At 63.4% G+C, this 57,671-nt stretch carries 38 protein-coding genes and 1 pseudogene (1 of these 39 running past the window's edge); 22 read left to right on the forward strand and 17 right to left on the reverse strand.

From position 1 onward, the window contains the following. Positions 1-335, reverse strand: a pseudogene (locus A5678_RS06080) (two-component sensor histidine kinase); the annotation flags it as partial. Then, the gene (locus A5678_RS06085) at positions 332-1,039 is read right to left on the reverse strand and encodes a response regulator transcription factor (protein ID WP_068039913.1); all 708 of its coding nucleotides are present in this window, start codon (positions 1,037-1,039) and stop codon (positions 332-334) included. The gene A5678_RS06085 and the pseudogene A5678_RS06080, both read right to left, overlap by 4 nt. 256 nt (positions 1,040-1,295) lie before the next feature. Between A5678_RS06085 and A5678_RS06090 the strand changes: the two genes are divergently transcribed. Next, positions 1,296-2,708 carry a cell wall metabolism sensor histidine kinase WalK gene (locus A5678_RS06090; RefSeq protein WP_082945414.1) on the forward strand — a complete coding sequence of 471 codons (1,413 nt, stop codon included), beginning with the start codon at positions 1,296-1,298 and terminating at the stop codon, positions 2,706-2,708. 4 nt (positions 2,709-2,712) lie between these two features. On the opposite strand, the gene A5678_RS06095 is transcribed toward A5678_RS06090, so the two are convergent. Beyond that, positions 2,713-3,504, reverse strand: a complete 792-nt coding sequence (locus tag A5678_RS06095) for a S1 family peptidase (protein ID WP_068040182.1) — start codon at positions 3,502-3,504, stop codon at positions 2,713-2,715. Between the two features lie 133 nt (positions 3,505-3,637). Continuing rightward, positions 3,638-4,405, reverse strand: a complete 768-nt coding sequence (locus A5678_RS06100; protein ID WP_068039915.1) for a TVP38/TMEM64 family protein — start codon at positions 4,403-4,405, stop codon at positions 3,638-3,640. Between the two features lie 168 nt (positions 4,406-4,573). Here A5678_RS06100 and mutA point away from each other — a divergent pair, with 168 nt between their 5' ends. The 12 genes from mutA (at position 4,574) to A5678_RS06160 (ending at position 20,565) form a co-directional block, all read left to right on the forward strand. After that, a complete protein-coding gene (gene mutA, locus A5678_RS06105) occupies positions 4,574-6,451 on the forward strand; it encodes a methylmalonyl-CoA mutase small subunit (protein WP_068039917.1) in 1,878 nt (625 codons plus the stop codon). 5 nt (positions 6,452-6,456) lie between these two features. Next, positions 6,457-8,709, forward strand: a complete 2,253-nt coding sequence (gene scpA, locus A5678_RS06110; RefSeq protein WP_068039919.1) for a methylmalonyl-CoA mutase — start codon at positions 6,457-6,459, stop codon at positions 8,707-8,709. After that, positions 8,710-9,705 (forward strand): methylmalonyl Co-A mutase-associated GTPase MeaB, encoded by a 996-nt coding sequence (gene meaB, locus A5678_RS06115; RefSeq protein ID WP_068039921.1) that lies wholly within the window; start codon positions 8,710-8,712, stop codon positions 9,703-9,705. It begins immediately after the preceding gene. Positions 9,706-9,760: 55 nt separating this feature from the next. Beyond that, positions 9,761-11,047 carry a serine hydrolase domain-containing protein gene (locus A5678_RS06120; RefSeq protein WP_068039922.1) on the forward strand — a complete coding sequence of 429 codons (1,287 nt, stop codon included), beginning with the start codon at positions 9,761-9,763 and terminating at the stop codon, positions 11,045-11,047. Between the two features lie 238 nt (positions 11,048-11,285). Next, entirely contained in the window at positions 11,286-12,563 is a 1,278-nt protein-coding gene (locus A5678_RS06125) for a glycosyltransferase (RefSeq protein WP_068040184.1), read from the forward strand. A 221-nt stretch (positions 12,564-12,784) separates the two neighbouring features. Further along, positions 12,785-14,509 carry a glycosyltransferase family 2 protein gene (locus tag A5678_RS06130; protein ID WP_068039924.1) on the forward strand — a complete coding sequence of 575 codons (1,725 nt, stop codon included), beginning with the start codon at positions 12,785-12,787 and terminating at the stop codon, positions 14,507-14,509. A gap of 205 nt (positions 14,510-14,714) precedes the next feature. Further along, positions 14,715-15,662, forward strand: a complete 948-nt coding sequence (locus A5678_RS06135; protein WP_068039927.1) for a daunorubicin/doxorubicin resistance ABC transporter ATP-binding protein DrrA — start codon at positions 14,715-14,717, stop codon at positions 15,660-15,662. Continuing rightward, entirely contained in the window at positions 15,659-16,399 is a 741-nt protein-coding gene (locus A5678_RS06140) for an ABC transporter permease (RefSeq protein ID WP_068039929.1), read from the forward strand. The genes A5678_RS06135 and A5678_RS06140 overlap by 4 nt, the downstream gene beginning before the upstream one ends. Before the next feature lie 3 nt (positions 16,400-16,402). Further along, positions 16,403-17,191 carry an ABC transporter permease gene (locus A5678_RS06145; RefSeq protein WP_082945415.1) on the forward strand — a complete coding sequence of 263 codons (789 nt, stop codon included), beginning with the start codon at positions 16,403-16,405 and terminating at the stop codon, positions 17,189-17,191. 215 nt (positions 17,192-17,406) lie between these two features. Continuing rightward, positions 17,407-18,609 carry a class I SAM-dependent methyltransferase gene (locus A5678_RS06150; RefSeq protein ID WP_197502048.1) on the forward strand — a complete coding sequence of 401 codons (1,203 nt, stop codon included), beginning with the start codon at positions 17,407-17,409 and terminating at the stop codon, positions 18,607-18,609. Positions 18,610-18,625: 16 nt separating this feature from the next. Continuing rightward, entirely contained in the window at positions 18,626-19,705 is a 1,080-nt protein-coding gene (locus A5678_RS06155; protein WP_068039936.1) for an NAD-dependent epimerase/dehydratase family protein, read from the forward strand. 47 nt (positions 19,706-19,752) lie between these two features. Next, entirely contained in the window at positions 19,753-20,565 is an 813-nt protein-coding gene (locus tag A5678_RS06160; protein WP_068039937.1) for a Gfo/Idh/MocA family protein, read from the forward strand. 244 nt (positions 20,566-20,809) lie between these two features. Here A5678_RS06160 and A5678_RS26350 read toward each other — a convergent pair whose 3' ends face one another. Further along, on the reverse strand, positions 20,810-21,499 hold the full coding sequence (locus A5678_RS26350) for a methyltransferase domain-containing protein (protein WP_197502049.1): 690 nt from the start codon (positions 21,497-21,499) through the stop codon (positions 20,810-20,812). A 255-nt stretch (positions 21,500-21,754) separates the two neighbouring features. Here A5678_RS26350 and A5678_RS06165 point away from each other — a divergent pair, with 255 nt between their 5' ends. Together A5678_RS06165 and A5678_RS06170 are read left to right on the forward strand one after the other, a co-directional pair. Beyond that, positions 21,755-23,299: a UDP-glucose/GDP-mannose dehydrogenase family protein gene (locus tag A5678_RS06165; protein ID WP_231983584.1), complete on the forward strand. Its 1,545-nt coding sequence runs from the start codon at positions 21,755-21,757 to the stop codon at positions 23,297-23,299. 75 nt (positions 23,300-23,374) lie between these two features. After that, complete coding sequence (locus A5678_RS06170) at positions 23,375-24,325, forward strand: methyltransferase type 11 (RefSeq protein ID WP_197502050.1); 951 nt, start codon at positions 23,375-23,377, stop codon at positions 24,323-24,325. Between the two features lie 85 nt (positions 24,326-24,410). Here A5678_RS06170 and A5678_RS06175 read toward each other — a convergent pair whose 3' ends face one another. After that, positions 24,411-25,091, reverse strand: a complete 681-nt coding sequence (locus A5678_RS06175) for a bifunctional 2-polyprenyl-6-hydroxyphenol methylase/3-demethylubiquinol 3-O-methyltransferase UbiG (protein ID WP_231983585.1) — start codon at positions 25,089-25,091, stop codon at positions 24,411-24,413. Positions 25,092-25,535: 444 nt separating this feature from the next. On the opposite strand from A5678_RS06175, the gene A5678_RS06180 reads away from it, so the two are divergent. Both A5678_RS06180 and A5678_RS06185 read left to right on the forward strand, forming a co-directional pair. Then, positions 25,536-26,312, forward strand: a complete 777-nt coding sequence (locus tag A5678_RS06180) for a hypothetical protein (RefSeq protein WP_068039940.1) — start codon at positions 25,536-25,538, stop codon at positions 26,310-26,312. A 521-nt stretch (positions 26,313-26,833) separates the two neighbouring features. Continuing rightward, positions 26,834-27,865 carry a sulfotransferase family protein gene (locus A5678_RS06185; protein ID WP_231983586.1) on the forward strand — a complete coding sequence of 344 codons (1,032 nt, stop codon included), beginning with the start codon at positions 26,834-26,836 and terminating at the stop codon, positions 27,863-27,865. Between the two features lie 169 nt (positions 27,866-28,034). Here A5678_RS06185 and A5678_RS06190 read toward each other — a convergent pair whose 3' ends face one another. Then, positions 28,035-29,318 (reverse strand): glycosyltransferase, encoded by a 1,284-nt coding sequence (locus A5678_RS06190; RefSeq protein ID WP_068039943.1) that lies wholly within the window; start codon positions 29,316-29,318, stop codon positions 28,035-28,037. 381 nt (positions 29,319-29,699) lie between these two features. On the opposite strand from A5678_RS06190, the gene A5678_RS06195 reads away from it, so the two are divergent. Both A5678_RS06195 and A5678_RS06200 read left to right on the forward strand, forming a co-directional pair. Beyond that, on the forward strand, positions 29,700-30,407 hold the full coding sequence (locus A5678_RS06195) for a class I SAM-dependent methyltransferase (RefSeq protein WP_068039945.1): 708 nt from the start codon (positions 29,700-29,702) through the stop codon (positions 30,405-30,407). A 68-nt stretch (positions 30,408-30,475) separates the two neighbouring features. Beyond that, positions 30,476-31,477: a Gfo/Idh/MocA family protein gene (locus A5678_RS06200; RefSeq protein ID WP_068039947.1), complete on the forward strand. Its 1,002-nt coding sequence runs from the start codon at positions 30,476-30,478 to the stop codon at positions 31,475-31,477. 38 nt (positions 31,478-31,515) lie between these two features. Here A5678_RS06200 and A5678_RS06205 read toward each other — a convergent pair whose 3' ends face one another. Beyond that, the gene (locus tag A5678_RS06205) at positions 31,516-33,156 is read right to left on the reverse strand and encodes a GMC oxidoreductase (RefSeq protein ID WP_068039949.1); all 1,641 of its coding nucleotides are present in this window, start codon (positions 33,154-33,156) and stop codon (positions 31,516-31,518) included. Between the two features lie 235 nt (positions 33,157-33,391). Between A5678_RS06205 and A5678_RS06210 the strand changes: the two genes are divergently transcribed. After that, positions 33,392-34,474, forward strand: a complete 1,083-nt coding sequence (locus A5678_RS06210; RefSeq protein WP_156746783.1) for an acyltransferase — start codon at positions 33,392-33,394, stop codon at positions 34,472-34,474. A 177-nt stretch (positions 34,475-34,651) separates the two neighbouring features. Here A5678_RS06210 and A5678_RS06215 read toward each other — a convergent pair whose 3' ends face one another. The 9 genes from A5678_RS06215 to A5678_RS06255 form a co-directional block, all read right to left on the reverse strand. Beyond that, entirely contained in the window at positions 34,652-35,554 is a 903-nt protein-coding gene (locus A5678_RS06215; RefSeq protein WP_068039951.1) for a class I SAM-dependent methyltransferase, read from the reverse strand. Positions 35,555-35,711: 157 nt separating this feature from the next. Continuing rightward, entirely contained in the window at positions 35,712-36,980 is a 1,269-nt protein-coding gene (locus A5678_RS06220) for a glycosyltransferase (protein ID WP_068039953.1), read from the reverse strand. 140 nt (positions 36,981-37,120) lie between these two features. Beyond that, a complete protein-coding gene (locus A5678_RS06225; RefSeq protein ID WP_068039956.1) occupies positions 37,121-37,954 on the reverse strand; it encodes a TylF/MycF/NovP-related O-methyltransferase in 834 nt (277 codons plus the stop codon). A 325-nt stretch (positions 37,955-38,279) separates the two neighbouring features. Further along, positions 38,280-39,383 (reverse strand): NAD(P)-dependent oxidoreductase, encoded by a 1,104-nt coding sequence (locus A5678_RS06230; RefSeq protein ID WP_068039958.1) that lies wholly within the window; start codon positions 39,381-39,383, stop codon positions 38,280-38,282. 157 nt (positions 39,384-39,540) lie between these two features. Then, positions 39,541-40,764, reverse strand: a complete 1,224-nt coding sequence (locus tag A5678_RS06235) for a class I SAM-dependent methyltransferase (RefSeq protein ID WP_068039960.1) — start codon at positions 40,762-40,764, stop codon at positions 39,541-39,543. 205 nt (positions 40,765-40,969) lie between these two features. Further along, positions 40,970-42,244, reverse strand: coding sequence for a glycosyltransferase (locus A5678_RS06240; RefSeq protein ID WP_068039961.1), 1,275 nt, complete (start codon positions 42,242-42,244; stop codon positions 40,970-40,972). A 58-nt stretch (positions 42,245-42,302) separates the two neighbouring features. Further along, positions 42,303-45,218 (reverse strand): RND family transporter, encoded by a 2,916-nt coding sequence (locus tag A5678_RS06245; RefSeq protein WP_068039962.1) that lies wholly within the window; start codon positions 45,216-45,218, stop codon positions 42,303-42,305. Between the two features lie 68 nt (positions 45,219-45,286). Continuing rightward, positions 45,287-48,178, reverse strand: coding sequence for an RND family transporter (locus A5678_RS06250; protein WP_068039964.1), 2,892 nt, complete (start codon positions 48,176-48,178; stop codon positions 45,287-45,289). Further along, positions 48,175-48,594, reverse strand: coding sequence for an MmpS family protein (locus A5678_RS06255; protein ID WP_068040193.1), 420 nt, complete (start codon positions 48,592-48,594; stop codon positions 48,175-48,177). The genes A5678_RS06250 and A5678_RS06255 overlap by 4 nt, the downstream gene beginning before the upstream one ends. 998 nt (positions 48,595-49,592) lie before the next feature. Here A5678_RS06255 and A5678_RS06260 point away from each other — a divergent pair. Together A5678_RS06260 and A5678_RS06265 are read left to right on the forward strand one after the other, a co-directional pair. Further along, positions 49,593-49,823 (forward strand): MbtH family protein, encoded by a 231-nt coding sequence (locus A5678_RS06260; protein WP_066950804.1) that lies wholly within the window; start codon positions 49,593-49,595, stop codon positions 49,821-49,823. Between the two features lie 40 nt (positions 49,824-49,863). Next, positions 49,864-57,671: the 5' portion of a non-ribosomal peptide synthetase gene (locus A5678_RS06265; RefSeq protein ID WP_068040195.1), read on the forward strand. Its footprint extends 2,455 nt past the window's final position; 7,808 of the gene's 10,263 nt are visible here — the first part of the coding sequence; its start codon is at positions 49,864-49,866; its stop codon lies beyond the right edge, outside the window.

Consider the following 57,671-nt stretch of genomic DNA (forward strand, 5'->3'; position numbering starts at 1 on the left):
CCCGACCGCGAGCACTTCGGCGGCGGGGCCACCGGGCCGGCGACGGTGTCCGGACTGATGCCGCGATCGCCGTAGGTGGCGCCGTCGGCGGTGACCAGCAGCGCGCGCACCCCGCCGCCGTTGAGTTCGGCGGCCAGCAGATCGGGCGAGGTGTGCGCGGCGTCCAGCGCCTCGGCGCGCGACGCCGCCGCGAGCAGCCGGTCGTGCAGATTCCCGCGGGCGATGACTCCCAGGGTGACGTCGATGGTGACGCCGAGGACCACCAAGAGCAGGGCCAGCAGGGCCACCACCACCAGCGTCACCCGGCGTTGCAGGGACGGAGTCCGAGTCGTCATGATCGCCGGGCTTGCAGCCGGTAGCCGATGCCACGCACGGTGTGCAGTATCCGCGGCCCGTGGGCTTCGAGCTTGCGCCGCAAGCCGCTCACGTGCACCTGGACCAGGTTGGGGTCGTAGGCGTCGTACCCCCACACGGCGTTCAGGATTTGGCCGGCACTGACGATGCGGCCGCGTTGCTCCACGAGGAAGGCCAGCAGCCGCAGCTCGGTTGCGGTCAGGTCGAGGCGACGACCGTTGCGCGCGGCCACCCCGGCCTCGGCGTCGAGCATCAGGTCGCCGAGCTGAACGACTTGCGGCAGCCGTCCGCGCCGGCGCAACACCGCCCCGACCCGTGACACCAGTTCGGCCAGCTCGAACGGTTTGATCACGTAGTCGTCGGCCCCGCCGTCGAGGCCGCGCAGCCGATCGTCCAGGCCGTCGCGGGCCGTGATCAAGACGATCCCGACGTCGCCCCAGTCGCGGATGACGTCGATCAGGTCGAAGCCGTCGCGGCCCGGAAGCATGACGTCGAGCACCACCAGGTCCGGCCGCAACCCGTCCAGCGCCTCTTCCAGCCCGTTGCCGTCAGAGCGGCCGACGGTGTGATAGCCGACGTCGGTGAGCGCCTCGCTGACCATTTCGCGAATCGTCTCGGAGTCTTCGACCACCAAAACCCGGGGCGCGCCGACGCTGAAGTGGCCGGCGTTCGTCATGGCTCCCATTGTCGGCGCCGGTTCTGAAACCAACCTGAAGCGGTCGCATGGACCTTCCGCCACGGCAGCCCCACTAGTCGCAAGAACGCAGGTATGCGACGAAGTGCCCGCCTCACAGCGACAAAGCCCGCTCCCGGGGTAGCGTCCCCACATTGTCGCTGTGAGGTGGGCAACACGTCGCTCACCTCCGCGGGCGACAGGAGTGACTCACGGGACCATAGTTTCTTCAGGTCCACTTCAGTTCCGGCTCCTAGCGTCCGGTGTCATGACCACAAACGACGACATCGACACCCGTCCGCCCCCGCCGCCGCCGCCCGCCCATCACCCACGCGAGCCCCGCCGCCATTCCAGCGGCGTGGTGGCCGGCGTCGGCTTGGCGGGCGCGCTGGTCGGCGCGGCCGGCACCATCGCGGCGATCGCCTTCGCCTGGATCATCAGCGCGGGTCCGCCGGGGCCGCCGCCACCGCCCGGGCCGCCGCTACCGCCCGGGCCACCCCCGATGGCGCTGCAGCATGGGCCGCCTCCCCCGCCGATGGGCGGGCCCATGGGAGGTTTCGGGTTCGCGCCGCCGCCCGGCGTGCCGCCCTGGCCGCATCCGCCGCCCCCACCGCTCCCGCCGGACGCCACCGCGACGGCCGTGGTGCGCCCGTTGCCGGATGGCGCCCGGGTGATCCTGGTCGCCGACACGACGCAAACCACACAGGTGACGCACCAGCTGCGTCTGCTGATGATCGGGGCGGGCGTGGCGACGCTGGTGGTCGCCGCGCTGCTGCTGGTGGCCGTCAGCCGGGTGGCGTTGCGCCCGCTGGATCGGCTGACGGCGCTGGCCAACGACATCAGGACCGGTGATCGCGGGCGACGGCTGCGCCCCGACCGGGCGGATACCGAATTGGGCCGCGCTGCAGTAGCTTTCGACGGAATGCTGGACGCGTTGGAGGCGTCCGAGCGCCGGGCGCAGCGGGCCGCGGACGCGGCCCAGCGCGCCGAGACGGCAACCCGGCGCTTCCTGGTGGACGCCGCCCACGAGCTGCGCACCCCGATCGCCGGGATCCAGGTCGCCGCCGAGCAGCTCGCCAACAGCGCCTCGCAGCAGCAGGACGACGACGGGGCAGGCGCCCAATATCGCCGGGCCAGCCTGTTGCTGTCGGACGCGCGCCGCGCCGGCCGGCTTGTCTCGGACATGCTTGATCTGAGTCGCATCGACGCAGGGCTGCCGCTGGACACCCATGATGTTGACCTGGCCGCGATCGCGGATGCCGAAGCCGACCGGGCCGCCATGCTGGCGCCGCAACTCATCGTCCGGCGCACGGGGCCGGCCGAGCTGACTGTCAACGCGGACCCCACCCGACTTGCGCAGATCCTGTCGAATCTGCTCGACAACGCGCGCCGCTACACGCCGCCCGGAGGCGCCATCACGATCGACGTCCGCATGCACGAAGGCGCCGCGGAGGTGGCCGTCGTCGACAGCGGGCCCGGCATTCCCGACGACGAGCGGGAGCGGATCTTCGAGCGGCTGGTGCGGCTGGACGCCGGGCGCGCTCGCGATCACGGCGGTGCCGGGCTGGGCCTGCCGATCGCCCGGGCGCTGGCGCGCGCGCACGGAGGCGAGCTGGTGTGTGTGCCGCACGACGGCGGCGCCGAGTTCCGGCTCAGGTTGCCGGTGCCGCCGGGGGAGTGAAGCGTCAGCCCGGCGCGGCGGCCGCGGTCACCGCGGTGAGACGCCACCTGTCCAGCCACGGCTGGATCAGTTCGGCGACCGAGAACTTCGCGGGGGCCGCACACCCGGGCTTGGGCTTGCCGGGGTCACCCCCGCGGATCAGGATGCCGACGGCGCGAACGGTGCCGTCGCTCTCATTGAGATAGACGGGGCCGCCGGAATCGCCGCACCGGCCGGGCGCCATGAACACCACCTTGCTGCCGGTGACTTCCGTGATCGGACCGCAGGTGGCTTCGCCCGAGCCCATGCCGAATTTGCAGAGTTCCTGGCCGGGCCGCAAGTTGGTGGCGACGCCGGAGACCGGCAAGGAGTCTCCGATGGCCGGGTTCTGGGGAACGTTGTCGCCGTTGAGCACGATGAGGCCGATGTCGTGCTGTTCGTTGTGGACTCCCTCGCTGACCGTCTGGCTGAACGTGCCCAGCGTCGCGTACGGGAGGATGCCGGCGAAGTTCATCGTCACCGTGCTGGCCCCGCCGGGGCGGTTGCAGTGGCCGGCTGTGAGGACACCGGTCTGACCGGTGCTGGTGCGTACCAAAAACCCTGCGGTGCAACCCATCCCGCCCGACCCGTCGGCGTACTGGACGTAGATGCCCGCGCCGGGGCCGACCGCGCTCGACGCGGGCAGATCGATCGGCGATAGGAGCGGCGGCGGGCTGGTCTCGTGGGCCGGGTTGGTGTTCCTCGGCAGCATGTAGACAGCGGTGATGAAGGCGGTGGCGCAGAAGAGCGACGCGATGACCAACAGCGCGGAATGCATCTTGGACCGCGGCGGGTACGGCACTTGGGTTCCGGCCAACACCCCCCCTTCGAGCGATGCCGGTAAATCTGCGTTCCAGCTTGCCAGCTTCGGCCCGGCGGCCGGGGCGATTGGTCAAATCCGCTGCAGGAGATCAGCTGACGGTAGCCGGCTCGGGGGAGGACTGGTCGCCGACGGAGCTGTGCGCGCGGCGATGGTGCCGGCGGTGGTGGCGAATCTCGATGACCAAGCCCGTCAGGCCCAGGGTCGCCGTGCACAGCGACACGAGGTAGAGCAGCGAGTTGGGGTGACCGGCGAGGGCGTCGCCGAGGATCACCACGGCGGCGGTGCCGGGCAGCAGGCCGGCCAGCGTCGCCAGCGAGTACGGCCGCAGGCGCACCGTAGACGCGCCTGCGGCGTAGTTGATCGCCGAAAACGGCACGGCGGGAATCAGTCGCAGCGACAAGATGGCCAGCCAGCCCCGTTGCCGCAAGCGCTCGTCCACCGTGTGGATCGACCGGTGGCGAACCAGGCGGTTCAGCCGCCACCCGGCCGCGCGCACCAGCAGCATCGCGATCACCGCGCTCGCGGTGCTGGCACCCACCGCGATCGCCACACCCGTCAGCGGCCCGAACAGCAGCCCGGCGGCCAGGGTGAACGCCGTTCGCGGAACCGGCACCACGGTGGCCACGATGTGCGCGGCCAGGAACGCCAGCGGGAACCAGGGGCCGACCGACTCCGCCCAATCGCGCATCTGCACCGGGGTGGGCAGCGGCAGCCATGAGGCGGCCGCGATCAGGAGTGTGATACCGACCACTATGGCGATCGCCCGGGGCCGCGACAGCAGACGCGCGGCCGCGCCCAGCGCGCCGCCGAGGTCGCGCAGGGTCCGGTCGATTTTGCAGGTGGCGGAAGCCGTCACGCCTGTAAAGGTTACGGGGCGCAGGTGAATAACTCGTTTCTCGAGGCTGGCGTTTCATCACCGGCCTGCCGTGCTGGTCACGTCGCGCGGTTTTCTGCCGACAGGCTCGATCAATTAGCCTCATTAGTAAGTCGCAGGCCCCATTTGCTGGGAAAAAGGGAGCAATCGGTGTCCATTGATGTACCCGGGCTCGCCGAACTAGAACAGGTTCGCGGGCGTTGGCGCAGTGCGGTCGCCGGCGTGCTATCGAAAAGCACCCGGAAGGACCCCGAGGAGCTCGGGGACCAGCCCGAGCGGCTGCTGGAAACTCCGACCTACGACGGCATCGCGGTCCGGGCGCTATACACGGCGCTGGACGAGCTGCCGGAACCGCCGTTGCCCGGCGAGTGGCCCTTCGTGCGGGGCGCCGACGCGTTGCGCGACGTCAAGTCCGGCTGGAAGGTGGCCGAGGCGTTTCCCGCCGATCGCGTCGCCGGGGTAGCGGCCGAGGACGTCAATTCGGCGGTCCTCGACGCGCTCGGCAACGGGGCCAGCGCCCTGGTGCTGCGGGTTGGCGAGTCCGGCGTGACCGTCGACCAGCTCGAGGCTGCCCTGCAGGGCGTGCACCTGAGCATGGCGCCGGTCATCGTCGACGCGGGCGCGGGCTATGCCGCCGCCGCCGACGTCATGTTGGCGTTGGCGGCCGGCGTCGAACCTGACCAGCGCGAGATACTTTCGATCGACCTGGGCGGCGACCCCCTCACCGCGACGCTGAGCGATCGTCCCGGGCCCGCGCTCGACGAGGTTGTCGCGGTCGCCAAGCGGGCGGCCCGAGAGCGCGGCGTGCGTGCGATCACCGTCGACGGGCCCGCCTTCCACAACCGGGGCGGCAGCGCGACGTGGGAGCTGGCCGGCACCGTGGCCGCCGGGGTGGCCTATCTTCGCGGGCTCACCGAGTCGGGCATGTCGGTCGGCGAGGCGTTGCGGCAGATCAGTTTCCGGCTGGCCGCCGACGACGACCAGTTCGGGACGCTCGCCAAGATGCGCGCGGTGCGTCGCCTGTGGGCGCGGGTCGCGGAGGTCGTCGGCGACCCGGACGGCGGCGCAGTCACCGTGCACGCCGAAACGTCGCTGCCCATGATGACCCAACGCGACCCGTGGGTGAACATGCTGCGCTGCACCCTGGCCGCCTTCGGCGCGGGCGTCGGCGGGGCCGACACGGTGCTGGTGCTGCCGTTCGACGTGGCGATCCCGGGCGGCTTCCCCGGCACGGCGAGAAGCTTCGCGCGCCGGATCGCCCGCAACACCCAGCTGCTGCTCCTGGAGGAATCGCACGTCGGCCGGGTGCTGGATCCGGCCGGCGGCTCGTGGTTCGTCGAGGATCTGACCGCCCGGCTCGCGGAACGGGCCTGGGAGCACTTCCAGGCCATCGAGGCGCGCGGCGGGTTCGTCGAGGCGCGCGACTACGTCGCCGGCCAGATCGCCGAGGTGGCCGCGCGACGGGCCGACGACATCGCGCACCGTCGCACCGCGATCACCGGTGTCAGCGAATTCCCGAATCTCACCGAACCGGCTCTGCCGCATGATGATTCGCCGAGCTCGCCGCTGGCCGCCGGCAACCTGCAGCGTTATGCCGCCGCTTTCGAGGCGTTGCGTGATCGCTCCGATGCCTTCCTGGCCCGCACCGGCGCCCGTCCGCAGGCGCTGTTGCTGCCATTGGGCCCGCTGGCCGAGCACAACATTCGCGCCACGTTCGCCGCCAACCTGCTGGCGTCGGGCGGCATCGAAGCCGTCAACCCGGGCACGGTCGACGCCGCCGGTGTCGCCAAGGCCGTCGCCGACGCGGGGTCACCTGGCGCGGCGGTCATCTGCGGCACCGACAAGCGCTACGGGGAGGAGGCCGCTGCGATCGTCGAGGCGGCCCGGGCCGCCGGGGTATCGCGGGTCTACCTGGCCGGACCGGAGAAGGCCGTGGGTGATGCCGAGCACCGGCCCGACGAATTCCTGACCGCGAAAATCGATGCGGTCGAGGCCCTTTCGAACCTGCTCACTCGACTGGGAGCGTAACCGCAATGACCACAACCGCACCCGTGATCGGTAACTTCGCCGACGTCCCGCTGAATGGCGACCGCCCGCTGCCGCCGCCCACCGAAGCCGCCGTCGAAAAGCACGTCGCGGCCGCCGCGGCGGCGCACTGGTACACGCCCGATCAGCTCGAGTGGCACACGCCGGAGGACATCGCCGTCAAACCGGTGTACATCGGCGCCGACCGGGCCGCCGCGGTGGCCGGCGGTTACCCGCTGAACAGTTTCCCCGGCGAACCGCCCTTCCTCCGCGGCCCGTACCCCACGATGTACGTCAACCAGCCGTGGACCATCCGCCAGTACGCGGGGTTCTCCACCGCGGCGGAGTCGAATGCGTTCTACCGCCGCAACCTGGCGGCCGGCCAGAAGGGCCTGTCGGTGGCCTTCGACCTGGCCACCCACCGCGGCTACGACTCCGACCATCCCCGCGTCCAGGGTGACGTTGGAATGGCCGGCGTGGCAATCGATTCCATCCTCGACATGCGTCAGCTGTTCGACGGCATCGATCTGTCGACCGTAAGCGTGTCGATGACGATGAACGGCGCCGTGCTGCCGATCCTGGCGCTGTACGTGGTGGCCGCCGAGGAGCAGGGCGTGCCGCCGGAGAAGCTGGCGGGCACCATCCAGAACGACATCCTCAAAGAATTCATGGTGCGCAACACCTACATCTATCCGCCCAAGCCGTCGATGCGCATCATCTCCGACATCTTCGGCTACACCAGCACGAAGATGCCGAAGTTCAACTCCATCTCGATCTCCGGCTATCACATCCAAGAGGCCGGGGCCACAGCCGATTTGGAGCTGGCCTACACGCTGGCCGACGGCGTCGACTACATCAAGGCGGGCCTGGACGCCGACCTGGACATCGACAAGTTCGCGCCGCGGCTGTCCTTCTTCTGGGGCATCGGGATGAACTTCTTCATGGAGGTCGCCAAGCTGCGTGCGGGCCGGCTGCTGTGGAGCGAGCTGGTCGCCCAGTTCAATCCGAAAAACCCCAAATCGCTGTCGCTGCGCACACATTCGCAGACCTCCGGCTGGTCGCTGACCGCCCAGGACGCCTTCAACAACGTCGCGCGCACCTGTATCGAGGCGATGGCCGCGACCCAGGGGCACACCCAGTCGCTGCACACCAACGCCCTCGACGAGGCGCTGGCGCTGCCGACGGACTTCTCCGCGCGGATCGCGCGGAACACGCAGTTGCTGCTGCAGCAGGAGTCGGGCACCACGCGGCCCATCGACCCGTGGGGCGGCTCGTATTACGTGGAGTGGCTGACCCACCAGCTCGCGCAGCGGGCCCGGGCGCACATCGCCGAGGTGGCCGAGCACGGCGGCATGGCCCAGGCCATCAACGAGGGCATCCCGAAGCTGCGCATCGAAGAGGCCGCCGCGCGGACCCAGGCGCGCATCGACTCCGGAATCCAGCCGGTGATCGGCGTCAACAAGTACCAGGTCGAAGAGGACCAAGAGGTCGAGGTCCTCAAGGTCGAGAACAGCCGGGTGCGCGCCGAGCAGCTGGCCAAACTCGAAGAGCTGCGGGCCGGCCGCGACCAGGCCGCGGTCGACGCCGCGCTCGCCGAACTGTCGCGGGCCGCGGCCGCGCATGGTCGCGCCGGCGAAGACGGGTTGGGTAATAATCTGCTGGCGCTGGCGATCAACGCCGCCCGGGCCAGGGCCACGGTCGGGGAGATCTCCGACGCGCTGGAAAAGGTATACGGCCGGCACCAGGCGGAGATTCGCACCATCGCCGGCGTCTACCGCGACGAAGCCGGAAAGGCCCAGAACATCGCAACCGCCACCGAACTAGTCGAGAAGTTCGCCGAGGCCGACGGCCGCCGGCCCAGGATTCTGGTGGCGAAGATGGGCCAGGACGGTCACGACCGCGGCCAGAAGGTGATCGCGACGGCCTTCGCCGACCTCGGTTTCGACGTCGACGTCGGCTCGCTGTTCTCCACGCCCGAGGAGGTGGCCCGGCAGGCCGCCGACAACGACGTGCACGTCGTCGGCGTTTCGTCGCTGGCGGCCGGCCACCTGACACTGGTACCGGCACTGCGCGACGCGCTCGCCGAGGTGGGACGGCCCGACATCATGATCGTGGTCGGCGGGGTTATCCCGCCCGGCGACTTCGACGAGCTCTATGCGGCCGGGGCCGCCGCCATCTTCCCGCCCGGGACGGTGATCGCCGAGGCCGCGATCGGCTTGCTGCACAAGCTCGCCGAGCGGCTGGGTTACACGCTCGACTAGATGGCTGCCCGTAAGAGCGACACCGTCGACGAGCTGGCCGCCGCCGTTCGCGGCGGCGACCGCGCGGCGCTGCCGCGGGCCATCACGTTGCTCGAGTCCACCCGCGCCGACCACCACGAGAAGGCGCAGCAGCTGCTGCTCGCGCTGACGCCGGACTCGGGCAACGCGCACCGCATCGGCATCACCGGGACCCCCGGGGTGGGTAAGTCCACCGCCATCGAGGCCCTCGGCATGCATCTGATCGAGCAGGGCCACCGGGTGGCGGTGCTGGCCGTCGACCCGTCGTCGACGCGTAGCGGTGGATCGATCCTCGGCGACAAGACCCGGATGGCTCGCCTGGCGGTGCACCCGGACGCGTACATCCGCCCGTCGCCGACGTCGGGAACCCTGGGTGGCGTAGCAAAGGCCACCCGCGAGACGGTCGTGTTGTTGGAGGCCGCCGGTTTCGACGTGATCATCATCGAGACCGTCGGCGTCGGTCAGTCCGAGGTGACCGTGGCCAACATGGTCGACACGTTCGTCCTGCTGACCCTGGCGCGCAGCGGCGATCAGCTGCAGGGCATCAAGAAGGGTGCGCTGGAGCTGGCCGACATCGTGGTGGTGAACAAGGCGGACGGGGAGCACGTCGCGGAGGCGCGGATGGCCGCCCGCGAGCTGTCCTCGGCGATCAGGTTGATCCACCCTCGTGAAACACTCTGGCGGCCACCCGTTCTCACGATGAGCGCGACCGAGGGGACCGGCCTGCAGGAATTGTGGGACACCATCGAACGTCACCGCCAGGTGCTCAGCAAGACCGGTGAGTTCGAGGCGCGCCGGCGCGCCCAGCAAGTCGACTGGACGTGGCAGATGGTGCGCGACACCGTGCTGGATCGGGTCCTGTCCAACCCGAAGGTGCGCAAGATGCGCGCCGAGCTCGAACGCCAGGTCAAGGCCGGAGAGCTGACCCCCGCGCTGGCGGCGGAGCAAATATTAACGGCCGCGTCGAATAACGGATAGATAAACAATTCGATTTCGCTCCGGCGAGGTGTGAAATCCAAGTAAATTCGAAAGTGTGACGGTGGAAGCCCGAGTCGATCGCCGCGCGGTCCCTGTCCACGATGACCCTGACGCAGGTCACCGTGTGTCCGGCGCGGCGGACTCACATTTCGGATGCGTTGTTCGCAGTTTTTCGACCATGTTCCCCGCCCGCCGCTTCGGCGGCGGCGCGCTGGCTGTGTATCTCGACGGCCAACCCGTCGTCGACGTCTGGACCGGGTGGTCCGACCGGGGCGGCCATAGGCCCTGGACTGCCGACACCGCCCCGATGGTGTTCTCGGCGACCAAAGGCATGGCCGCCACCGTCATTCACCGGCTCGCCGACCGGGGGCTGATCGACTACGAGGCGCCCATGGCCGAGTACTGGCCGGAGTTCGCAGCCAACGGTAAGGCGAAACTCACCGTGCGCGAAGTGATGAGGCACGCCGCCGGCCTGTCCGGCCTGCGGGGCGCCAGCTCCAAAGACCTGCTGGACCACGTCGTGATGGAAGAACGGCTGGCCGCGGCGGCGCCGGGGCGGCTGCTGGGCAAATCGGCCTATCACGCGCTGACCTTCGGCTGGCTGATGTCCGGTCTTGCCCGGGGCGTGACCGGAAAAGGCATGCGCGTGCTGATCCGGGAAGAGCTCGCCGAGCCGCTGGGCACCGACGGGTTGTATCTGGGTCGCCCGCCGGCCGGGGCGCCCACGCGCGTCGCGCAGATTGTCACGCCGCAGACCCTGGTGAGAAACCCGGTCCTCAGCTTCGTGACGCGCAAGGTGGCCAACGAGCTGTCCGGAGGGTTCCGGTCCATGTACTTCCCGGGCATGGTCGCCGCGGTCCAGGGCGATACCCCTCTGCTGGATGGGGAGATGCCGGCGGCCAACGGAGTGGTGACGGCCCGCGGGCTGGCGCGGATGTACGGGGCCATCGCCAACGGCGGTGAGGTCGACGGCATCCGGTTCCTGTCCCGCGAGCTGGTGGCCGGCCTGAATGGCCGACGGAGCCTGCGCCCGGACCGAAACCTGTTCATGCCGTTGGCGTTCCACCTCGGCTACCACAGCTTGCCCATCGGGAACGTGATGCCCGGCTTCGGTCACGTCGGGCTGGGCGGGTCGCTCGGCTGGACCGACCCGGCGAGCGGTGTGGCCTTCTCGCTGGTGCACAACCGGCTGCTGACGCCCTTCGTGATGACCGATCACGCGGCGTTCGTCGGCATCTACGCGCTGATTCGCAAGGCCGCTGAAAAGGCGCGCAAACGCGGCTTCCAGCCGGTGACCGAATACGGGGCGCCGTTCTTCGAGCCCGGAGCCGTCGCCGGCTAAACAATTCGGGCCAACCGGCTCAATATCGCAAAACCCCCTTGCGTCGGCTTTCGCATATGACGGAAAGTTAGATGTTGGCTGCCCGTATGGCCGAACCCAGGGGAGGGTGTTATGCGCTGTGGCACAGGTAATGGCGACAACCGCACGGCTTTGATGCCGCTCAGACGCCAAACCGATGGTGCCGCACATGAGTGAGGTCGCGGCGCCCGCACCGCCACAAGTCGGTGGCGATGTCCGAATGAGGTTGGTGCTGGCGAGCTATGGGAGTCGCGGCGATATCGAGCCTTCCGTTGCTCTCGGTAGCGAACTACTGCGCCGAGGGCATGACGTTTGTATGGCCGTGCCGCCCAACTTCGTTGATTTCGCCAAAGAGGTCGGCCTTGCGGCCCATGCTTATGGTCCCGAGTTGCAGGCTTTTTGGGACGAGGAATTTCTCCGCGGCTTCTGGCCGAACATGCTCCGCAGTCTCTGGACGATCCGGGAGCCGATCAGGCTCGTGCGCGAGCTTTGGGAGCCCTGCCTTCGAGCCTGGAGGGAAATGAGCGAGACGCTGGCTTCGCTGGCCGACGGGGCTGACCTGCTGTGCACCGGTTTGCTTTATCAGGATCTCGCTATCAGCGTCGCGGAGGCGTACGACCTCCCGTTTGCCACCCTCCATTACTTCCCGATCCGGCCCAATGGGCAGTTTTTGGCCGGTGTGCCATCGCCCTTAGTGCGTCCGGCGCTGACATTCCACGACTGGTTTTGTTGGCGCATGAACAAGAGGGCCGAGGATGCGCAGCGCCGTGAACTGGGCTTACCTGAGGCGAAGCGTTTTGCGGCGAGACGGATCGCGGAAAGGGGATCGCTGGAAATCCAGGCCTACGACAAGGCATTCTTTCCAGACTTGGAGGCCGAATGGACAAAATGGGGCCCTCGGCGTCCCTTTGTCGGTTCTCTGACGATGGGGCTGACCACGGAGGATGACGATGAGGTCGCATCATGGATTGCTTCCGGAAGACCGCCGATCTGTTTCGCCCTGGGGACCATCGCGGCCGAATCACCGGCCGCCACCCTGGAAATGATCGGCGTCGCGTGCGCGCAGCTGGGCGAGCGAGCGCTGGTTTGTACCGGCGGGCGTGACTTCACCAGCGGCGCACCGCAATTCGAACACGTCAAAGTGGTAGGCATGGCAAATTACGGCAGGATCTTCCCTGCCTGCCGTGCCGTCGTTCATCACGGCGGCTCGGGTACCACACACGCCGGCCTCCGTGCCGGACTCCCGACGTTGATTTGGTGGACGTCGGGCGATCAGCCTTTTTGGGCAATGGCGGTGAGACGATTGAAGGTCGGGACCGCACGGCGGTTCGCGGCCACTACCCGTGAGTCGTTGATCCAGGACCTGCGCCGGATCCTGGCACCCGAATATGCCGCTCGCGCTCGTGCTTTCGCCCACCACTTGACTGAACCCGCCGAAAGCGCCACCCGAGCCGCCGATCTTGTGGAAGAGTTCGCCCGTGTGAGGCATCCAGCCTGAAGGCGGCGGTCCGCTACCGGACGAGCGTTCGTGCAGTAACGCATCGGGGACATCGGGTCAAAGTCGTTGGTGCCAGACCGCCCGTCAAGCCATGGAGAGCGAGGCAGCCGTTATATTGCCCTTCGAGCATGAAAGTGGGCGCCGCGATTCCGCCTGTCGGCCACCGAAATATCTGATCGCTGCTCGTCTCGACGAGATATGAACGTGGGCAGGTTGCGGGCATGATTGAAGCCCTGGGCATAGCGATGGTGAAAAACGAGGCCGATGTCATAGAAGCGTTTGTTCGACACAATCTGAACTTCATGGACGCTATGGTCATCATCGACAACGATTCGGTCGACGACACCCGTGAAATCCTGGTGTGCTTGCAGCGTGACGGGTTACCAATCATCATTTTCGACGATCCCGTCGTGGGCCACTTTCAAGCGGAAATAGTAACTGCGGTGTACCGGAAGGTGGTTCCGCAGTTCAAGCCGCGTTTCGTGTTCTTACTGGATGCCGATGAATTTATCGTCACTCCCTCGCGGGAAACTCTATATAGCCAATTGCGGGCTCTGCGCCCCGGCACTCAGGCGCAGTACGCTTGGCGCACCTACATTCCGGCGCCGACGGGCCCGGAAGGCGATTCGTCGGATCCCTTACGGAGCATCACTCACCGCAGGGCCGTTGAGCAGCCGTGGTATAAGCCGGTAATAGTGACTAACCCTAAGATCGATACGAAGGTAAGCATCAAGCAGGGAAACCACGGGGCCAGCTACGCGCGTTTGCCATTGCGCAAAGTGAAGCTGCACGATGTGACGATAGCTCACTTTCCTGTGCGAAGCGTCGAACAGTTCACCAGCAAGATATTGGTCGGATGGATCGCCAATTTAGAGCGGAATCGGTATCGGCTGGACATGGCACACGGGATCCATTGGAAGGTGGTCTATGACCGCATTGTTCGTGGTCCTGCGTTCACGACTGAAGACTTGACGCTGGAAGCGCTCAGGTATGCACAACTATCGAAGTCGGACTTCGAGTGGCCGCGCGACGTCGTTCGCGACCCCGTTGCGCCGGGTTATACGAAGTTGACTGCGCGACCGGCGAGTACTACCACCTCACTGCAAAAAGTTGTCAGGTCGATCGACAGAATCTTCAACCCCGAGGCCGATCTTTCTAGTCTCGATTCGGACATTCGATTCTTGCTTGCTTCTGATCGAAAGAAGAAGTCCCGGCCACTCTTGAGGCCCCCATCCACGAATGATCGCAGCGGTAACTTCGAATCGTGTATCGATCTGCCGCCCTTTCGCTATCTCGCGGAGCGTTATTGCCCCGACTCCGTACTGGAATTCGGCTGTGAATCGGGCGTCTACCTGCGGTATTTCGCTTCTCATGGAGCTGGCCTGGTGAAAGGAGTCGACTGCGGCGAGAGAAAGCCGAAGTACCTCGAAGCCGACGAATTCGCACGGGGCGATTTAGGCAACCCACTGAACCTGGGCCGGACTTTTGATCTCGTGATTTGCGCAGGACTAGCCAATGTTGACGGAAAGTTAGATCAAACGCGAGTCGCAAACATCACGCGACATGCTCGGGAGCGGATAGTGCTCTTCGGTCAGCGGAACGCACCTGCCGGGGTCCGTGGGGCGTTTTCAGCCACTCTCGATTCATTTGCCTCAGCGGGCTGGAACCCTTGCCTTTTCGACTCTTTGACGCTGCGGTCTCTTTCCACTGTGCCCTGGTTTCGCCAGGGCACAGTTGTGCTGACGCGAGACAGCGGAGACGCCACCGTCACGGACCGCCTCATAGAGCTGGACGAGCGATCGATGAAATGGAGGAAGAGGTGGCCGGCTCTCATCACCCACCCATTCACCGAGACAGAAGCGAGGTTGTCGGTTCGCCGAGACTCCCGCGCCGTGGCGATGGCAAACAAAGTCATGCGAGCAATCATTGCGCGAGCTTTCCATTGATCAACGCCCGTAGTTGACGGTCAGCTGATCGGTGTTGGCCGAAATACCCTGAGGCACAATAAATCTTGTAGAGCGAAGGAATGAAGCGCACCTTTGGGCGCTCAGCTCCGAGGTTGACGACACACACGAAGGCGTCCCCGTCCGCGACAGGTCGTCAACTGGCCATACGTCAACATCCGGACAGACGCCATGAAATACTCAGCTGGTGAGCTCACTGGCGATCGAGGTTGTCGGCCTCACGAAGACATTTGGGGGAAACACACCTGCGCTCAACGGCGTGAGCTTTTCAGTTCCCGCCGGGACGGTGTGTGGGCTGCTCGGCCACAACGGCGCAGGGAAGACGACTACTATCAATATCCTGTCCACGTTGATCCGCCCGACCTCGGGCCGTGCGCTGGTCAGCGGATATGACGTCGTTCGCCAGTCCGACCGAGTGCGTGCCAGCATCGGGATTGCTGGGCAGTTCACGGGGATGGACCCATTGCTCACCGGGCGGGAGAACCTGGTGTTGTTCGGCCGGCTGCGCGGCCTGCGACGGCAGCAGGCGAAAGCTCGCGCAGAGGAGCTACTTGAACAGTTCAGCCTCGTCGAGGCGGCCAATCGGCGGGTGTCCACCTACTCCGGCGGCATGCGGCGGCGCGTTGACCTGGCCAGCGCCTTGGTGGTGCTGCCCAAAGTGCTTTTCCTCGACGAGCCGACCACCGGGCTGGACCCACGTAGCCGCCGTGCCATGTGGTCGTTGGTGAGCTCATTGGCCCTACAGGGTGTCACCGTGTTGCTGACCACGCAGTACCTAGAGGAGGCCGATGTGCTGAGCGACTCGATTGTGGTCATCGACCACGGGCGGGTGATTGCCAGCGGAACGGCCGAATCCCTTAAGCGCCGAGTGGGCGCCAGCTACTGCCAGGTGACCCCGGCCAATCCCGCCGACCTGCCTAAGGTCGCGGCGGCGCTGGCCGGGCTCGAAGGGATCGACATCGACGCCGACATGAACTTTGTGTCGGTGCCCGCCCCAGACGGGGTGGCCTCCCTGGGTGAGGTGTTTCGGCGGGTCGATGCGCTCGGCATCGAACTCGTCGACATCTCACTCCGCAAACCGTCGCTCGATGAGGCATTTCTGCACCTCACCGAGCAGCCTGTTGCGCAACCATGACCGCCCTAGCTGCCCTCACCGAACGTTCCCTGCTCGCCGCTGCGCGAGACGGCGGGCTGATGTTCGAAATCTTCTCACCCGTCGGATACCTCGTCGGGTTTTCCCTGGCGCTGCACGGCCTGGTCGACACCGGACATATCAGCTATCCGCAGTACCTGGTCCCCGCGGTCGCCATTCAGGCAGTGGTCCTGGTGGCGATGCTCACCGCGGATCGCGCGGCACGCGACCACTTGCATGGGATGGGGGAGCGGTTGCGGACGCTACCGATCGCCGCGGCAGTGCCGGTGACCGCCCGAATAGTGGCGACCCTGCTCCGTGCCGCGCTCGCCCTGGCGGTGGCGATCGCCGCCGGTTACGCCTTCGGATTCCGGATCACCGGCGGACTGGTGTACGCGCTGGGCTTTGTCGCCATCGCGTTGCTGTTGGGCCTAGCCGTCGCGCTGGCCGCCGACGCACTCGGCTCCAGCACCAGCAGCCCCCAGGGCACCAGCCACGTGCTGTTTGTCCCCCAGCTGCTGCTGTTCATGCTGTCCACGGGGATCGCACCCGAGAGCACCTTCCCCGCGTGGTTGCGCCCGTACGTACGCAACCAGCCGCTGTCTGTGGTCGCTGAAACACTGCGGGGCTTGGGCTCCGGCCATGTGGCGCTCGGTGATCTGGCGGCCACCCTGGCCTGGTGTGTCGGGATGGTGCTGGTCTTCGGTGCGATCACGCTGCGGCTGCAGAGGCGGACCTAATAGATGCCGCGGCACCGAATACAGGGCTCGCTGATCGTCGAAAGCTGGGTCCAAGCCGGTCGACTCCTCACCGAGTGGCGGCGTGAGCGGGCCGTGCTGGTGGGATCTTTGATCATCCCTGTCAGCCTTCTACTCGTGTACGTCGTGGTGCTGGATGAGCGGGTGCACAAGATCACCGGCGTCCAGAGCGTTTACAGCCTCGTTCCAGTGTGTGCGGTGCTTGCGGGCTTGTTTGGGGCCCTCAGCACTTCGCTTGGCATCGCGATGGACCGCGATTCGGGGCTGCTGAGCCGGATGTGGGTACTGCCAGTGCACCGGGCGAGCGCGCTCACCGGACGGTTGACCGCCGAGGCGGTGCGAGCTCTCATCGGAACGATCCTAATCACCGGCATCGGGGTCGCGATGGGACTGCGATTCAGTCACGGCTGGGCCACCGTACTGGTGTATGTCTTGATCCCGCCGATCGTGGTGGTCGGGTTCGCAGCGCTGATCATGGCATTTGCCATCCGCACCAATGGTGTCGCCCTCATGACCTGGTTGGCGGCCGGGACCGTTGCGCTGGCGTTCCTCAATCCCGGTACCACGCCGATCATGCTCTACCCTGACTGGCTCCGGCCGTTCGTTCGCATCCAACCGATGTCGCCACCCATCGAGGCGATGTTGGGACTTGCCCACGGCGGTCCGCTATTGTGGCCCCTCGCGCTAACTTTTGCCTGGGCGCTCGTGCTGTTCGCGATTTTCATCCCGGTCGCGGTCCGCGGCTACCGGAGCGCCGCCGAGTCCAGTGCTTAGGGCGCCATTCATCGACGATGTCGGCCGCCTCGGCTGGCAGGTTGGGTCGGGCCGAATCGCCGTGAAATTTTCGGCATGCGATCCCGAAAGTGACTGCGAAGCCTGCAAGTAACGTACTATCGCCCTACTACTCGTCGTGGAGATGATCGTGATTCCATGGACGAACACCACGTAATCGGTAGTGATCTGCACACGAGGCAAAGGGGAGCCTGTTTATGCCTGCACCGCCAGCTGCGACGATGGAATGTCGATTGTGCGGCGAACCCGCCGCGACCGAATTCCTCAATCTGGGTCAGCAACCGCTCGCGAACAAATACCCTACCGAGGCTGAATTTGCCGCAGAAGACTTTTTTCCTTTGCAGGTCTTCTTCTGTCCCGCGTGCAAGAATGTGCAGCTCGGTACTATCGTATCGCGGGAGAGGATGTTCGAAGATTACTACTATCTGTCTTCCGTAAATCGTGGCCTAGTGGAGCATTTCGAGGATCTTGCCCGGCAGCTGGCGTCGGCACATTTTGTCGTCGATGTTGGATCCAACGACGGGATTCTCCTCAGGCCGCTCCAGAAGCTGGGTGTGAAAGCGCTCGGTGTCGAGCCATCAATCAACGTATCAAAGATCGCCAACGATCAAGGCTTCGAAACGCTGACAACTTTTTTCGACCTTCCAGCCGCCGAAAGGATCGAGGAGTCCTACGGAAGAGCGGATGCGATCGTTGCCAGCAGTGTCTTCACCCATCTCGAGAACCCGAGCGGTTTCATCGAGGCCGTGAAACGGCTGCTGACGGACGACGGCACATTCATCGTAGAGGTCGAATATATTGGAGCCATACTTGAGACGACGCAATTCGAGCGTTTCTATTTAGACCGTATCTTCTATTATTCGCTGACATCGCTCGCAAGACTATTTGCCGCGCACGGCATGTCCATCGCTGACGTGCGAGAGATTACACCGCATGGCGGCTCCTTGCAGGTATTCGTGCAACGAGCGGGGCAGCACCCTGCCTCGGACGCGACGCGCCAGCTCCTCGCGCGCGAAGAAAAGAGTTTGACCGAGGAAACCTTGCACGAGTTTCGGCGCAACGTCGATCTTCAAGTGTCCGCCTTTAGAGATCAGCTGGCTGAGTACCAGCAAGCCGGATTGCGGGTTGCTGGATACGGTTCGCCCGCGCGTGTGGCAACGATATGTAATTATGGTGGAATCGGACCCAGCGAAATTTCGTTCACCGTCGATGACAGCCCCTTGAAGCAGAACAAATTCACCCCCGGCACACACATCCCGATAGTGCCCAAAAGCTACTTGGACGAAAACAAGTCTGACGTGCTGGTCGTCTTTGCGTACGAGTATTTCGACGATATCAAGAAGAAGACCGACGGAGCGTACCGCTATCTGAAGCCCATTCCACCCACCGAGTTGACGTAACAGAAGGATATTCCACATGGCTGAACACTTCATTCTTCGCCGCGATACCGAGGCAATCGTCCAGGGGCTCGGGGAAGATGCGGACTTGCTTTCAGGAAAAACCGTACTGTTGAGTGGAGGCGCGGGTTTCCTCGGCAAGCACTTTCTTCGAGTATTCAAACGGCTCAACGATACGATCCTCGAGCGCCCTGTTCGCGTCCTCTCGGTCGATAACTTTATTACCGGCGATCCAAGCACCGCCGAGCGTGACGAGAATATTGCCGAAGTGTGGGCCGACGTCACCTATCCGCTGCCCGTGCGCGAAGACATTCACTACATCATGCATGCGGCCGGCTTGGCTTCGCCGGTCTACTATATGAAGTATCCGCTCGAAACCATCGAAAGCGCGGTATCGGGCATCAAGAATCTGCTGGAGTTGGGGCGCCAGAACCCGTCGCTGGAAGGTTTTTTGTTCTTCAGTTCGAGCGAAATCTACGGTGACCCCGATCCGCGCTTTGTACCCACTCCCGAGACCTACCATGGTCACGTCTCCAGCGTCGGCCCTCGGGCTTGCTATGACGAATCGAAGCGGCTGGCGGAAACGATCGCGACGGTCTATCACCAGAAGTACGGCTTGCCGGTCACGATCGTGAGGCCCTTCAATGTGTTCGGGCCTGGAATGAAGCACAATGATCGGCGCGTCATTCCGATGTTCACCTATCAAGCGCTGACCGGCGAGCCGATTCCGGTACATGGAGACGGATTGCAAACCCGAACGTTCTGTTACACGACGGACGCAATCACCGGATTTTTGAAGGTGCTTCTCAGGGGACGTCCCGGCGAGCCCTACAATATCGGCAATTCCGCCAACGAAATCTCGATGATCGATCTTGCCGAGTTGTACGCAAAGCTAGTTCCGGGCACGACATTTCAGCAAATCGATTATCCGGACACCTACCCGGCGGGGGAGCCCCAGCGACGCTGTCCGGATCTATCCAAAGCCAGTGAAGAGCTTAACTATCAACCACGGGTCGATGTCCGAGACGGACTCGGACGATTCATTGACTGGGCCAAAGACCAGGATTCTTACCGGAAGGGTGTATGCGACTCGCTGTAATCGGCCGGGGAAAGTGGGGTGCGAACATCGTCCGCACGCTGGCGGCGATGCATGATGTAGAGCTGATTGGCGAGTCGAAGAAATTCGCTGTCATTGCTCGCCAACGACCCGACGGTGTTCTGATCGCGACGCCCTCCGCGACGCATGCCGAAGTCGCCATCCCGTTTATCGATGCAGCCATTCCCACTTTTATTGAAAAACCAATGGCTACAAAGGTGGACGATGCGGTCCGCATTCGCGAGGCGGCGCTAAGTTCTGGCGCACCCGTTGTCGTCGGCCACGTACATTTACACAACCCGGCGTTCCAGGCTGCAAAAAACCTTTTATCTCAAGTTGAACCCGTACAGGCGGTGTTCTGGGAGGGAATGAATCAGTATCCACGAAAGGACTCGTCGGTGTCATGGGACTGGCTTCCGCACGGTCTCTCCATGGCGCAGGCTCTCCTCGACGCTAACCCGTGCTCCGTCCAGGCCCGCGGCGTCGGCGAAATATCAGGGTTCCAGGCGGCAATCGCGAGATTCGTGATCGCTGGCGTTCCGTTGATTGCTAGCGTCAGCTGGATGTCGCCGCTGAAGCGTCATCGCATGACAATTCTGGGAGAAGAGAATTCGCTCACCTTCGACGACACCGCACAGAGGAAGCTTTCGCTGAGCATCTCCGGGTATACATCGTTCCCCACATATGGCGGAGAACCTCCGCTGACGCGCGAACTTCGGTCGTTCATCGACGTTCTGCGGGCTGGGAAACCGGATACGACCCGGCTAAAGGACGAAGTTGCAATCGTGCGAGCGATCGCCGCCACTGAAGAATCCGCTCGGAATGCTGGTCAGTTGGTGGTAATCGACAGCTGTCGACCGTGACTGCTGATGAGATGCGTTCGTGGATGGTGTGCGGTGGGCTCGGACCCTCGATGGTGTATGAGCTTGCATCCTCACACACCGAGGCCCCACCCTCATCGAAACGACACCAACCCGCTTCCCGCGATATCGCCGGTCTCAGGTGCACTCTCGATTACACAGAGCCACTAACCTGACCTAAGTCGACGAAGAAAAGCTTTTAACATGGAGCATGAAACGGCTACATTACGGAAGAACGAAGCACGTTTTAAGGACGGCCCTCCGCCTCTGAAGGAAGGGCCGCTAAACTCTGCTTTGTTCCAGCAGCATAGATACTTTCCCAATCATGCATTTCTAAATCTAGATCAGGATCGAATTCTCTTTGCGTGACATTTTGGAATCCAGCCTTTGAAAGTATATTCAATAAGCCTTCTACATCAAACATATGCTTGTGATCCCCATTCATATAAGCGGTATAGTTCAGAATATCCATTCGGCTGTTATTATGTAGTGCGGGCTGGTAAAAGTCAGCAGAGGGCCTGTCGGGGTATTTGCCGTTCAAATAGGCGTCCACCCAAAATGCACCATTCGGGACACATATAGAGAAAGTTCCACCGTCTTTCAAGACGCGGTGGCATTCCTTCAAAATAGAGAGCATTGGTTCAGGATACGAAAAATGTTCAAACACATGTGACGCATAGAAGCAGTCTACAGAATTGTCAGGAAAGGGAAGGGGGTGCCTAGTTACATCGAGATTAATGTCACCGCCCCACGCGTCGATTCCTATCCAACCGGGCCGATTATTCCCGGCAGTACCTAATTCAACGCAGATTTTATCACTGGCTAGCAACTTCTTCAAAACGATCTTGTTTCTGAATCGGTTAATCAAAGAAAGGATCAAGAGAATTGGAGGAACGGTGAAGCGCGGCAAAGCTATTTGTCTTTCACGGAACTGCATAACCATTATTATTTTCCTTCGGCGGGAGCACCAAGGCGTAGGGGCACTGACGCATCGTAGCCCTTTCGGGTCGGCCATACAAGATTGACTTGCTGGCTTTGCGCGGCAACAATGACACCAGCGCGATCCCGCAACTTGAGGTCGGCGTGTTTGGACCAAGTCGCGACAATGGGTATAAGATGTAGCGCTCCGGCGATCGCAAACGACAACACCAACAAAGCACCAACAGTTATCAATTTGATCACATTCCAACCGGTGGGCGCTTTGCTCGTTAATTACCAAAGCGGTCGGGCTGACGTCAAGTACTATGCGGACGCCTTGGCGCCGCGATGTAGACGCCGGGATGCGGGCGAATTAGAACAGACGCAGAGAAAACCACTTGGGATTGTTTACGAGGCTCGAGCGAATCGCACGTGGACCGCGGGCGCTTACGGCAATATGGGGGTGACCGTTCAGCACCTGAAGGAGGCGATCGTGAAGATCTCGGTAATCGGGTCGGGCTACGTCGGCCTCGTCACGGGCGCCTGCCTCGCCGACAGTGGCAACGACGTCCTCTGCGTCGATATCGACAAGGCCAAGATTGACCTCCTTCTCGCAGGAGGAGTCCCGATCTTCGAGCCTGGCTTAGAGGAGCTCATCGCCAGGAACCGGGAGAATGGCCTCATCGACTTCACCACAGACAAGCGACGCGGAATCGAGCACGGAGACGTCATCTTCATCGCCGTCCCCACTCCAATGTCCGAAAGCGGGGCGGCCGACCTCACGCATGTCTACTCCGCGGCCGAAGACATCGGGTCGCACATGGATCGCTACAAGGTCGTCGTCGACAAGTCGACGGTCCCCGTCGGCACCGCCGACGAGGTTCGGGCGATCATCAGTAAGAAGACCAAGCACGATTTCGACGTCGTCTCCAACCCGGAATTCTTGAAGCAGGGCAAGGCGATTGCCGACTTCACGTACCCCGACCGCATCGTGGTAGGGAGCGACTCGCAGCGCGCGCTCAACCTCATGCGCGAGCTCTATGAGCCGTTCCTGCGCACCTTCCATCCGCTGATCGCCATCGACATCAGAAGCGCCGAGCTGGCGAAATACGCGGCGAACTGCTTCCTCGCCACCAAAATCTCTTTCATCAATGAGATCTCGAACCTGTGTGAGAAGGCAGGCGCGGATATCTCGGCGGTGCGGGAGGCCATCGGGGCGGACAACCGTATCGGCTATGAATTCTTGTTCCCCGGGATAGGTTACGGTGGCTCCTGCTTGCCGAAAGATGTTCAGGCCCTGCTACATACCGCCGACCGCCTGGGCTCGGACATGCACCTCTTGAACGCCGTCGAGCACGTCAACAGCGAACAGAAGTCTGTCCTCGTATCCAAAATCGTCACCCGTTTCGCGGCCGAGTCGCCTACGAGAGATCTGAATGGCCTGCGAATCGGGCTGTGGGGGCTCAGCTTCAAACCACAGACGGACGATGTGCGTGCCGCGCCCTCCCTCGTTGTCGCGCAAAGGCTTGTCGAATTGGGGGCGACCGTGCGGGCTTTCGATCCGGAGGCAACCAAGCAGGCGAAAATGGTGCTCGGAACTTCGATCGAGTACGCCGGCAACATGTACGACGCCATCGAGGACGCCGATGCGCTGGTACTCCTCACGGAGTGGAAACAATTTCAACGGCCATCATGGAAGCGCGCCAAGTCGGCCATGCGACAGCACGTCGTGTTCGATGGCCGAAACATCTACGATCCCGAGCGGCTGCGCGCCGAGGGCTTCGAGTACTACGGCATGGGTAGGAACTATCGAGAATGAATACAAAGGAGACGAATAAGTGAGAGCCAACCGCATTCCGCTGACTCTTCTTAGCGCGCTCGCAAGGACGGGACGTTGACTTCGACGCCCCCGATTATCTTCGTCATCTTCAACCGGCCGGACTGTACCAGGCAGGTCTTCGAGACGATCAGGGCCGCTAGACCGAGCAAGCTCCTGGTAGTCGCGGACGGTCCCCGCGCCAATAGGCCGGAAGAGCCCGAGAAGTGCGCAGCGGCGCGCGCGATCATCGAGGAGGTTGACTGGGAATGTGAAGTCCAGAGGAATTACTCCCAGACTAATCTGGGCTGTCGGCTCCGAGTCTCCTCGGGTCTAACCTGGGCCTTCGGTCTCGTCGAGAAGGCCATAATCATCGAGGACGACTGCATACCCTCCGCCTCGTTCTTCCCCTACTGCACCGAGCTCCTCGATCGATATGAAAGCGACGAGCGCATCATGATGATTACCGGAGATAATCATCTCTTCGGGCGTGCCGAGACGGTGGATAGTTACTACTTCTCGAGATATCCGCACCTGTGGGGTTGGGCGACTTGGCGACGAGCATGGGCGAAATACGACATCAACATGACGCACTGGCCGGAGATCAAGGAGAGGAAACTTTTCGATCAGTACTCGCGGAAAAGGAGCGAGCGCTTCTTCTGGGAATCGGTCATCCAATGCGCGTATGACGGCAACGTCGATACGTGGGACTTCCAATGGGTCTATAGCATATGGGCGAATTCGGGCCTTTGCATCACTCCCGCTCGAAACTTGGTCCGCAACATCGGATATCACTCGGAGGCGACGCACACAGTGAAAGACGCTGTCTACTCTTCGCTACGTGCGGAAGAGATCGACCTGCCCTTAACACACCCGGCGACGGTCCTGGCGAGTTCGGACAAAGATGAGCTCGAGGCGAGGCTCCGATTTGCGCATGACCAGGTCTTACCTTACCCCTTGAATCGGTACGCGGCCTCCGCCTTCGGCAGGCTCGCGCGACTGCAGAAAGCTTTGGTCGCGCGGGACTAGTGCTCGATTTAAGCCGCGCTCGCCCAAGCTTCGCTGCCGGATACCGCTTGTTCTGAGGCCTAATGCCGTAATTTCAAAGTGGACGTTACGCTGACGGCGACGCCACGCACGCGTACTGCAGGTACAGGCCATCGCTGAAATACCCGAGGCTTATGAGAGTCAGCAAGAGGCCGAGGGGCCCATAGTAAGCGTTGATACCCTTCATGCGACGCATGGTGAAGCCCGCCGTTTCGAACATTCGCACCATGCTTTTGCGTGTGAAGAAGCGCAGGTGCGTGCGATCGAAAATGCCTTGGTCGTCTTGGGGGAAGTCCTTCCGGAAAACGATCTTGCTCAGGGCGGGTGCATAGCGGATGTTAGGGATCGAGGCAACGACCGCACCACCGGACCTAAGTTTTGTTCGAAGCTGTGTAAGGGTCGCAAGTGGATCGACGAGATGCTCAAGGACGTCGTTGCAGATGACCGCATCGAAGTAGTTATCGGGCAGCTCGGCAATCTGCGCATCGGCATCTCCAACGAGGACGCGGTCGATGCGTTCCCTCGCGCGTTCGGCTACCTGAGCGCTGAACTCGATGCCCCATACTTCCGCGCCTGTGAGCTCTTTGACCGCAGCTGCGAAAACTCCCTCCGCACATCCGAGTTCTAATACTCGTTGTGCATTGGTCGGCACGAAAGGCAGCATCTCTTGCCGCGTGTAGCGGTAGTACATGCCGGCGCTTGTCGCGTCTGTCGCGTTCTGCATAGGTTTCCCGTCCTGTGTAGCCAACCGCCTTAGGATAGCGCCCGTAGCAACGGGTCTGCGCAGATTACAAGGGAATACGTAACCAACCCGGGAACATCAGCGGGTGCTTCGTTCTGTGCCGACGCCCGAGCAAGAGCACCTGACAAGATGCCCCGCGCCGACTGCACGCGGATAGGGACAACTCGCGGTATGCGGGCTGCCTTCGCCCTGCTCTCAGGTTGCTAGCGCCCTCCAATAGCGTCGACCGCCCGTGCGCAGCCTAACGACGGTGGTAGGTGCGCTCCATCCAGCTGACGACCGCGACCAGCCACTCCGCGGGCCGGATTCGGCACCCATACAGACGTTGTGAAATCGATTCCTTGGATGTGAACACAAGTGCTGACAAGGCTATGCGTAGACGAAGAGAAGAGTTGCCGATGTGCACCGGCGTTGTGCCGCCTCGGACGCGGCTTACGGAAACTATCGTCGGTGTACGGTTGGCTCGTGTCTCTGCTGATTACAGTCCCGGTGTTCGGAGCACATGAGTACACCCATGCGCTCGTAGGGGACTTGGTGCGCGAGGGCGCCGACTATCTCATTGTGGACAATAAGGGCGACTATCCCAAAATCGGAAACGAACGGGTCACGACGCCCGGCGAAAACCTTGGATGGGCTGGCGGCAGCCAGCTTGGATTCGAAATTGCGTTTTCCGAGGGCTACTCCCACGCAATGACGCTCAACAACGACACCCGCATCTCGAAGGGATTCGTGGCCGGCCTTCTCGACCCGCGCTTGCCCCGGGACGCGGGAATCGTTGGGCCGATGGCCGACCTAGGGCTGCCATGGGCACTAGCCGATCAACAGCCAGACGCTGCAGACTATATTCCCCGGCCGCGGTATCGGGTAGTGCCCGCTGTGGAGGGAACAGCGCTCATGCTGTCCCGCGAATGCTGGCAGGCCACGGGCGGAATGAACCTTGAATACTTCAAGCGTTACGGGTGGGGAATCGACCTCGATCTTGCGTTGCGTGCGCGCAAGCGTGGATACGGCGTGTACGTAACCGAGATGGCCTACATCAACCACTTCGGACGCAAGACCGCCAACATGCACTTCGGCCGCTGGCGGTATGACCTGGGCGGACGCCTGGCAATGGTGCAGGGATTGCGGCGAATCCATGGCTGGGGCCCGGCGATGGGAATATTGGGCAGGATGTCGATAATCCTTCACCGGGAGTGGCCCCAGCAATTCCCGCTAGACCCCGCCTAAAGTCCCCCGTTTGCCTGGAAATGTTGTTTCTGAGAACGATGCGCTGAAGACTATTCTGCTTGGCAGCGTCTCGCTCGAAGCGCCAGCGCCGACCGACCGGGGTTGGAACCAGCGTCGTTTTTGCAGTCCGCGGTGTTTGGTGCAAAACTGCCTGTGCTTGCTCCGTAGCGGAACTAGTTGGGGTCCAATTGATCACCCCGAGTTCGAGCGAGGCCGTCGAACGAATCGTCCGCAAGTCCGGTCCAGGGGGCACGGCTGGCCAAACGGCCATATCCATCTCGAGCAACCCTGCGGGGGCGGCGGTTGAACGGGGAGGCACCAGTTGGCGGATTGCCATGTTGATCATGTGGGGCTGCCGGCGGCGCTGCGTGGGCGATTTGGCGGTATGGAGGGGGTCAGTCCAGCGTGGGGTTTGCCAAAGGGCTCATTGTGTAGGAATCCGCGCAAAGCGCGCGAAGTCATGACGATCCTGGGATACCATCGCGGCCTACGCAGAGGAGACTGGAAGGTTTCGATTCGTTATGAGATCCGACGGGCGGGCCAGACCCATCGAAAGCATTGGCGATAGCCACGAAAGCGTCAGCAACGTCGATGTCCCTGGGACTGGGGGCCGCCCGGTGGTTCTGTTTGTGTTGGGCACACAACGGTCGGGAACCTCGGCAATCACGCGCGTCCTCTCGCTGTGCGGTGGCACGCTCCCGGCCGGAATGCTGGGCGCCGACTCCGGCAATCCGCGTGGCAACTGGGAGCCGCGCAAAGTCATCGCCATCAACGAGGCGATCCTGCACCGCTATGGCAGCGCCTGGTTCGACCCGTCACTGCGGTTACTTGAAGACGGCGCCTTGACCCCAAAACAGAAGGCCGCCTGCGTCGCCGAGATTGCGGCTTATCTCAACACGCTGCCGGCAGCGCCGCTCCTGGTTATCAAGGACCCCAGGATTACAACGCTCTCGGACTTGTGGTTTGAGGCCTCGCGTCTGGCGGGCTTTGACACAGCGGCGGTAATTGCCGTGCGCCACCCGGAAGAAGTGATCTCCTCGGTCGCGGCTTCGTGGGGCCTCGCGCCGGAGCTGTCAAGTGCCTTATGGCTGAAATACAACCTGCTGGCCGAGCGGCACACGCGTGGCATCCCACGTGTCTTCGTCGAGTACCCCAACCTCCTCGACGACTGGCGCCGCGAGATTAAGCGGATTTCCATGGCGCTGCCAATCGATCTCGCTACCCAAGATGCCAACGCGATCGAAGAGTTTCTCACACCGGATCTTCGCCGCCAGAAGAATCGCGGGCCGGTGACAAACCGTTTCGGCACAGACTGGATATCTGCGCTTTATGACGCGCAGTGCATGGCCGCGCGAGACGAGCGTCCAGACGAGGACATGCTGGACCGCATTTTCGAGTCCTATCGGTCGAGCGAGCACGACTTTCGCTCTGCCTTCGAGGGTTATCGCAAACTTTCCGGTGGTGTGCGTTCCCGGATCTTCGGGCCGGCCGTCGTGAAACCGATGATCGAGATTGTGGCGATGGCTCACCGGCGAAAAGGCACCTGGGCCTAGCCAATTACTTTGACGTTGCGCTGCAACTTCTTTCGTTCCTGAGCCGACTTCGGTCTCGCGCCGGCGCCACTCCATGTGGACGAAGGGCGGTTCGTATCCCGGCCGTTAATTCCGATGCGCGAACTCGGGCGAGCTCTCGGGTCTTGTTACTTCCGTGACCGTCGCGGCATCAGTCCGCGCGCCTCGAGCGGGCGAGTTTCTCGACCAAATCGGCAGTGATAGAAACGCTTTCGGCGGGTTTGGTCACCCGGGCGGCGAGTTCGCGTGCGCGGACGGCGTAATCGGGCGCGAGAATTTCGCGCAGGTCCTTCACCAGCGTTTCACGGGTGGTGGTCGAAAACCGCCGAGAGGCACCAATTTTCAAGCGTTTGAACTGGGCTCCCCAGATCGGCTGGTCGGGCATCGTCCAGAGAATCAGGGTGGGCACCCCGGCTCGCAGGCTTGCGGCTGTGGTGCCGGCCCCTCCGTGATGAACCACCGCGCGGCAAGCCGGAAAGGTCGCCGCATAGTTAACTGCGCCGACCACCTTGACGTGGTCGAAATGGGGGACATCGCTGAAATCGGTCCAGCCCGAGCAAATCAATGCCCGTTCTCCCAGTTCGGCGCAGGCGCCGCTGATCATCTCGACGGTGGCGGCGGGAGATTCGACTGCGAAACTGCCAAAGCCGAAGCATATCGGCGGCGTTCCCGCGGCGATCCAAGACGCGACCTCATCATCGGCGTCCGTGGTCAGCTCCATCGTCAGCGGGCCGACAAACGGCCGGCGGCCATTCCATTTCGCCCACTCGGCCGCCAGGCCCGGGAAACAGACCTCGTCGTAGGCCTGGATTTCCAGAGAGCCGCGGCTGGCAATCTGTCGCCACGAGGTGCCTCTTGCCTTCGGCAGGGCCAATTCGCGGCGCTGCAGATCGTCGAGCTTCTTCGTCAGGAGGTGCCAAGACAACAAGCCCATCGCCGTCATGCCGAACTTGACCAACGGCGCCGGCAGGGGCCCAATGAGTTGCCCATTCGGCCGAATCGGGAAGAAGTGCAGGGTGGCGAACGGAATGTCGTAATACTCCGCGACGTTGAAGGCGGCCTGCTCGAAATTGAGGCCGGTCAGCAGCAGGTCAGCCCCGTTTGCCAGTGACACCAAAGTCTTGTTCATGTGCGCCCACATGTCGGCGACCGGATCCCAAAGTCCGTGCCAAGCGTCGCGCAGATCGTTGACCTTCCAAAAATTATGGAATAGCAACGTCCAAAATTCGCGGTTGGCGTCGAGCCCCTCTTGGAGCCCGTCCACCGTGTCGATCCCGTACGCGACGGTCGTAAGACCAGTCGATTCTACGAAGTCAACCAGGTTGGCCGGCACGGCAATGCATACATCGTGGCCCCTGCGCAGGAGCTCGCGACCGACAGCGACCGAGGGCTCGATGTCGCCGCGAGTTCCAAAGCTCGCCAAGGCAAACTTCATTCGGTCCCCGCCTTTTCACTTCCGTGTGCTCGAAGTCTGCGCCATCATGACATCCGCAGCCTCTCGGGCGCAGCTTATTGACCGGTGTGGGTAGCTCTTTTGGCGGAGGGTTCTCGGAAGCGGCCGGTCTTGCATCGCGGGTCGCGAGACGGTGTTCAGAACCCTCGAGCCGTTTGGATCTTGTAGCTGTCCTGATTGGGATACGTTACTGATATGAATCCGCCCGATGGGGAGAAGGTTACGCGCCGTGGCACGTCCGGGGTCAAGGTTGGGCCTCAGACGTCGGCACGGGACGCTTTTGACCAGGCGCAGCTGACACGGTGCTTCTACGTTCAGGCGTGTTCTATGTTGGGTGCACGCGTTTAGGGGAGGGGTGTCGTTATGGACCGGATCAAGGCCGTGCAGCGAGCGCTCGATGGGCGGTCGACCCGCGTCTACCTCGAGATCGGTGTCTCACGCGGGACGGCGTTTCGCCGCATCACCGCCCAGGAGAAGATCGCCGTCGACCCCGAGTTCCGACTCTCGCCGCGTACGCGGCGGCGCGCCGACGCGAAGGCGACGGCAACCCACTATTTCGAGACAACCAGCGACGGCTTTTTCGCCAACCAGGCAGCGTTCCTCAAGCAGCGTCGCATCGACGTCGCCCTGATAGACGGCCTACATACCTACGGTCAGGTGGTCCAGGACGTCGAAAATACTCTGCGCTACCTGCGCGACGATGGGGTCATCTTCCTGCACGATTGCAACCCGACGCGGGCGTCGGTCGCCTGCCCTGCGGACTCGTACGCCGATTTCCGGAGGCAGAACCGCTGGTGGGAGATCGACTGGAGTGGCGACGTCTGGAAGGCGATCGTCTACCTGCGAAGCACCCGGCAAGATTTACGCATCGCCGTGCTGGATTGCGACTGGGGGGTGGGGATAGTGCGTAAGGGAGCCCCCGAGTCAAAGTTGTCCTATTCGCCGGAACAGATCGAGGCATTAAATTACGCGGATCTCGCCGCCGACCGTCAGCGGTTGCTGAATCTGAAGCCACCGGCATATCTCGACGAATTTCTTTCTCCGGAGCGCCGGATTTCTTCCAACTCCTGAATAATGGCGTGATCCCTCGACGGGGTTCGTCGCCCCGGGGGGCCTGAGCCAGTGCTAGCATCCGGTCCGTGTCTGAACGTGGGACCGCGGTGCGGATCGGCATCCTGGGAGCAGCCCGTATCGCACCGTTGGCGCTCATCAACCCGGCGCAGGAGAACGCCGAAGTAGAGGTCTCCGCGGTCGCGGCCCGGGACGCGTCGCGCGCCCAGGCGTTTGCGGACAAACATGGCATCGACCGGGTGCACAGCAGCTACGAGGCGCTCACCGACGATCCAGAAGTGGACGCCATCTACAACCCGTTGCCAAACGGGTTGCACGGCAAGTGGACCCGAGCTGCTCTTGCCGCGGGGAAGCACGTAATTTGCGAAAAGCCGTTCACTGCCAATGCCGCCGAGGCCCGCGAGATCGCCGACCTGGCCGCGAAGTCCGATCGGGTTGTAATGGAGGCATTTCATTACCGCTACCACCCGCTGTGTCTGCGCGTCGAGGAGATCATCGCCTCGGGGGAGTTGGGCAAGCTGCAGCACGTGGAAGCGGCCCTGTGCTTTCCCCTCCCGAAGTTCTCCGACATCCGCTACAACTACTCCCTTGCCGGTGGAGCGACCATGGATGCCGGATGCTACGCCGTCGACATGGTTCGAACCTTCGGCGGTTCCACTCCGGAAGTCGTTTCGGCACAAGCCAAACTGCGTGACCCCCAGGTAGACAGGGCCATGGCGGCCGAATTGCGGTTCGGAGGCGGCCATACGGGGCGGGTGCGCTGCTCGATGTGGTCATCCAATCTGCTGCAGTTGAGCGCCAAGGTGATTGGCGATCGCGGAGAGTTGCGGGTGCTCAACCCGGTGATGCCCCATTCTTTCCATCGGCTTTCCGTCCGATCAGCCGAAGGCAAACGGGCCGAGCGCTTTCCGCGCCGCCCGTCGTACGCGTATCAACTCGATGCCTTCGCCGCTGCCGTGCTACGGGGGAAGCCGGTGAAGACGACGCCGGAAGCCGCTGTCGAGAATATGACCGTCATCGACGCGATCTATCGCGCTGCCGGACTTCCGCTGCGGCAACCCACCAAATAATCCGGAGGACTTGAGGCCCCGCGGTGGTTCCGGGGTGATCAGGTGGCGAAGTGCGCCTGGTTGACGTGGGCCGCCACCCGTAAGGCGTTGGCCGCGATCGTCAGACTGGGATTTAGCCCGGCGCTGGAAGGGAAGAACGAGCTGTCCACCACATACAGGTTCTCGACTTCATGCGCCCTGTTGTGCGGGTCCAGCACGCTGGATGCGGGATCGCTACCGAATCGGCATGTGCCGCAGACATGGGCCACGGCCTTATTGTCTTCGGCGCCCCGCAGGGTGATTTTGCGGAACGGCTCCAGAACTTCCTTCATCTGCCTCAAAAAGACTGCACGGCGCTCGATCTCATTTGGGTGGAGGCGATACTGAAGTCGCAAACGCTGGCGACCATCCCCATTCGGCTGATCGGACTGTAAGACGCGGTTGTCTAGATAGGGCAGGTCTTCCATGATCGTCGCAAGCACCAGTCCACCGTTGAAGAACCGCTCATAAACCCGACGCACCGCCGGACTCATCAGACGCAATGCCCTTGCCCGCCACCCGGGAGGGCTGGTCAGGATTTCCATAGGCGCCATCGCGCCGAATGACTGTACGGTGCCGTACTTTTGGCCCTCCCAGAAATAGAAATCGTTCAGTCCGATCTCTTTGTTGGCACCCGTCATCCTGACGCCGGACTTCGGCCAGATTTCGATCATGTCGACAAGATGACGCATCAAGTTGCGGCCCACCAAATCTGATCCGTTGGCCAAGCCGCGCGGCCAATCGGCCGATCGGGAGTTGAGCAGCAGCACCGGCGTCACCAGTGCCCCGGCGGCCAGCACCACCACCTTTGCCTTCAGGCCCAATGTTCCCGAAGGAGTTTCGCAAATCACTTGATTGACCTTGGTGCGGTCCGCTTCTAGACGCACGACCCGACATTCAGGAAGCAAATGGGCGCCATGCTCTGCGATGGCCGGCAGCAGGCAATTGCGGGCCGCGTCGTTTTTACACGACTTATTGCATAGGTAGCTCTGGCACGTAGAGCAACCTTCGGTGTAATCACAGGCCATCGGCAGGTGGTAGGGATGTAGACCGCGACCTGTCAGGTAGTCAACCAACGGCTGGTTTTCTGCCGAAAATTGGGGTGCCGCAGGCAGACTCGCCTCGGTGGCCTCCGGGCGCAGTGGGTCCGCCTGGCCCCGGACTCCTAACAGCTTCTCGGCCGCGGCATACCAAGGCCGCATCTCGTCATAGGTGACCGGCCAGGCCTCAGGCACGGTTGAATCGCCTGGGTTGCGGAAGTGCTGGCGGGGAGTGAAATCCTGGGCGAAGAACCGCTCGCAGACCATGCCGTAGAGGGACGATGACCCGCCCGTTCCACTGCCCAAGAACGGCACGAATCGCCGTGGGGAGCGGCCGCTGATGTCTTCGACCTCGTCGATCGAGCGGCCGGACCGGGATAAGACGTCGTAGTAAGTCTTTACGGAACGGCACGACAGCGGCTCGGCGACTTCGGGCATCGAAGCGCGAATCGTCCCCGGTGCCCCCGGAAGGGTCGAACGTCCCTTCTCGACGAACAACACCCTTCGCCCCGACCGGGCCAGCGAGTAGCCCAAAGTCCCGCCGCCCATACCCGTGCCGACGACGATGACGTCCCAGACGCCGCCTTCCGCGCCGCGCGCGGTCAGCTCCCCGTCAGCCAAATCGAGTTCCTCAGCGGATGATTGCTTGATGTTTGCCCCGTTTGGGCGACAGTATCATGTGCCCGGACGAGCAGGCTGAAGTTTCCCGTCCCGCAGGTTTCGTGACCACCGCGGCAGGGCCGGCGGAGTGTTACCGTGATGGCCGCCACGCCAGTCGCGGATCTTTTGCAAACCTCCATGCGACGCCCGCGAAACTGCGCAACACTGGACGGTCAACCGGGATAGGTGGAGACGCATGAAACTGAGCCAGGTGTTCGATCCGCGCATGAACGCCCTCAATGTGTGGCGACTTGTGATGGCCAGTGCCGTCGTACTACAGCACTCGTGGCCTCTGACCGGCCACACGGCTCCCGGATTGCACGGCCTCTATGACGTAGCGGTCGACGGCTTCTTCGTCCTCTCGGGCTTCCTCATCACCGCGAGTTGGCACCGCAACCCGCGCTGGCGCGAGTACTTCGTCGCGCGCGGTCTGCGTATCTTTCCCGGATTGTGGGTCTGCCTGATCGTGATCGCGTTTGTCATCGCCCCGATCGGAGTGGCCGTTCAGGGTGGGTCGCCGAAGAAACTGCTGATGTCCACTGCGCCAATCGAATACGTCCTGAACAATGCCGTACTGAACGTGTACCACGGCAGTATCGCGGGGACACCGAACGGAGTTCCGTGGCCCCACGTGTGGGACGGCACCCTCTGGACTCTCATATTCGAGCTGTTCTGCTACATCGGAGTCGCCGCTGCCGGCGTTGTCGGGCTACTGCGCCGCCGATGGGCGGTTCCTCTCGCGTTCGCACTGGCGGTGTGGTTGGCCGCGGTGGTGTCCTACCCGGGCTTTGCAGTGCAAACCATCCCGCAGATGATCGGGCGCTTCGCCGTTGTGTTCCTGGCCGGAATGCTGATCCACCAGTTCCGCGACGTCTTGCCCGCTCGATGGTCGCTCGTAATAGTTTGCATGGCTATCGCCATTGGTTCCGCCTTGCTGGTAACCAACTATCGGGTGGTCGGCGCCATTCCGTTGGCGTACGCGATCATCGTCTCGGGCGCCCTGATCCGTCACCCGCGTCTCAGGCTGCGGACGGATCTTTCGTATGGCATCTACATTTACGGGTGGCCGGTGCAGCAATTTCTTGTCATGTGCGGGCTGAGCTTTTTGAATCCGTTTGCTTTCGCAGCTGTCGCCGGCACCGCCACCGTGCCCCTGGCCGCTCTGAGCTGGTTCGGGGTCGAGAAGCGCGCGATGGCGTTGAAGTCGCGATTGGCCCGGAAGAGGCTAGGTCTGCCGGCGCCCGCCGTCACCGTCCAACAAGAGGCGACCTCGGGGTAGCGAAGTGCGCGGAATCCACGCACGCCCCCGTTTGGGGTCATTAGCCACCGCTGCGCCAATGACCCAGGGAGGTCATCGGGACGGGCCCCGATGACGACGGCAGCAACAGGGGCGTCGAACTGGGCGGGTTACCACGGGGTCAGCGTGGGCTTGACTAGGGTATGAATCACCTTGCGTCTAACCCAACACCTGCTGGCGGGTTTGCTGTGGCTGACGACCGTTGTTCGACGGATCCGAAATTGCAGCGGGGGCAGCTGGCCTGCCGACCCAGTCTGCTATCTCGTCGACGAATGCCTTCTTCTTCTGCAGAATGATCTGATACTGGGCGTGCAGAACTTTGTATTCGCCTGGGTGGTATTTCAGAAATTGGTGGATTGCCCATGCGGTATTGGCCCGCGCGCGAGGGTAAGCGGGCCACATAACGTCGTCGAATATCATCATTCCGCCCTGCTTGAGCAAACGCCAAGAATTAAGGCTGTCGACTATGGCGTCATCTGAGAAGTGAGATCCGTCCACATAGACCACGTCGAACTCTTGCCGTTCGGCGATCAATTGTGGCAACACGTTCAGCGACGATCCTTTGCGCTTCGTTACCCGCCCCGCACCCGAGGAAACATTGCTGTCAAACCGGGCTTCCAGGTCCCGCAGGTCCGGGGTGGCGTTGTAGTGCCACTCATCGCTACCCGCCCAGGTATCGACCGCAGTCAATTCCGATCGCGAGAAGTAGGTCAGGAAAAACAGACTCGAGCGTCCTTCCCATGACCCGATCTCAAGAATCCGCACCGGGTCGGTACGATCGAAGACTTTCGGAAAGGTGACGGTCCAAGGCACGATATTCATGTCGAACCAGCGCTCTTGAAATTGTCCCTGCGCTGCTTTCGCCTCAAACTCCGCGCTAACCTCAGCGAGGTGCTTTGCCGTCCGCGATGGAATCCCACGCTTAACCAGGCGATAGCGCAAAGCGTCGGTAAGGTAATGCCACACCACAGACGGACGCATGCCCCCGATCCACCAAAAAAATAGGATCGTAAGGCTCCGGGGCGTCCAAGGAACTTTGGGCTTGGTCGTCAGGCTGGTCATGTTTTCCTTGGTCTTTGTCTGAAAAGGTCGGTGCAGTCGAGTCCCGCAGCTCGAATTGGCGATTCAATCGTACCGTTTCGGCGAGAACCTTGAGCGGCGTCGTTGGATCCTAACAGGCAGCCACCTCGCAGCGCGGCGCTTTGGGTCCCTCCACCAGTCAGGCAAGACGCCTCGACCGGGCGTACGCCTCGACGGCGTCGGCGGCGCTTGCGACGCTCTCGGCCGGTGTGGTCATCCGGGTCGCGAGTTCTCGCGCCCGCGTCGTGTATTCCGGGGCCAGGATCCGGCGCAGGTCAGCAACCAACGATTTGCGCGTAGTACTCGAGAAGCGCCGGGAGCTTCCCACTTTCAACCGTTTGACGCAGGCGCCCCACAACATCTGGTTGACGTCCATCGCCAGGATCAGGGTCGGGACCCCGGCGCGCAGGCTTGCGGCCGTGGTGCCCGAGCCGCCGTGATGGACCACCGCCCGACAGGCGGGGAAGATCGCGGCGTAGTTCACGCCGCCGACCACCTTGACGTGCTCGCCGTGCCGGATGTCGCTGAAGTCACTCCAACCGGCGCAGATCAACGCACGCTCGCCCAACTCCGCGCATGCGGAACTGATCATCTCTATCGCCTCGGCCGGCGATTCCACCGGCATGCTGCCGAACCCAAAGCAGATTGGGGGAGTACCCGCGGCAATCCACGACACGACGTCGTCGTCGGCGCCGGTGGTCAACCCCATGGTCAGCGCACCGACGAACGGACGTTGGCCGTCCCATTTGGCCCACTCCGCGGCCAGCCCGGGAAAGCAAGCCTCGTCGTAGCCTTGAATTTCCAGCGCACCGCTTTGGGCGATCCGGCGCGCCGCCGGGCCTTTCGCCTTCGGTAGTCCGAGGTCGCTGCGCTGCGCTCGCTCGACCTTCCAATTCAGAAGCCAACCCAGCCAGTCGAACGCCGTCATCGCCAAACGAGCCAGCGGCGGCGGCAGAATCGGCAACAGCTCGCCGTTGGCCCGGACCGGAACGTGATGCAGCGTGGCCAACGGAATGTTCAGGTATTCCGCGACGTTGACCGCGGCCTCCTGATAGCTAAGGCCAACGAACAGCAGGTCAGCTCCGTCCGCAACCGATGCCAGCGTCTTGCTCATCTGGGTCCAGGATTCGTCGCTCAGCTCCCACATCTCGTGCCAGAGCTTTCGAAGGTTTCCGACTTTCCAGAAGGCCCCGAAAAAAGCTGTCCAGAAGTTCCGATACACGTCCAACCAGGTCCGCGTGTCCAGCCCGTAGGCGACCGCCGAAACCCCCGCCGCCTCAACGAAACTGACCGAGTCGGGCGGCACAGCCATGCGGACATCATGCCCCCTGCGCACCAGTTCACGACCGACAACCAGGGAAGGCTCGATATCGCCTCGAGTTCCGTAACTCGCCAGCACAAACCTCATCGTCTAGTCCCCAAGTCTCAATGTTCCGCCCATGTCGGCGTCACCCGCGCGTCCAGATGAAACCTGTACTCCGATGGCACTTTCAGCATGGGCATATTTCGGGCGCCCGCGTCTCGAGCGCGACGACCGCGCCTGACCCGTTACTTACGCCAGAAGACACCACATTGGTCGATCGTGACGATCTCCGAGGAGATCCCGTGCTTGGTCCGGTAGTCCGCGACGGCTTGGCGGCATCCGGCAAGGTTGTAGTCGTCAATGATGCAGAAACCGCCCGGCGACAATCGCGGGTACAGCGCGTCGAGCGCCTGAATTGTCGACTCATAGAGGTCGCCATCAAGCCGCAGGACGGCGATCTGTTCAATCGGCGCATCCTGCAGCGTGTCCTTGAACCAGCCCGGAAGAAAGCGGACCTGATCATCCAGCAGGTTGTAGCGTTCGAAATTCGCTTTGACTTCGTCCTGCGACACGGCCAGGACCGGCGCAGCGTGATGCAGCCCGAGCGCAAAGCGCGGCAGCTTGTCCGCTTCGTAGTTTGCGCTGTCCGGGGGTGGCACACCCTCGAAGGAATCGGCTAGCCACACGTGCCGCGTCTTGTCCCCGTAGGCCGCGAGGACGGCGCGCATGAGAATCGATGCCCCGCCCCGCCACACTCCACACTCGACCAGATCTCCGGGAACGTCTTCGGTCAGCACGGTCTCGACGCATTGCTGCAGACTGGTGAGTCGCCGCATTCCGATCATGGTCTCGGCATCGGCCGGCCAATCCATGCCCAAGTCGCGTGCATGCTTGTCGAACGGGCGCTTACGCACCAGCATCAGGCTGCGGTTCTTGAGAAAGGGAAGCCACGTCAACCACCCGACGCTGGCGCGCATCCGCAGTGGCCACCCCACCGGCACGAGTTGGTCCATGCCATACCTGGTGAGGTCGCGCCGGATCTGATCGAGGTAGAGAGATCGGACGTCGCTATCGGTCACGGTCAAAACCGCCCCCTGTCTCGCATGCCAGTAAGTGCCGGTGGTGAGCCTAGACGCCCGTCGACACCGTCAACGCGCGTTTTGAGTTTTCTGACCCGGGTAACCAGGGTTCGCTTGGTCACACTAGCGGGTTCTTGCCGTCGGCAGACATTTCCATCCGTAGCCGCGTTCCGTCTGCGATAGCCCCACCATGAGTCAGGCGCGTGCGTAGGTTACCTCAGGCCTCGCGTTGGCCTCGTCATGGAGTCGTCGCCCCGCGGCGAGTTTGCGGGCGGCCACACATTCGAATAGCCGTCTCCGGGGCATGCGCGGCAAATGGACGGGCTTAGTGCTGCGACGAGACGCCCGATCCGGCGCGATCGCCTGCCGCAGAAGGAACGTCGGCTTGTTCGTCGATCCAGTCGAGCAGGGAGCGGAGCCCGTCGTCAAGCGACCACTTCGGGCGCCACTGGAGCTCGCTGCTCGCCGGTTCGACGTCGCAGCTCGCGGCGCGAATATCGCCGTCGCGGAATTTGGGCACCACGACGGGTTCGGGGGCATCGAAGATCGCGGCAATCTTCCGGGCCAGTTGATGGATGGTTATGCCGTTGCCCGAACCGATGTCGAGACAACGAGATTCAGCAGGAGGTTGCTGAACGGCCGCGAACAGCGCGTCGACGACATCATCGATATAGACGAGATCGCGCACGATCCGGCCGTCTTCGTACACCTCCGACGGGAGTTTCTCGCGCGACAAACGCGCAAAGAACGGGACGACCCCCGTGTATGGGTTGGTCAGTGACTGGCCCGGTCCGTAGGCATTCTGCAGCCGGAGGACGCTGAGCTTCGTGTCATGCGCGGCGGTCCAGGCTGCCAGCAGGTGTTCTTGGGCCAGCTTGGTGGCGCCGTAAATGTTGGTTGGCCGGGGCTCGGTTTCGCCCGCGCGGTGGGGAATCGGCACCGCAGGTTCGCCCGAAGGTCCGACGGGATCCCAGATACCGGCCGACAGCTGTGCGTGGCTCCGTGGCCGCGGATAGAAAACGTGACTGCCGGACTGCCAAGCGCCTTCGCCGTAAACGGCTCTCGACGACGCCAATACGAGTTGGTCGGGCACCCACTCCGCGCGGCTCAGGGCGTCAAGAAGCTGGGTGGTGCCCACGACGTTGACCGAGCCGTGGCGGGTCGCCTCGGACAGCGACTGCGCCGTGCCCGTCTCAGCCGCCAAATGGACGACCTGGGTGGGGCGGAACAATCGCAGGACGGCATCCCAGTCGGGCGCATGGGTGACGTCGCCGGTGAATAATCGCACAGATGGCTCGAGCTTGAGGGTAGGACGATGACCGTGCACCTGGGGGAGCAAGACATCCATGACAGCGACGTCGTAGCCAGCCTCGACGAGACGGCGCGAAAGCAGGGTGCCGATGAATCCCGCCCCGCCGGTGATGAGCACAGACGCTGACAAGGGCCGACGCCTCCTGTTCGAGTGCAGTGAAAGTTAGTGAGCGGACCGCGGTGCCGAGGATGAAACCGGCTCGATCATATCGGTGAGTTCTGTAACGTCAGCCGAGTTAGCGATCCAGCCCGCGGTAGGCCCGGGCCAACCGCCATCACACCAGATGGACCTTCGGTGCGTACAAGATCCACCGACCACCGTTCTCATGGAAACGGCGTTCCTTGGCCATGATTTCCTCGGCATGGTTCCAGGCGAACAGCAACGCGTAGTCAGGGTAGGGATTGCAGAAGTATTCGGGCGGGCATACCGGGATCTTCGTACCCGGTGTGACGCGGCCCTGCTTCGCCGGGGTCGAGTCACACACCATAGAAAGCAAGTCGGGGCCAATACCGCAATAGTTCATTACGGTGGCGCTCCTCGACGTCGCCCCGTAGCCGACGACCCGTCGGCCGTCGAAGCGCAAATCCTGGAGGAGGGTGACGAGGTCTCTACGGATTTGCTCGACGGCGGAGGAGAACTCGAGGAAGGTCGCTTCCTCGGCAAGTCCCTTGGCTTCCTCGCGCGCCAAGAATTCGGCGACGGCCGCGGACGGCTTCGAGATGCCCGGGCGGGCCACGGTGTAGCGAATGGAACCCCCATGTAGTGGAAGGTGCTCGGCATCGATCAGCTCGAAGCCGAATCGAGCCGCCATCGCCTGCACTGAGCGAATCGAGAACAGGTAGACGTGCTCGTCGTATATTTGGTCGAAGTAGACGCACTCGACGATGTCGCCCAGATAGCGATCCTCGAACACGAACAACCCGTCCGGCGCCAGCAAGATGTCGACCCCGAAGAATATCTCGTCGAGGTAAGAGATGTGACTGATCGCGTTCGCCGAATAAATCAGTTGTGCCGACCCGTGCTTGTCGCGGATCTTGGTCGCCGTCGACGCGTTGAAGAAATCCTTCCATACATTGACGCCGTTGGTCTGCGCGACGTCGGCCGCCACGGCAGCCGGATCCACTCCCAGATGCCGAATCCCGGCCTGGCTAAGCGTCTTCAGCATCACGCCATCGTTGCTGCCGATTTCGACGACGAAGCCGTCGCGACCGCCCGGGCAGGTCTGGATGATCCGCCCGGCCACCTCCTCGCCGTGTTTGCGGATCAATGATGATCCGGATGCGCGGTACGGATACTCCGCATGGAACATTTGGTGCGGTGGAACCTCGTTGACCTGCTGCACCATCGTGCAGGAAGTACATAATCCAACCGCAAGCCGAAAAAACGGCACCTCGTGTGCCTTCTGGGGCAGCACAAAAGCATTCGAGACGGGCTGTGGGCCAAGGTCAAGCACTTCCCGAACAACGCCTTCGCATATGCGACAACTTTGCTCAGTCAAGCCCGACCCCTATCGCGCATGTCAGTACCAGCAGTGGCGGCGTAGTCCCGAACCGACGTCGTTAGTGCCGTCTGAGTTTGCCCAGCATGGTCGTCACTGTACCGGTCATGACACTTTATGTGCGATCTGGGTCACATGGTCCGCGGGCGCCACGGCGTCGCCATAGCGGGCACCGCCGTTGACCACCCGATGGCAGCAATCCACATCACTCAACGCGTTTCCGCGACGCCGCATGTTCCAACAAGTCGGCGGCTTTGGCGACACTCTCGGCGGGTGTGGTCATCCGCTTGGCGAGTTCGCGGGCGCGGACGGCGCATTCGGGGGAGAGGGTCCGACGCAGGTCGGCGACTAGGGAGTCTTGCGTGGTCGCGGCAAAACGGCGGGCGGTGCCGAGGTGGAGGCGTTTGACCTGATTTCCCCAATATGGCTGATCGGCCGAACTCCACAGGATCAAGGTAGGCGCTCCGGCGCGGAGGCTCGCGGCGGTGGTGCCCGAGCCGCCGTGGTGGACTACCGCACGGCAGGCGGGAAAGACCGCAGCGTAGTTCACGACTCCCACCACTTTGACGTGGTCGTACTGCGGTACGTCGGTGTAATCGTTCCCGCCGAAGCAAACCAGGGCCCGCTCACCCAATTCTGCACATGCTGCGCTGATCATCGCGACCGTTTCGGCGGGTGACTCCACCGGTATGCTGCCGAATCCGAAGCACACCGGCGGTGTCCCTTCGGCGATCCACGATGCGATTTCCTCGTCGGCTTCGGTGGTCAACTCCATCGCCAGCGCACCAACGAAGGGGCGTCGGCTACCCCATTTCGCCCATTCGGCTGCCAATCCGGGGAAGCACACCTGGTCGTACGCCTGGATCTCGAGCGATCCCCGCTCGGCGACCCGTCGCGAAGAGCGATGTTTTGCCTCCGGCAGGCCGAGCGTACGGCGCTGTGTGTTCTCGACCTTTTTCGTCGAGCGCCAAAACAGCCATTCGGTCGCCGTCATCGTGGACCGAACCACCGCCGGCGGCGCGCTCGGAACCAGCTGGCCGTTGGCCCGCATCGGGAAGTGATGCAACGTGGCCAGCGGGATGTCGTAACACTCGGCGACGTTGGCGGCGGGCTGTTCGAAATTGATGCCGGTGGACAGTAGGTCGGCCCCCTCGGCCAGCGACATCAGAGTGGTACTGACGTCGCCCCAATACCGGATGATCGGCTCCCAGACCCTCCGCACCACGCGCAGCGGTCCGTGGATCGTCCAGGCACTTCGGAAGAAGTCCCTCCACATGTTTCGCAAGAACTCTTCATCGAGAAAGTCTTCTAGTTTTGGCCCGTAGGAGACGGCCGCAAGCCCCGCCGACTCGACGAAGCCGACGAGGTCGGGCGGGACGGCCATCCGGACTTCGTGGCCTCTGCGCAGCAGTTCGCGGCCGACGGCGGCTGACGGCTCGACATCACCGCGAGTTCCGTAGCATGCCAGGGCGAATTTCATGATGAATCCTCAGCGTATCCGCCACGAGCCCTGCCACGCGCCGCCGCAGAAGGAAGCCCTATCGAACCAGCCGCGGGATCTCGGCCGTTGGGGCGTCGTCTTCTTCCATGTCGCGCGATAGCAACGCCCGCACCACGGGACGGGGCCCTTCGGAACGAAGCATGTAACTGGCCGGGCGGGGACGAACCACCTGCGGCCACCAGAACCAACGTCCGAGCAGCGCCGCGATCGACGGTGTCATGAACGACCGAACGATCAAGGTGTCGAAAATCAGGCCCAGGCCGATGGTGGTTCCGACCTGTCCGATGATGCGCAAGTCGCTGGCAGCCATCGCGGCCATGGTGAAAGCGAATACCAGGCCCGCGTTGGTCACGACTTTACCGGTACCGCCCATCGCCCGGATGATGCCGGTTTTGATGCCCGCCGCTATTTCCTCTTTCATACGGGAAACCAGCAGCAGGTTGTAGTCAGAGCCGACCGCCAGAAGGATGATCACGGCCATCGGAAGCACCATCCAGTGCAATTTGAAGCCCAAAAGGTACTGCCAGATCAGAACCGACAATCCGAACGAGGCGCCCAGCGACAGCGCCACAGTGCCAACAATGACGAGCGCCGCCACGAAGCTGCGCGTGATGACGAGCATGATGATGAAGATGAGGCAGAGCGCACCGACGCCGGCAATGAAGAGGTCGTATTCGGAACCTATCTTGAAGTCCCTGAAGGTCGACGCCGTGCCGGCGATGTAGATTTTCGAGTTTTCCAGCGGTGTCGACTTGAGTGCCTCTTCGGCGGCCGTTCTTATTTGTGAGATCCGTGATACGCCTTCGGGCGTCGCGGGGTCGCCGCGATGCGAAATGATGAATCGAGCCGCCTTCCCGTCGGGGGACAGGAAGTTGCTCATCGCGCGTTTGAAGTCGGCGTTTTCGAAAATGTCGGGGGGGAGATAGAAAGAGTCGTCGTTCTTGGAGGCATCGAACGCCTCGCCCATGGCGACCGCGTCTTTGTCGTTGCTGGTCATCTGTCCGAGGGTGCCGGCCATGGTGCTGTGCATCGTCAACAGCATCGACCGCATATCCTCTGCTATCGCGATCATCGTCGGGTATTGCTCAAGCAGCTGCGGCATGAGCGCGTCCATCTTGTCGAGGTCAGGAATGAGGTCCTGCTCCATCTTATCTGCCAGGATATCGACGCCGTCGAATGTCTCGAATATGTTCCTCAGCGACCAGCAAATCGGAATGTCGTAGCAGTGTCTTTCCCAGTAGAAATAGCTGCGCAGCGGCCGAAAGAAATCTTCGAAATCCGACAAATGTTGTCGAACTTCATCGATAACCACAGTCATTTCCTTGGTCTTCAAGATCGTGTCATGGGTGATCTCGGTCATCCGCTTTTGCAACTCGTACAAACGCTTCATCGTCGCGATCTGTGTAGCGATCAAGTCGGCTTGCTTGAGCATGTCGTCTGTTCGCGCCTGCATATACTTCATATCTTGCGACATCATCGCTTGCTGCATGCTGAGCAAGAACGGTATCGACGTATGTTGAATCGGCGTTCCCTCCGGTCGGGTTATGCCCTGAACCCGGGAAATGCCCTTCACCTGGAAGATCCCTTTGGCCAGTCTGTGCAGCACTAGAAAGTCGGCCGGATTCCGCATATCGTGATCTGATTCGATCATCAGGATTTCCGGCATCATCCGGGACTGGGTGAAGTGACGATCGGCGGCCGCATATCCCACATTGGCTGGAACGTCTTTGGGGATGTAGGCGCGGTCGTTATAGCTGGTTTTATAGCCCGGCAAGGTCACCAGACCGACGAGAGCGATGGCGATCGTCGCGGCGAGAATGGGTGCGGGCCAGCGAACGATCGCCGTGCCGACCCGGCGCCAGCGCTGAAACCCGATCGTGCGCCGGGGGTCTAATAGCCCGAAGCCGCTTCCGGCGGTAATGACCGCCGGAACCAGGGTCAAGGCGATCGCGACCGAAGCGAGCAGGCCCACCGCGCACGGCACGCCGATGGTCTGGAAGATGGGCATCCGCGTGAAACTCAGGCACAGCATTGCTCCGGCGATCGTCAAGCCGGAGCCCAGGACGACGGGAGCGACCCCGCGGTAGGTGGTGTAGTAGGCGGTTTCGCGGTCCTCACCGGCCTGACGGGCCTCTTGATATCGGCCGAAGAAGAAGATTCCGTAGTCGGTTCCGGCGGCCATCGCGAGGGCCACCAGCAGGTTGATTGCGAACGTCGAGAGTTGAACCAGACCGTGGTCGCCGAGGAACGCGATGATGCCGCGTGCCGCAAATACTTCGATGCCGACCGTGAGCAACAGCAAAATTACGGTGATGATGGACCGGTAAACGAATAGCAGGACCGTGAAGATGATCACGGCGCCTATCAACGTCATCTTCAGAATGGATGAATCGCCGGCATGCTGCATATCGGCAATGAGCGCTGCCGGACCGGTGACATAGGCGGTGAGGCCGGGGGGCGGCGGCGTCTGGGCGATGATGTGCCGAACCGCGGCAATGGAGTCCTGGCCCAGGGTGGTGCCCTGATTGCCGGCCAGGTTCAACTGGACGTAGACGGCTTTGCTGTCCGGGCTTTGCGCGCCGGCCGCCGTTAGCCGATCCGACCATAGGTCCTGCACGTGTTCGACATGCTTGGTGTCGGCCTTCAGCTTGCGAACTAGTTGGTCGTAGTAGTTGTGAGCGTCGTCGCCGAGTGGCTGTTGGCTCTCCAGCACGAGCATCGCGAAGCTGTCCGAATCGGATTCTTTGAAGTCCCTTCCCATGCGCTGCATGGCCTGCACCGCCGGCGCGTCCTGGGGAGCCATCGGTACGGAATGCTCCCGGCCAACCGTCTCCAGCCACGGAACGCCGAAACTGACCAGGAGCGTGAACGCCACCCACGCCAGGATGACGAGCATCGCGAGTTTGCGGACGGACCGCGCGAAGAAGGGCGGCCGCCGCCGTTCGACGCTCATGCGGCCCGTCCCTGTGCCACGATGCTCCCCACGCTTGTCGTCCCCATGCCGAAGTGGATGCCCCCCACTTATCGCGGCTGCTTCAGCAGCAGCGAACGCACCAGCGGCCGAGGCCCTGTTGGTCGCAGCATCGTGCTGGCGGGGCGGGGACGAACCGTCTGCGGCCACCAGAACCAGCGCCCAAGCAGCGCGGCGACCGACGGTGTCATGAATGCCCGCACGATCAGCGTGTCGAACAGCAAGCCGATGCCGATCGTGGTGCCGACCTGGCCGATGCTGCGCAGGTCGCTGACGGCCATGGACGCCATGGTGAACGCGAACACGAGGCCGGCGTTGGTCACCACCTTCCCGGTGCCGGCCATCGCACGAACGATGCCGGTGTTGATACCCGCGGCAAGTTCCTCCTTCATCCGGGAGACCAGCAGCAGGTTGTAGTCCGACCCCACCGCTAAGAGGACGATCACCGACGTCGAAAGCACCGTCCAGTGCAGCTGAATTCCGAGCATGTATTGCCAAACCAGCACCGAAAGTCCGAACGACGCGCCCAACGAAAGCAACACCGTGCCGACGATCACCAATGCGGCGATGAAACTCCGCGTCATGATCAGCATGATGATGAAGATGAGGCAGAGAGCCGACACTCCGGCGATCAATAGGTCGAATTTCGACCCGTCAACCAAGTCCTTGGTGATCGCCGCGGTACCGGTCAAATAGATCTTCGAATTCTCCAGCGGAGTGCCCTTGAGCGACTCTTCGGCCGCCGTTTTGATCGCTTCGACCCGGGAGAGCCCTTCGGGCGTCGCGGGATCGCCCCGTTGCGAAATGAGCAGCCGGACGTCCTTGCCGTCCGGGGACATGAACACCTTCTCGACTCGCTTGAAGGCCTCCGAGCCGTTGATGATCCCCGGCGGAAGGTAGAAGGAGTCGTCATTCCTGGACGCGTCGAAAGCCTGTCCCATCGCGGCCGGATCCTTGGCGTTGGAATCCATCTGGCCCATGACGCCCGACATGGTGCTGTGCATGGTCAGCATCATGGTGCGCATGCTCTGCATGGTTTCGATCATCGGCGGGATCTGCATGACCAGCTGCGGCAATATGATGTCCAGCTGATCGAGGTTTTGTACGAGCTCTTTCAGCTTGTCGTTGATCTCGTCGACGCCGTCGATGCCATCGAAGATGGATCTCAGCGAGAAACAGATGGGAATGTCGTAGCAGTGCCTTTCCCAGTAGAAGTAGCTGCGTAGTGGCCGCCAAAAGTCCTCGAAATCCGCAAGGCGGTCACGCAGTTCAGAAGTAATGTCCTGCATCTGATGCGTCACGCCGACCATGTGATGGGTGGTGGCGACGAGCTCTTTCATCAAGTCCACCATGTGCTGCATGATGGCGATCATTTTGCCCATCTCTTCGGCCTGCACGAGCATGTCGTCCATGCGGTCTTTTTGGAACGCCATGTTCTGCATCTGGCTCGCTTGCCCCATGCTCACGATCCACGGGATCGTGGTGTGCTGAAGCGGTACTCCCTCGGGCCTGGTGACGGTCTGCACCGTCGAAATTCCCGGAACCGCCAGCACGCCCTTGGCAAGCTTGTTGATCACCAGCATGTCGGTCGGGTTACGCAAGTCGTGGTCGGTCTCGACCAACAGGATCTCCGGCATCATCATTCGTGATCCGGGGAAATGCCGCTCCGCGGCCGCATACCCGACGTTGGCGGGAATGCTCGCCGGAATGAATTTCTGGTCGTCGTAGCTCGGCCGGTAATTCGGCAACGTCAAGAGCCCGATCAGCGCCACCGCAAGGGTCGCGATGAGAATGGGCGCGGGCCACCGCACAATGGCGGTGCCGATGCGGCGCCATCGATGGACCGTGATCGCCCGTTTCGGGTCGAATAGCCCGAACCGGGCGCCGGCCGCGAGAAGTGCGGGGCCCAGTGTGAGCGCCACCAGGACCGCGATGGAAATGCCCACGGCACAGGGAATGCCGAGCGGCTGGAAATACGGCAGCCGGGTGAAGCTGAGGCAGAGCACCGCACCGGCGATCGTCAAACCGGAAGCCAATACAACTTTGGCGACGCTGTTGAATGTGGTGTAGAAAGCAGCTTCTTTGCTCGCGCCGTTGTAGCGCGCCTCTTGATATCGACCAACGAAGAAGATTCCGTAGTCGGTTCCGGTCGCGATCACCGCGGCTACCAACAGGTTGACGGCGAAGGTAGTCAGACCGACGACCCCGAGATGGCCGAGCAACGCGACCATACCCCGTGCGATTTGCAATTCCAGCCCGACGATCAGCAGCAACAAGATCACGGTGACGATGGAACGGTAGACGAGGAGCAGGGTAATGAAGATGACGGCGAGGCTCACCGCCGTCACCAATAGAACGGTCTTTTGGCCGGCCGTGTTCATATCCGCGACGATCGGGGCAGGTCCGGTGACGTAGACCTTGAGCCCGGCGGGCGGGTTCGCGGTCTGCACGATCTTCCGAACCGCGGCTACCGATTCGTCGCCCGAGCTACTGCCTGCGGTCCCGTTCAGATTGATCTGTACGTATGCGGCCTTGCCGTCCTGGCTTTGCGCGGCCCCCCGAGTGAGCGGGTCGCCCCAGAAATTCTGTACGTGCTGCACATGTTTGTGGTCGTTTTCCAGGTCATGAACCAAACGGTCGTAATAGGAGTGCGCGTCGTCGCCCAGTGGCTGCTGGCTCTCCAGCAAAATCATGGCCAAAGCGCCGGTATTGGTTTCCTTGAAGTCCGTACCTAGACGCTCCATCGCCTGGAACGACGGCGCACCTATGGGACTCAGCGAAACCGCGTGCTCGGCCTCGACCTGCTCGAGCGATGGGACGCCGATGCTCATCAGGACCGCAATGCCCAGCCACCCCAAGATAATGGGCACGGAGAACCGATGGATCATCCGTGCGAAGAATGGCTGCGTGGCGCGCTCTTCAACCACTGGTTGGGTGCTCATGTGGCCGTCAGCACACAGTAGGTGAACGCGTTCAACTCGTGTGAGATCCTCTCGGCTTTGACCACACCGTCGACCAATATACGGCAGCCGAGAGTATCGCTATTCCCTTGTGCGACAACGTTTGCCACGATCGACGGCAGGGTGGTCGCGATGTCGTAAGTCCATGGCAGTGGAATGCCGTTGATGTGCTGCGGCTCGCCATTGACGTCGAAATAGCTGATGTCGGCGGTGGTTCCCGGCGGTCCGAAGATCTGGTACTGCACGTGCTTGGGGTTGAAGGGTTTGGTGTCTTGCTGCCTGGTGTCGGCATACGACGGCCGCTTCTCGGACCCGAATATGCCGTGCAACCGCGTGACGGTAATGCCACCGGCGATAACGACCGCCAGGATGACCAGCGGGATCCAAGCATGCTTCAGCGCTCTGAGAATCCCGATTCCCTGACTTCGGCGGTATTCCCGCGGCGCGCGCTGCCCCTGCGGCTCAGCGAAAGATCGGCGACCAAATGGCAAAAAACGACGTCGTCGACTCGGCGGCTGGCTAATGTCGCTGCCTCCCGTGCTGGCGATATCGGGCCGGGCCCGCAGGTCGGGTTCGGTCACCGCACCCCCTCCTACCCGTTTCCACGTCTCTTGTTAATCCGCCGGCCCGATCAAGCTGTTACATCTTTGGCCGCGCCACCAAGTGAGGGCACTCCAATGCGGTGCACGTCGCAGACTAGTCGTGCTTCGGCACCCCATACGAGCCCCGCCCCCGGGAGCGCGACCAGGTCTTGATGAGTAAACCACGCCAATGGTCTCCGTATCAGCCCCTTTGGCATTGAGATACGGGATCGTAAACATACCGCATGCGTAACGGCATTTTTTAGATCGCCCGCCCGGATGGTTCACCCCATCGGCACCGGATGCCCCACTCGGTCCGAACGGGGCCCGCCCACCCGCGGTCCGCCCTGCGGCCGAGGCTGCTGAGTGATCAGCAGCCGTAGTCAGCTAACGACGATCACCGCCGGGAGTCAATGGGTTTGACGGCGGCACTTCGACGGCGAGCCGATCGACCCCGCAACGGCCAGGTCGGCGTCCCTGCGGGACGGTACCGTCGTCGCCCGCTGGTGGTTCGCCTCGTGGTGATTTTCGCGGTGCAGTTTTGGTCGGTACCCTAGGCGGAGGCAAGCACCCAAAATTTCATCGTCCTAGCAGGCCGACCCCGCCCGACCGCAAACCGCACCGGTGAGCCATTGTGGCAGGTCACAGCAGCCAACGGCGGCAGCTGCGCAGCCCCGCACCAGCCCAATTCTTAGGCTGCGTTAAGAGCCTGACAGGTCACACCGGGAACTTTGTCCAAACCTCGGACGCATCATGGTGCCTCCAGTAGGGTTTGGAACCGTTCCACTCATGTCAACTAGGCGTCCTGGAGAATTGTGAGCATCAACCCATTCGACGACGACAACGGCAGTTTTTTCGTCTTGGTGAACGACGAAGAGCAGCACAGCCTGTGGCCGGCCTTCGCCGATGTTCCAGCTGGCTGGCGAGTGGTGTACGGCGAGGCGGACCGCGCTGCGTGCTTGGAGTACATCGAACAGAATTGGCCCGACATTCGGCCAAAGAGTCTGCGCGACAAGCTCGCAACGGGTCGGGGTTTTGACCAGTAACGAGTCGGGGTATGGGGCGGATGGAGCTTTGGGGGACTCGATGGGAGTTGGTGATCGCGCACTTCCGCTGACGCGCGGGCAGCTGGACATCTGGCTTTCGCAGGAAACGGGCTACGTCGGCACGGAGTGGCAGCTCGGGCTTTTGATCAAAATCGAGGGTTCACTTGATCGCGATGCCCTCGAGCGCGCCATCCGTCAAACGGTCGCCGAGGCCGAAGCCGGCCGAGTGTCGTTCTTCGAGGTCGACGGGCAGGTGGTCCAAACACCGATCGACTACCCGGACGTCGAAGTGGGCTTCCATGACCTGACCTCCTCGCCCGACCCGGCGGGCGAAGCCCGTGCGATGGCATCGACGATCCAGCGCACGCCGATGGCGTTGAACGGCCAGCTGTTCCAATTCGTGTTATTCCAGACACAGGCCGCCGAGTTCTATTTGTTCGGTTGCTGCCACCACATAGCAATCGACGGATTGGGTATGGCGCTGGTATGCCGTCGGGTTTCGACGATCTATTCAGCGATGGTCGCCGGAAAACCCATTCCTGATGCGTATTTCGGCTCCGCGCAGGATCTGGTCGACATCGAGTCGGAATACGAAGCGTCGCCGGACTACCTGGAAGACCAGGCGTATTGGAGCAACAACCTTCCGCCGGAGACCGCATGGGTTGACCGGCCCGCCGAGGCCACGAGCGGTAAGGACCACTACTCTCCGTCCGGGTCCGTCCAGTTGGACCCGTCCGTCACCACCCGGATCAAGGAGCTGTCCAAGAAGCTCGGCATCCGTCGTTTCTCCGTCACCACCGCGGCGTGCGCGCTCCTGGTGCGGTCGTGGTCGGGGAGCGGTTCGGAGGTGGCGCTCGACTTCCCGGTGAGCCGGCGCGTGCGCCCGGAGTCGAAGACGCTTCCCGGGATGTTCGCCGGAGTGGTGCCGCTCGTGCTGAACACATCGCCCACGGCTACGGTCGCCGATTTCTGCAAACACGTCGACGTTCGGATCCGGGAGTTGTTGCAGCACCAGCGATTTCCGGTGCACACCCTCGAGAGCGACGGTCTGCGGCAGGCGGCGAGTCGGGTCGGGATCAATTTCCTTCCGATGCGACTGACCCTGGACCTCGCCGGGTCCCCGGCCACGGCGACGTACACGAATCACGGACCCGTGGGGCACTTCAGCCTGTTCTTCCTGGGCGCCGGCGACCAGCTTTTCCTCAGCACCGCGGGACCGGGGCAACCGTTCGCGGACTTCGGCGTCGCCGACTTGGCGGCGCGCATGCAGCAGGTGCTGGAAGAGATGACCGCCGACCCGGAGCGGTGGCTGTCCTCGATCGATCTGCTGGCCGCCGACGAGCCGCCCCAGCTCGACCAGTGGAGCAACCGGGCGGCCCTGGCCGAACCGGTGCCCGCACCGGTGTCGATCCCGGTGGCGTTCGCCGAACACGTGCAGCGCTCGCCCGAGGCGCTGGCGGTGACGTGCGCCGCCAAGTCGTTGACCTACCGCGAACTCGACGCGGCTTCCAACCGGCTGGCTCACCTGCTTGCGGGCCATGGCGTGGGTCCGGGCGACTGCGTGGCCGTCATGTTCCCCCGGTGTACCGACGCGATCGTGGCGATGCTCGCGGTCCTGAAGACCGGCGCGGCCTACGTGCCGATCGACCCGGCGCACTCCGCGGCGCGCATGGAGTTCGTGCTCGCCGACGCGGGGCCGAGCGCGGTGATCACCACCGCGGACCTGCGCTCCCGGCTGGACGGGCATGACCTGTTGGTCGTCGATGTGCACGACCCGGCCGTCGAGGCACAGCCCAGCACCGCGCTGCCCGCGCCCGCCCCGGACAACGTCGCCTACATCATCTACACCTCCGGAACCACCGGTACGCCGAAAGGCGTTGCGATTCCTCATCTCAACGTCACCTGGCTGATCGAGTCGCTCGACGCGGGGCTGCCCAAGGGGCAGGTGTGGACGCAATGCCACTCCTCGGCCTTCGACTTCTCGGTGTGGGAGATCTTCGGCGCCCTGCTGCGGGGCAGGCGCCTGCTGGTGGTGCCCGAGTCGGTGGCGAGCTCGCCCGAGGACCTCCATGACCTGCTGGTCACGGAAAAGGTCAGCGTGCTGACCCAGACCCCGTCCTCGGTCGCGATGCTGCCGGCGGAGGGGCTGGAGTCCACGGCGCTGGTGGTGGCGGGCGAGGCCTGCCCGGCCGACGTGGTGGACCGGTGGGCGGCGCCCGGGCGGGTGATGCTCGACGCCTACGGCCCGACGGAAACCACGGTGTGCGCGTCCATCAGCAAGCCGCTGACCCCCGGGTCCGGTGTGGTGCCGATCGGTTCGCCGATCGCCGGCGCGGCGATGTTCGTCCTCGACAAGTGGTTGCAGCCGGTGCCGGTCGGCGTGGTCGGTGAGCTGTATCTGGCGGGCCGCGGTGTCGGGATCGGATACGTGCGCCGCGCCGGTTTGACGGCGTCCCGGTTCGTGGCCAATCCCTTCGCCGGGGAGGGCGGCCCCGGCGCGCGGATGTACCGCACCGGCGACTTGGTCTGCTGGGGCGAGGACGGGCAGCTGCAATACTTCGGCCGCTCCGACGAGCAGGTCAAGATCCGCGGATACCGCATCGAGCTCGGTGAAATCCAATCGGTGCTCAAGGGCCTCGACGGGGTGGAAACCGCGGCCGTGATCGCGCGCGAGGACCGCCCTGGCGACAAGCGCCTGGTCGGTTACGTCACCGGGACGGCCGATCCGGCCGCGATCCGGGCCGCGCTGGCCGATCGCCTCCCGCCGTACATGGTGCCCGCCGCGGTGGTGGTGCTCGAGGCCCTGCCGCTGACCGGCAACGGCAAACTCGACAAGCGGGCCCTGCCGGCGCCCGAATACGCCACCGCCGAATACCGCGCCCCGGGCGACCCGGTCGAGGAGGTCCTCGCCGACATCTACGCCCAGGTGCTGGGGCTGGAGCGGGTCGGGGTCGATGCCTCCTTCTTCGACCTCGGCGGCGACAGCATCCTGTCGATGCAGGTGGTATCCCGGGCCCGTGCGGCCGGGATCCTGTTCCGGCCCCGCGACGTGTTCGTCGAACAGTCGGTGGCCCGGCTGGCCCGGGTGGCCGAGGTGGCGACCGACGGCGCGGGCGGTCTCGTCGACGACGGCGTCGGCCCGGTGGTGGCCACCCCGATCATGCGCTGGTTGCAGAGCATCGAGGGGCCCATCGAACAGTTCAACCAGACGATGGTGGTGCAGGCCCCGGCGGGGGCGAACGAGGCCGACGTGGTGGCGGTGCTGCAGGCCCTGCTGGATCGTCATGCCGCGCTGCGGCTGCGCGCCGACGACGACGGTGCCGGCGGCTGGTCGCTGCAGGTGCCCGAGGTCGGTGCGGTGGACGCGCGCGGCTGCGTGCATGCCGTCGAGACATTGTCCGAAGAGACGTTGGCGGAGGCTCGTTCGCGGTTGAACCCGGCCGCCGGGGTGATGGTCAGCGCGGCGTGGGCGGAGTCCACGGGCCAGCTGGCATTGATCCTTCACCACCTGGCCGTCGACGGTGTGTCATGGCGAATCCTGTTGGAAGACTTCAACATCGCCTGGGCCCAGCATCACAGCGGGCAGCCGATTGCCCTGCTGGCGCCGGGCACGTCGTTCGCGCGGTGGTCGTCGCTGCTTCAGGAGTACGCCCAGCGCCCCGACGTGGTGACCCGGGCGGACGAGTGGCGACAGGTGGCGGCGACCCCCGCGGCGTTGCCGGCGGTGCAACCCGACGTCGACACCTATGCGACCGCCGGCCAACTCTCCGTCTCGCTGGACGTCGAGACGACCCGACTGCTGCTCGGTGAGGTGCCGGCCGCGTTCCACGCCGGCGTCGGCGACATCTTGTTGATCGCATTCGGGCTGGCGTTCGCGGAATTCCTGGGCACCGGTGCGGCGCCGATCTCCATCGATGTCGAGGGCCACGGGCGCCAGGAGGAGCTGGCTCCCCGGGTGGACCTGTCGCGCACCGTCGGCTGGTTCACCACCAAATACCCGGTGGCGCTGAAGGGCCGCCGGCTGAACTGGTCGCAGGTGGTGGCCGGCGAGGCCGCGCTGGGCGCGGTGATCAAGGACTTCAAGGAGCAGCTGCGCGCGCTGCCCGACGGCCTGACCTACGGCTTGCTGCGGTACCTGAACGCCGACGTCGACCTGGACGGGGCGGACCCGGTGATCGGGTTCAACTATCTGGGGCGGCTCGGCGCGGGCGCCGACCTCTCCGACGACTTGTGGCGGGTCAGCCACGACAGCTTGGCTGTTGCGGCTATGGCCACCGCGGTGTCGATGCCGCTGGCGCACACGGTGGAAGTCAACGCCGGCACCATGGACACCGCGGCGGGCCCGCACCTTCAGGCCAACTGGACGTGGGCCCCGTCGGCGCTGGACCACGAGCGCGTTAACCGGTTGAGCCAGTTGTGGTTTGAGGCCCTGGCCGGGATCTGCGCGCACGTCAGGGCCGGTGGCGGCGGGCTGACCCCGTCGGACATCGCGCCCGCGCACCTCAGCCAGCAACAAATCGACGAACTCTGCCGGCGGGGCAGCGTCGCCGACGTGCTGCCACTGACCCCGGTGCAGCAGGGGCTGCTCTTCCACACCGCGTTCGCGCAGGACATGGACGACCTGTACGCGGTCCAACTCGGGATCACCGTCAGCGGCGCCCTCGACCCGGCGCGCCTGCGCGAGGCGGTGCACACCGTCGTCAAGCGACATCCCAATCTGGTCGCCCGTTTCTCCGAAGACTTCGGCGAGCCGGTACAGGTCATCCCGGCCGATCCCCAGATGGCATGGCGCTACGTCGAACTCGACGCCGGCGATGTCGACGGGCACGTCGAGCGGGTGGCCGCCGACGAACGCGCCGCGGTGTGCGACCTCGCCGAGAAGCCGTCGTTCCGGGCCGCGCTGATCCGCACCGCACCCGACCGGCATCGCTTCTTGCTGACCATTCACCACATCGTGGTGGACGGCTGGTCGCTGCCGGTCCTGCTGCAGGAAGTCTTCGCGAGCTACTACGGGGGGCGGCTGCCCGCCCCACCGTCGTACCGCAGCTTCGTCACCTGGCTGACCAGTCAAAACCGCGCCGCCGCCCAGGCGGCATGGGCGCAGGCGCTGGCCGGCTTCGAGACCCCCACCCTCGTCGGTCCGCTCGGACAGATCGGGCGTCGCGGCGTCGCCGCTTTCCATGTGCCCGCCGAGACCACCAAGGCGCTGGGCGAGCTGGCACGGTCGTGCCGCACCACTATCAGCACCGTGCTGCAGGGCGCATGGACGCAGCTGCTGACGTGGCTGACCGGGCAGCACGATGTGGCCTTCGGCACCGCGGTCTCGGGCCGGCCCCACGAATTGGCCGACGCGGACGCGATGGTCGGCCTGCTGATCAACACGGTTCCGGTGCGCGCGACCATCACCGCGACAACCACGGTCGCCGAGCTGCTCGACCAACTGCAACGCCTGCACAACGACACCGTCGACTACGAGCACCTGGCGCTGCCCGAGATCCACCGCGTCACCGGTCACGACCAGTTGTTCGACACCCTTTTCCTCTACGAGAACTATCCGATCGACGCGGGCGCGCTGTTGGGCGTCCACGAATTGGCCATCACCGACTTCAGCAGCCGGGAGTACAACCACTACCCGCTGTCCGTGGTCGCTTCACCGGGTCACGAACTGAGCCTTCGCGTCGAATTCGACACCGAGGTGTTCACCGCCGCCGCCATCAACACGCTGATCGAGCGGTTGCAGCAGGTGATGGTGGCCATGACCGCCGATCCCGCCCGCCGCCTGTCCTCGATCGATTTGCTCGAGGCGGCCGAGCGCGCCCGGCTTGATGAGTGGGGTAACCGGGCGGTGCTGGTCGAGTCGGGGCCGAAGCTGGCCTCGATTCCTGAGTTGTTCGCCGCGCAGGCGGCTCGGGCGTCAGAGGCGGTGGCCATCACTGATGGTGACCGTTGCTGGACGTATGGCGAGGTGGAGGAGGCCGCGAATCGGTTGGCGCGCTTGTTGGTGACTCGCGGCGCGGGTCCGGGGGAGCGTGTTGGGGTGTTGTTGCCTCGGCGGGCTGAGGCGGTGGTGGCGATTTTGGCGGTGCTCAAGACGGGGGCGGCTTATCTGCCGGTTGATCCGATGGTGCCGGCGGCGCGTATCGAGTTCGTGTTGGGCGATGCCGCGCCGGTTGCGGTGGTGACCGCTGCGGAGGTGCGTTCGCGGCTGGAGGGATTGGAGCTGGCGGTCATCGATTTCGACGATCCGGCGGTGGGGTCTCAACCCGCTGTGGGGTTGGCGGCGCCGTCGCCGGAGGACGTTGCGTACATCATCTATACGTCGGGCACGACGGGGACGCCCAAGGGTGTGGCGATTCCGCATCGCAATGTGACTCAGTTGTTGGAGTCGTTGGATGCGCAGCTGTCGTTGGGGCAGGTGTGGACGCAGTGCCATTCGTTGGCGTTTGACTTTTCGGTGTGGGAGATCTTCGGGTCGTTGTTGTATGGCGGCCGGTTGGTGATGGTGCCGGACAGTGTGGTGCGGTCGCCCGAAGAGTTGCATGCGTTGTTGGTGCGTGAGCAGGTCAGTGTGTTGAGTCAGACGCCGTCGGCGTTTTATGCGTTGCAGACCGCCGATTCGTTGGCTCCGGAGTTGGGTCAGCAGCTGAAGTTGCAGACGGTGGTGTTTGGTGGGGAGGCGCTTGAGCCGCATCGGTTGGGTAAGTGGTTGCACAATCATCCGGGGTTGCCGCGGCTGATCAATATGTATGGCATCACCGAGACCACGGTGCATGCGTCGTTTCGCGACATCGTCGATGGTGATGTGGGCGCCAATGCCAGTCCGATTGGTGTGCCGTTGGCGCATCTGGGCTTTTTTGTGCTCGATGGCTGGTTGCGGCCGGTGCCGCAGGGTGTGGTCGGTGAGTTGTATGTGGCCGGGCGTGGTTTGGCGTATGGGTATGTGGGCCGGTCGGGGCTCTCGGCGACGCGGTTTGTGGCGTGTCCGTTCGGTGGGGCCGGGGCGCCTGGACAACGGATGTATCGGACCGGGGACTTGGTGCGCTGGGGTGCTGATGGGCAGCTGCAGTACCTGGGCCGGGCCGACGAGCAGGTCAAGATCCGCGGGTATCGCATCGAACTCGGTGAGGTGCATGCGGCGCTGGCCGGGCTGGACGGGGTCAACGAGGCGGCGGTGATCGCCCGTGAGGACCGTCCCGGCGACAAGCGGCTGGTGGGCTATGTGACCGGGACCGCCGACCCCGCCGAGATCCGCAACCAGCTCGGCGAGCGGCTGCCGACCTACATGGTGCCCACCGCGGTCGTGGTCCTCGAGGCGCTGCCGCTGACGGTCAACGGCAAACTCGACACCCGCGCCCTACCGGCACCGGAATACTCCGACGCCGATCACTACCGCGCGCCGAGCACGGCCATCGAGGAGATCTTGGCCGGCATCTACGCCCAGGTACTGGGCGTCGAGCGCGTCGGGGTCGACGACTCCTTCTTCGACCTCGGCGGCGACAGCATCCTGTCGATGCAGGTCGTCGCCCGCGCCAGGGCGGCCGGCGTGGTCTGCCGTCCGCGAGATATCTTCGTCGAACAGACGGTGGCCCGGCTGGCCCGGGTCGCCGGACTGGCCACCGGCGACGACGTCGTCGACGAGGGCATCGGCGAAGTGGTCGCGACCCCGATCATGCGCTGGCTGGAGAGCGTCGACGGTCCGATCGAGCAGTTCAACCAGACCATGGTGGTGCAGGCCCCGGCCGGCGTGACCGAAGCCGACGTCGTTCTGGTCCTGCAGGCTTTGCTGGACCGGCACGCCATGCTGCGGCTGCGCGTCGACGACGACGGCGCGGGGGACTGGTCGCTGCG

It is taken from the genome of Mycobacterium sp. E2733, from assembly GCF_001667585.1.
Classification (GTDB): domain Bacteria; phylum Actinomycetota; class Actinomycetes; order Mycobacteriales; family Mycobacteriaceae; genus Mycobacterium.

Excerpts from the sequence above, each read along its gene's own strand:
- A5678_RS06085 (WP_068039913.1), bottom strand. The coding sequence starts at position 1,039 with ATGGGAGCCATGACGAACGCCGGCCACTTCAGCGTCGGCGCGCCCCGG.
- A5678_RS06090 (WP_082945414.1), top strand. The coding sequence starts at position 1,296 with ATGACCACAAACGACGACATCGACACCCGTCCGCCCCCGCCGCCGCCG.
- A5678_RS06095 (WP_068040182.1), bottom strand. The coding sequence starts at position 3,504 with ATGCATTCCGCGCTGTTGGTCATCGCGTCGCTCTTCTGCGCCACCGCC.
- scpA (WP_068039919.1), top strand. The coding sequence starts at position 6,457 with ATGACCACAACCGCACCCGTGATCGGTAACTTCGCCGACGTCCCGCTG.
- meaB (WP_068039921.1), top strand. The coding sequence starts at position 8,710 with ATGGCTGCCCGTAAGAGCGACACCGTCGACGAGCTGGCCGCCGCCGTT.
- A5678_RS06125 (WP_068040184.1), top strand. The coding sequence starts at position 11,286 with ATGAGGTTGGTGCTGGCGAGCTATGGGAGTCGCGGCGATATCGAGCCT.
- A5678_RS06130 (WP_068039924.1), top strand. The coding sequence starts at position 12,785 with ATGATTGAAGCCCTGGGCATAGCGATGGTGAAAAACGAGGCCGATGTC.
- A5678_RS06140 (WP_068039929.1), top strand. The coding sequence starts at position 15,659 with ATGACCGCCCTAGCTGCCCTCACCGAACGTTCCCTGCTCGCCGCTGCG.
- A5678_RS06145 (WP_082945415.1), top strand. The coding sequence starts at position 16,403 with ATGCCGCGGCACCGAATACAGGGCTCGCTGATCGTCGAAAGCTGGGTC.
- A5678_RS06150 (WP_197502048.1), top strand. The coding sequence starts at position 17,407 with ATGCCTGCACCGCCAGCTGCGACGATGGAATGTCGATTGTGCGGCGAA.
- A5678_RS06155 (WP_068039936.1), top strand. The coding sequence starts at position 18,626 with ATGGCTGAACACTTCATTCTTCGCCGCGATACCGAGGCAATCGTCCAG.
- A5678_RS06160 (WP_068039937.1), top strand. The coding sequence starts at position 19,753 with ATGCATGATGTAGAGCTGATTGGCGAGTCGAAGAAATTCGCTGTCATT.
- A5678_RS26350 (WP_197502049.1), bottom strand. The coding sequence starts at position 21,499 with ATGCAGTTCCGTGAAAGACAAATAGCTTTGCCGCGCTTCACCGTTCCT.
- A5678_RS06185 (WP_231983586.1), top strand. The coding sequence starts at position 26,834 with ATGAGATCCGACGGGCGGGCCAGACCCATCGAAAGCATTGGCGATAGC.
- A5678_RS06190 (WP_068039943.1), bottom strand. The coding sequence starts at position 29,318 with ATGAAGTTTGCCTTGGCGAGCTTTGGAACTCGCGGCGACATCGAGCCC.
- A5678_RS06195 (WP_068039945.1), top strand. The coding sequence starts at position 29,700 with ATGGACCGGATCAAGGCCGTGCAGCGAGCGCTCGATGGGCGGTCGACC.
- A5678_RS06210 (WP_156746783.1), top strand. The coding sequence starts at position 33,392 with ATGAAACTGAGCCAGGTGTTCGATCCGCGCATGAACGCCCTCAATGTG.
- A5678_RS06215 (WP_068039951.1), bottom strand. The coding sequence starts at position 35,554 with ATGACCAGCCTGACGACCAAGCCCAAAGTTCCTTGGACGCCCCGGAGC.
- A5678_RS06220 (WP_068039953.1), bottom strand. The coding sequence starts at position 36,980 with ATGAGGTTTGTGCTGGCGAGTTACGGAACTCGAGGCGATATCGAGCCT.
- A5678_RS06240 (WP_068039961.1), bottom strand. The coding sequence starts at position 42,244 with ATGAAATTCGCCCTGGCATGCTACGGAACTCGCGGTGATGTCGAGCCG.
- A5678_RS06245 (WP_068039962.1), bottom strand. The coding sequence starts at position 45,218 with ATGAGCGTCGAACGGCGGCGGCCGCCCTTCTTCGCGCGGTCCGTCCGC.
- A5678_RS06250 (WP_068039964.1), bottom strand. The coding sequence starts at position 48,178 with ATGAGCACCCAACCAGTGGTTGAAGAGCGCGCCACGCAGCCATTCTTC.